At 67.1% G+C, this 55,477-nt stretch carries 54 protein-coding genes and 2 tRNA genes (1 of these 56 cut by a window edge); 39 read left to right on the top strand and 17 right to left on the bottom strand.

The features are described 5' to 3' along the window. The first annotated feature begins 252 nt into the window (after positions 1-252). The 5 genes from AC1Q6V_RS31560 (at position 253) to AC1Q6V_RS31580 (ending at position 4,610) form a co-directional block, all read left to right on the top strand. Positions 253-2,304: a VC_2705 family sodium/solute symporter gene (locus tag AC1Q6V_RS31560; protein WP_010814366.1), complete on the top strand. Its 2,052-nt coding sequence runs from the start codon at positions 253-255 to the stop codon at positions 2,302-2,304. An 85-nt stretch (positions 2,305-2,389) separates the two neighbouring features. Further along, positions 2,390-2,480, top strand: a tRNA-Ser gene (locus AC1Q6V_RS31565). Positions 2,481-2,823: 343 nt separating this feature from the next. Then, the gene (locus tag AC1Q6V_RS31570; protein ID WP_058697219.1) at positions 2,824-3,315 is read left to right on the top strand and encodes a GNAT family N-acetyltransferase; all 492 of its coding nucleotides are present in this window, start codon (positions 2,824-2,826) and stop codon (positions 3,313-3,315) included. Positions 3,316-3,434: 119 nt separating this feature from the next. Next, complete coding sequence (locus AC1Q6V_RS31575; protein ID WP_010814364.1) at positions 3,435-4,283, top strand: D-amino acid aminotransferase; 849 nt, start codon at positions 3,435-3,437, stop codon at positions 4,281-4,283. Positions 4,284-4,334: 51 nt separating this feature from the next. Beyond that, a complete protein-coding gene (locus tag AC1Q6V_RS31580) occupies positions 4,335-4,610 on the top strand; it encodes a hypothetical protein (protein WP_010814363.1) in 276 nt (91 codons plus the stop codon). A 16-nt stretch (positions 4,611-4,626) separates the two neighbouring features. Here the strand turns inward: AC1Q6V_RS31580 and yfiB are convergent, their stop codons facing one another. From yfiB to yfiR, 3 genes are read right to left on the bottom strand one after another with little or no spacing between them, the layout of a single operon-like run. Further along, the gene (gene yfiB / locus AC1Q6V_RS31585) at positions 4,627-5,148 is read right to left on the bottom strand and encodes an outer membrane lipoprotein YfiB (RefSeq protein WP_041687459.1); all 522 of its coding nucleotides are present in this window, start codon (positions 5,146-5,148) and stop codon (positions 4,627-4,629) included. An 8-nt stretch (positions 5,149-5,156) separates the two neighbouring features. Continuing rightward, a complete protein-coding gene (gene dgcN / locus AC1Q6V_RS31590; protein ID WP_010814361.1) occupies positions 5,157-6,422 on the bottom strand; it encodes a diguanylate cyclase DgcN/YfiN in 1,266 nt (421 codons plus the stop codon). Continuing rightward, a complete protein-coding gene (gene yfiR, locus AC1Q6V_RS31595) occupies positions 6,419-7,018 on the bottom strand; it encodes a regulatory sequestration protein YfiR (RefSeq protein ID WP_058697218.1) in 600 nt (199 codons plus the stop codon). The genes dgcN and yfiR overlap by 4 nt, the downstream gene beginning before the upstream one ends. A gap of 305 nt (positions 7,019-7,323) precedes the next feature. Between yfiR and AC1Q6V_RS31600 the strand changes: the two genes are divergently transcribed. The 6 genes from AC1Q6V_RS31600 (at position 7,324) to AC1Q6V_RS31625 (ending at position 9,761) form a co-directional block, all read left to right on the top strand. Next, positions 7,324-7,785, top strand: a complete 462-nt coding sequence (locus tag AC1Q6V_RS31600) for a CopD family protein (protein WP_010814359.1) — start codon at positions 7,324-7,326, stop codon at positions 7,783-7,785. Between the two features lie 64 nt (positions 7,786-7,849). Beyond that, positions 7,850-8,254, top strand: coding sequence for a lysozyme inhibitor LprI family protein (locus tag AC1Q6V_RS31605; RefSeq protein WP_010814358.1), 405 nt, complete (start codon positions 7,850-7,852; stop codon positions 8,252-8,254). 67 nt (positions 8,255-8,321) lie between these two features. Continuing rightward, positions 8,322-8,525 (top strand): hypothetical protein, encoded by a 204-nt coding sequence (locus AC1Q6V_RS31610; RefSeq protein ID WP_058697217.1) that lies wholly within the window; start codon positions 8,322-8,324, stop codon positions 8,523-8,525. A gap of 116 nt (positions 8,526-8,641) precedes the next feature. After that, on the top strand, positions 8,642-9,064 hold the full coding sequence (locus tag AC1Q6V_RS31615; RefSeq protein ID WP_010814356.1) for a YXWGXW repeat-containing protein: 423 nt from the start codon (positions 8,642-8,644) through the stop codon (positions 9,062-9,064). Between the two features lie 113 nt (positions 9,065-9,177). After that, positions 9,178-9,402, top strand: coding sequence for a hypothetical protein (locus tag AC1Q6V_RS31620; protein ID WP_010814355.1), 225 nt, complete (start codon positions 9,178-9,180; stop codon positions 9,400-9,402). Positions 9,403-9,479: 77 nt separating this feature from the next. Then, the gene (locus tag AC1Q6V_RS31625; protein ID WP_010814354.1) at positions 9,480-9,761 is read left to right on the top strand and encodes a hypothetical protein; all 282 of its coding nucleotides are present in this window, start codon (positions 9,480-9,482) and stop codon (positions 9,759-9,761) included. A gap of 54 nt (positions 9,762-9,815) precedes the next feature. On the opposite strand, the gene AC1Q6V_RS31630 is transcribed toward AC1Q6V_RS31625, so the two are convergent. The 4 genes from AC1Q6V_RS31630 to glpK form a co-directional block, all read right to left on the bottom strand. Then, positions 9,816-10,193 carry a hypothetical protein gene (locus AC1Q6V_RS31630; RefSeq protein ID WP_058697216.1) on the bottom strand — a complete coding sequence of 126 codons (378 nt, stop codon included), beginning with the start codon at positions 10,191-10,193 and terminating at the stop codon, positions 9,816-9,818. A 69-nt stretch (positions 10,194-10,262) separates the two neighbouring features. Then, positions 10,263-10,640 carry an MliC family protein gene (locus tag AC1Q6V_RS31635; protein ID WP_058697215.1) on the bottom strand — a complete coding sequence of 126 codons (378 nt, stop codon included), beginning with the start codon at positions 10,638-10,640 and terminating at the stop codon, positions 10,263-10,265. A 63-nt stretch (positions 10,641-10,703) separates the two neighbouring features. Further along, positions 10,704-12,308 carry a glycerol-3-phosphate dehydrogenase/oxidase gene (locus AC1Q6V_RS31640; protein ID WP_454750438.1) on the bottom strand — a complete coding sequence of 535 codons (1,605 nt, stop codon included), beginning with the start codon at positions 12,306-12,308 and terminating at the stop codon, positions 10,704-10,706. 39 nt (positions 12,309-12,347) lie between these two features. Then, positions 12,348-13,919, bottom strand: coding sequence for a glycerol kinase GlpK (gene glpK, locus AC1Q6V_RS31645; RefSeq protein ID WP_454750437.1), 1,572 nt, complete (start codon positions 13,917-13,919; stop codon positions 12,348-12,350). Between the two features lie 56 nt (positions 13,920-13,975). Between glpK and AC1Q6V_RS31650 the strand changes: the two genes are divergently transcribed. After that, positions 13,976-14,875 carry an NUDIX hydrolase gene (locus AC1Q6V_RS31650; protein WP_037025178.1) on the top strand — a complete coding sequence of 300 codons (900 nt, stop codon included), beginning with the start codon at positions 13,976-13,978 and terminating at the stop codon, positions 14,873-14,875. 96 nt (positions 14,876-14,971) lie between these two features. Continuing rightward, entirely contained in the window at positions 14,972-15,838 is an 867-nt protein-coding gene (purU, locus tag AC1Q6V_RS31655; RefSeq protein ID WP_010814348.1) for a formyltetrahydrofolate deformylase, read from the top strand. Positions 15,839-15,974: 136 nt separating this feature from the next. Here the strand turns inward: purU and AC1Q6V_RS31660 are convergent, their stop codons facing one another. Beyond that, positions 15,975-16,745, bottom strand: coding sequence for a DeoR/GlpR family DNA-binding transcription regulator (locus AC1Q6V_RS31660; protein ID WP_010814347.1), 771 nt, complete (start codon positions 16,743-16,745; stop codon positions 15,975-15,977). A gap of 158 nt (positions 16,746-16,903) precedes the next feature. On the opposite strand from AC1Q6V_RS31660, the gene AC1Q6V_RS31665 reads away from it, so the two are divergent. From AC1Q6V_RS31665 to AC1Q6V_RS31690, 6 genes are all read left to right on the top strand, one after another. Further along, complete coding sequence (locus AC1Q6V_RS31665; RefSeq protein ID WP_037025177.1) at positions 16,904-18,034, top strand: ABC transporter ATP-binding protein; 1,131 nt, start codon at positions 16,904-16,906, stop codon at positions 18,032-18,034. A gap of 1 nt (position 18,035) precedes the next feature. After that, the gene (locus AC1Q6V_RS31670) at positions 18,036-19,142 is read left to right on the top strand and encodes an ABC transporter ATP-binding protein (protein WP_010814345.1); all 1,107 of its coding nucleotides are present in this window, start codon (positions 18,036-18,038) and stop codon (positions 19,140-19,142) included. Next, the gene (locus AC1Q6V_RS31675; RefSeq protein ID WP_010814344.1) at positions 19,139-20,023 is read left to right on the top strand and encodes a carbohydrate ABC transporter permease; all 885 of its coding nucleotides are present in this window, start codon (positions 19,139-19,141) and stop codon (positions 20,021-20,023) included. The genes AC1Q6V_RS31670 and AC1Q6V_RS31675 overlap by 4 nt, the downstream gene beginning before the upstream one ends. Then, positions 20,016-20,846: a carbohydrate ABC transporter permease gene (locus tag AC1Q6V_RS31680; protein ID WP_011615695.1), complete on the top strand. Its 831-nt coding sequence runs from the start codon at positions 20,016-20,018 to the stop codon at positions 20,844-20,846. Before AC1Q6V_RS31675 ends, AC1Q6V_RS31680 begins: the two co-directional genes overlap by 8 nt. Positions 20,847-20,888: 42 nt before the next feature. Further along, a complete protein-coding gene (locus AC1Q6V_RS31685; RefSeq protein WP_010814342.1) occupies positions 20,889-21,197 on the top strand; it encodes a DUF2160 domain-containing protein in 309 nt (102 codons plus the stop codon). A gap of 120 nt (positions 21,198-21,317) precedes the next feature. Further along, entirely contained in the window at positions 21,318-23,045 is a 1,728-nt protein-coding gene (locus tag AC1Q6V_RS31690) for an ABC transporter substrate-binding protein (RefSeq protein ID WP_037025189.1), read from the top strand. A gap of 112 nt (positions 23,046-23,157) precedes the next feature. On the opposite strand, the gene AC1Q6V_RS31695 is transcribed toward AC1Q6V_RS31690, so the two are convergent. Continuing rightward, on the bottom strand, positions 23,158-25,158 hold the full coding sequence (locus AC1Q6V_RS31695) for a sensor domain-containing diguanylate cyclase (RefSeq protein ID WP_439670779.1): 2,001 nt from the start codon (positions 25,156-25,158) through the stop codon (positions 23,158-23,160). Positions 25,159-25,479: 321 nt separating this feature from the next. Between AC1Q6V_RS31695 and AC1Q6V_RS31700 the strand changes: the two genes are divergently transcribed. Further along, positions 25,480-26,085: a cysteine hydrolase family protein gene (locus AC1Q6V_RS31700; protein ID WP_454751024.1), complete on the top strand. Its 606-nt coding sequence runs from the start codon at positions 25,480-25,482 to the stop codon at positions 26,083-26,085. On the opposite strand, the gene AC1Q6V_RS31705 is transcribed toward AC1Q6V_RS31700, so the two are convergent. The 7 genes from AC1Q6V_RS31705 to AC1Q6V_RS31735 form a co-directional block, all read right to left on the bottom strand. Continuing rightward, positions 26,082-26,711, bottom strand: coding sequence for a hypothetical protein (locus AC1Q6V_RS31705; RefSeq protein WP_454751025.1), 630 nt, complete (start codon positions 26,709-26,711; stop codon positions 26,082-26,084). The two genes, AC1Q6V_RS31700 and AC1Q6V_RS31705, sit on opposite strands and share 4 nt — an antisense overlap. 113 nt (positions 26,712-26,824) lie before the next feature. Continuing rightward, positions 26,825-27,469, bottom strand: coding sequence for a hypothetical protein (locus tag AC1Q6V_RS31710; RefSeq protein WP_454751026.1), 645 nt, complete (start codon positions 27,467-27,469; stop codon positions 26,825-26,827). 1 nt (position 27,470) lies between these two features. Beyond that, positions 27,471-28,175, bottom strand: a complete 705-nt coding sequence (locus AC1Q6V_RS31715) for a VIT1/CCC1 transporter family protein (RefSeq protein ID WP_010814336.1) — start codon at positions 28,173-28,175, stop codon at positions 27,471-27,473. A gap of 276 nt (positions 28,176-28,451) precedes the next feature. Continuing rightward, positions 28,452-28,526: transfer RNA gene (locus AC1Q6V_RS31720), tRNA-Val, on the bottom strand. 88 nt (positions 28,527-28,614) lie between these two features. Further along, positions 28,615-29,355: a DNA polymerase III subunit epsilon gene (dnaQ, locus tag AC1Q6V_RS31725; RefSeq protein ID WP_011615667.1), complete on the bottom strand. Its 741-nt coding sequence runs from the start codon at positions 29,353-29,355 to the stop codon at positions 28,615-28,617. Between the two features lie 49 nt (positions 29,356-29,404). Further along, a complete protein-coding gene (gene rnhA / locus AC1Q6V_RS31730; protein ID WP_011615666.1) occupies positions 29,405-29,842 on the bottom strand; it encodes a ribonuclease HI in 438 nt (145 codons plus the stop codon). 78 nt (positions 29,843-29,920) lie between these two features. After that, a complete protein-coding gene (locus AC1Q6V_RS31735; protein ID WP_010814333.1) occupies positions 29,921-30,721 on the bottom strand; it encodes a methyltransferase domain-containing protein in 801 nt (266 codons plus the stop codon). Between the two features lie 12 nt (positions 30,722-30,733). Here AC1Q6V_RS31735 and gloB point away from each other — a divergent pair, with 12 nt between their 5' ends. The 15 genes from gloB to AC1Q6V_RS31810 all read left to right on the top strand — a co-directional run bounded on the left by gloB (position 30,734) and on the right by AC1Q6V_RS31810 (position 50,257). Beyond that, positions 30,734-31,534: a hydroxyacylglutathione hydrolase gene (gloB, locus tag AC1Q6V_RS31740; RefSeq protein ID WP_010814332.1), complete on the top strand. Its 801-nt coding sequence runs from the start codon at positions 30,734-30,736 to the stop codon at positions 31,532-31,534. Positions 31,535-31,667: 133 nt separating this feature from the next. Then, on the top strand, positions 31,668-33,359 hold the full coding sequence (locus tag AC1Q6V_RS31745) for a transglycosylase SLT domain-containing protein (RefSeq protein ID WP_454751027.1): 1,692 nt from the start codon (positions 31,668-31,670) through the stop codon (positions 33,357-33,359). A 186-nt stretch (positions 33,360-33,545) separates the two neighbouring features. After that, a complete protein-coding gene (locus tag AC1Q6V_RS31750) occupies positions 33,546-35,438 on the top strand; it encodes a propionate--CoA ligase (protein WP_058697210.1) in 1,893 nt (630 codons plus the stop codon). A gap of 171 nt (positions 35,439-35,609) precedes the next feature. Continuing rightward, positions 35,610-37,964 (top strand): bifunctional salicylyl-CoA 5-hydroxylase/oxidoreductase, encoded by a 2,355-nt coding sequence (locus AC1Q6V_RS31755; RefSeq protein WP_010814329.1) that lies wholly within the window; start codon positions 35,610-35,612, stop codon positions 37,962-37,964. Further along, positions 37,961-38,764, top strand: a complete 804-nt coding sequence (locus tag AC1Q6V_RS31760) for an SDR family NAD(P)-dependent oxidoreductase (RefSeq protein ID WP_454751028.1) — start codon at positions 37,961-37,963, stop codon at positions 38,762-38,764. The genes AC1Q6V_RS31755 and AC1Q6V_RS31760 overlap by 4 nt, the downstream gene beginning before the upstream one ends. Positions 38,765-38,796: 32 nt before the next feature. Then, the gene (locus AC1Q6V_RS31765; protein ID WP_010814327.1) at positions 38,797-39,648 is read left to right on the top strand and encodes an enoyl-CoA hydratase family protein; all 852 of its coding nucleotides are present in this window, start codon (positions 38,797-38,799) and stop codon (positions 39,646-39,648) included. Positions 39,649-39,654: 6 nt separating this feature from the next. Then, complete coding sequence (locus tag AC1Q6V_RS31770; RefSeq protein WP_058697207.1) at positions 39,655-40,824, top strand: acyl-CoA dehydrogenase family protein; 1,170 nt, start codon at positions 39,655-39,657, stop codon at positions 40,822-40,824. A gap of 59 nt (positions 40,825-40,883) precedes the next feature. Then, positions 40,884-42,572, top strand: coding sequence for an AMP-binding protein (locus AC1Q6V_RS31775; RefSeq protein ID WP_454751029.1), 1,689 nt, complete (start codon positions 40,884-40,886; stop codon positions 42,570-42,572). Beyond that, on the top strand, positions 42,569-42,994 hold the full coding sequence (locus AC1Q6V_RS31780; protein WP_010814324.1) for an acyl-CoA thioesterase: 426 nt from the start codon (positions 42,569-42,571) through the stop codon (positions 42,992-42,994). The genes AC1Q6V_RS31775 and AC1Q6V_RS31780 overlap by 4 nt, the downstream gene beginning before the upstream one ends. A gap of 49 nt (positions 42,995-43,043) precedes the next feature. Then, a complete protein-coding gene (locus AC1Q6V_RS31785; RefSeq protein WP_010814323.1) occupies positions 43,044-43,454 on the top strand; it encodes a RidA family protein in 411 nt (136 codons plus the stop codon). A 334-nt stretch (positions 43,455-43,788) separates the two neighbouring features. Next, on the top strand, positions 43,789-44,925 hold the full coding sequence (gene carA / locus AC1Q6V_RS31790) for a glutamine-hydrolyzing carbamoyl-phosphate synthase small subunit (protein WP_010814322.1): 1,137 nt from the start codon (positions 43,789-43,791) through the stop codon (positions 44,923-44,925). Between the two features lie 38 nt (positions 44,926-44,963). Then, positions 44,964-45,635, top strand: coding sequence for a leucine efflux protein LeuE (gene leuE / locus AC1Q6V_RS31795; protein WP_439670747.1), 672 nt, complete (start codon positions 44,964-44,966; stop codon positions 45,633-45,635). An 89-nt stretch (positions 45,636-45,724) separates the two neighbouring features. Beyond that, positions 45,725-48,973 carry a carbamoyl-phosphate synthase large subunit gene (carB, locus tag AC1Q6V_RS31800; protein WP_010814320.1) on the top strand — a complete coding sequence of 1,083 codons (3,249 nt, stop codon included), beginning with the start codon at positions 45,725-45,727 and terminating at the stop codon, positions 48,971-48,973. 248 nt (positions 48,974-49,221) lie between these two features. Next, positions 49,222-49,698, top strand: a complete 477-nt coding sequence (gene greA / locus AC1Q6V_RS31805; RefSeq protein ID WP_010814319.1) for a transcription elongation factor GreA — start codon at positions 49,222-49,224, stop codon at positions 49,696-49,698. 55 nt (positions 49,699-49,753) lie between these two features. Beyond that, positions 49,754-50,257, top strand: a complete 504-nt coding sequence (locus AC1Q6V_RS31810; protein WP_010814318.1) for a DUF4149 domain-containing protein — start codon at positions 49,754-49,756, stop codon at positions 50,255-50,257. 87 nt (positions 50,258-50,344) lie between these two features. Here the strand turns inward: AC1Q6V_RS31810 and AC1Q6V_RS31815 are convergent, their stop codons facing one another. Next, a complete protein-coding gene (locus AC1Q6V_RS31815) occupies positions 50,345-50,848 on the bottom strand; it encodes a YhbY family RNA-binding protein (RefSeq protein WP_010814317.1) in 504 nt (167 codons plus the stop codon). A 297-nt stretch (positions 50,849-51,145) separates the two neighbouring features. Between AC1Q6V_RS31815 and AC1Q6V_RS31820 the strand changes: the two genes are divergently transcribed. From AC1Q6V_RS31820 to glmM, 4 genes are all read left to right on the top strand, one after another. Next, complete coding sequence (locus tag AC1Q6V_RS31820) at positions 51,146-51,811, top strand: RlmE family RNA methyltransferase (RefSeq protein WP_010814316.1); 666 nt, start codon at positions 51,146-51,148, stop codon at positions 51,809-51,811. Between the two features lie 153 nt (positions 51,812-51,964). After that, positions 51,965-53,848, top strand: coding sequence for an ATP-dependent zinc metalloprotease FtsH (gene ftsH / locus AC1Q6V_RS31825; protein WP_010814315.1), 1,884 nt, complete (start codon positions 51,965-51,967; stop codon positions 53,846-53,848). A 131-nt stretch (positions 53,849-53,979) separates the two neighbouring features. Further along, the gene (folP, locus tag AC1Q6V_RS31830) at positions 53,980-54,846 is read left to right on the top strand and encodes a dihydropteroate synthase (RefSeq protein ID WP_041687450.1); all 867 of its coding nucleotides are present in this window, start codon (positions 53,980-53,982) and stop codon (positions 54,844-54,846) included. Positions 54,847-54,904: 58 nt separating this feature from the next. Continuing rightward, on the top strand, positions 54,905-55,477 hold the start of the coding sequence (glmM, locus tag AC1Q6V_RS31835; protein WP_010814313.1) for a phosphoglucosamine mutase. 771 nt of this gene lie beyond the right edge of the window; only the first 573 of its 1,344 coding nucleotides appear in the window; its start codon is at positions 54,905-54,907; its stop codon lies off the right edge, out of view.

Below are 55,477 nucleotides of genomic sequence, written 5' to 3' on the forward strand. Positions count from 1 at the left end.
ATCCGCTTTGGCGACAACCTGCCCAAGACGCGCTCGGGCAAGATCATGCGGCGCCTGCTGCGGTCGCTGGCCAAGGGGGAGGAGATCACGCAGGACACCTCGACGCTGGAGAATCCGGCCATCCTGGAGCAGCTCAAGCAGGCGCAGTGATCGTCTGGCTTCGGCCCGATCGAGCCCTTGAACCCGCCGCCGCGTTCCCGCGCGCCGGCGGGTTTGTTACGATAGCCCCCCACCGACCACGGACCGTCCCCAATGCCTGAAGCCCAGTCGCGCTTTCGCCGACGGTTGCTGCTGTACTACGGCCTGTTCACGCTAGGGTTGTTCGGCTTCGTCGGCATGATGGGGCTGCTTGAAAAGTCCAATGCCGATGCGCTGTGGCTCGGCTACGTCTTCCTCTTCATCACCATCGCGATCTATGCCTGCATCGGCCTGATCTGCCGCACCTCTGACCTGAACGAGTACTACGTTGCCTCGCGGCGCGTGCCGGCGCTGTTCAACGGCATGGCGATTGCCGCCGACTGGATGAGCGCGGCGTCCTTCATCGGCCTGGCCGGCATCCTGTTTGCCTCGGGCTACGAAGGGCTGGCCTATGTGATGGGCTGGACCGGCGGCTACTGCCTGGTGGCCTTCCTGCTGGCGCCGTACCTACGCAAGTACGGCGGCTACACCATTCCCGATTTCCTCGCGGCGCGCTACGGCAACGGCAAGCCCGGCGGCAACCTGCCAGTGCGCGCGATCGCGGTGCTGGCGGCTTCGCTCTGCTCCTTCGTCTACCTGGTTGCGCAGATCCAGGGCGTGGGGCTGGTGGTGACGCGCTTTATCGGCGTGGAGTTTGCCGTCGGCATCTTCTTCGGGCTGGCCGGCATCCTGGTGTGCTCGTTCCTGGGCGGCATGCGCGCGGTCACATGGACGCAGGTGGCGCAGTACATCATGATGATCGTCGCCTTCCTGGTCACGGTATCGATGATCGCGTGGAAGCATCACCACGAAGCGTTGCCGCAGCTCAGCTACGGCACGCTGCTGTCGCAACTCGACGCGCGCGAGCAGCAACTGGAGCGCGAGCCGGCCGAGCAGGCCGTGCGCGAGTACTACCGGCAGCAGGCCATCCTGCTGCAGGAGCGCATCGCCCGGCTGCCCGATTCCTTTGCCCAGGAGCGCGACGCGCTCGACGCGCGGCTGCAGGACCTGCGCACGCGCAATGCCCCGCTGCGCGACATCAAGTCGCTGGAGCGCGAACGGCTGGAATTCCCGCGCGACCCCGCGGCGGCACAGCAGCAGTGGAACCAGCAGCGGGCAGACGCACTGGCCCGCAGCCGCCATTCGCTGTCATCGACCGAACCCTATCCCGCGGCATCGGAGCAGGAGCGCAAGACCAAGCGGCTGAATTTTGTCCTGCTGGTGTTCTGCCTGATGGTCGGCACCGCCAGCCTGCCGCACATCCTGACGCGGCTCTACACCACCCCGTCGGTCAAGGAAACGCGCAACTCCGTGGCCTGGGCCGTGTTCTTCATCGCCTTGCTGTACGTGTCCGCGCCCACGCTGGCAGCGTTGGTCAAATTCGAGTTCTTCCAGCACCTGGTGGGAACCCCCTACGCCGAATTGCCGCAGTGGGTGGTGCAATGGCGCAAGGTCGATCCACCCGTGTTCGGCATCCGCGATGTCAACGGCGACGGCATCGTGCAATGGGCCGAGATCCTGCTCCAGCCCGACATGATCGTGCTGGCCGCCCCGGAAATCGCCGGCCTGCCATACGTGATCTCCGGCCTGATCGCCGCCGGCGCCCTGGCCGCGGCGCTGTCCACCGCCGACGGCCTGTTGCTGACCATCGCCAATGCGCTCTCGCACGACGTCTTCTATCACATGGTCGACCGCCAGGCGAGCCACCAGCGGCGCGTCACCACCGCCAAGATCGTGTTGCTGGGCGTGGCGCTTTTTGCCTCCTACGTCACATCGCTGCGCCCCGGCAATATCCTCTTCCTGGTCGGCGCTGCGTTCTCGCTGGCCGCCTCTAGCTTCTTCCCGGTACTGGTCCTCGGCATCTTCTGGCGCCGCACCACCGCCGCCGGCGCAGTCGCCGGCATGGCCGCCGGGCTGGGCGTGGCGGTCTACTACATCATCGTCAACTACCCGTTCTTCACCCGCATGACCGGCATCTTCGGCAACCGCTGGTTCGGCGTCGACCCGATCGCCTCCGGCGCCTTCGGTGTGCCGGCGGGCTTCGCCGTGGCCATCATCGTCAGCCTGCTGACGCCACGCAATGCACCGGTGATCGACCGGCTGGTGAGCTACCTGCGCAAGGGGTAGGGCGAATGGGGTTGTCAAGTAAGGGGGGATACGGCGACGAGGCACTGGATTCGCCAGGCAACTCTGCTATAATCTCGGACTTCCCGGAGAGATGGATGAGTGGTTTAAGTCGCACGCCTGGAAAGCGTGTATAGGTTAACAGCCTATCGGGGGTTCGAATCCCCCTCTCTCCGCCAGAACACTATGCAAAGCAAAGCCGCCCGCCTGGGCGGCTTTTTTTGTTTCCAGTCTCTGGTGGCTTCGTATGCCTGAAGGGCTCAAAGAAAAGCCCTCGGCCAGGGTAGGCGAGGGCTGAAGTAGTAGTGGGCGAGTCGCGGGATCGCCCGTGAGCGATGGTCGTATAGGACCTTGTATCGCGCATCCCTCTAAATAGAGGTGTTGCCGCAAGGCGACATGGCTATGCCAGCCATCTCGGCGCCGGATTGGCTGAGCGTGCCAAGCCAGTCGTTCTGTCCGCCAAGTTTTAGTGTCCGTGAGAGGGCTTCCGCCATTTACCCGGTGCCCGGTATCCTCCCGGCCATGACCAAACTCACCTTCCAACTCGAAATCCGCCCCGCCTTGCCCGCAGACGCGCAAGCGGTGGAAGCCATCCTGACCGACACCTACCTCGGCACCTGGAAGCCGCAATTGACAGCCGCCGCGGCAGCTGCCTTTGAACGGCAAGGCAAGACCCGAAGCTACGTCGAAGCGCGCCTGCAAGCATTCCGCGTAGCCTGCGTGGATGGCGTGCCCGCCGCGATGGTGGATTGGGAAAACAATTTTGTCTGGGCCCTGCATGTCGGGCGGGCATGGCAACGCATGGGGCTGGGCGGGGCGCTGCTGGCCCATGCCGAAGGCGCGATTGCCCGCGCCGGGCATCGCGAGGCGAGGCTGGAGACGGACACATTCAACGTGCAAAGCCGCGCGTTCTACCGGCGCCATGGTTATGCCGAGATCGATTTCTATCCCGACGAAAGCTGGGACAGCGGCTTTACCACTGTGCTGCTGTCGAAAGCGCTGCCGCCAGCCTGAGCCTGCGCGCCGGCGCCGGCTTGGCACGGGTAGCCAACCTCATGCGCAAATTGCATGAACCTGTGTGCCTGCCCGTGAAAGAATCAGGCATCTATTTCGAATCTATGGCACTTGCCCCCATGTCCGAACCCATCGTTCACCTCAACGGCACCCTGACCCCTCTCTCCGAAGCCCGCATCCCCGTCCTCGACCGCGGCTTCATCTTTGGCGATGGCATCTACGAAGTCATCCCTTACTACAACGGCAAGCCATTCCGCGCGGACCAGCATCTGGCCCGCCTGCACCGCAGCCTGGAGGGCATCGGGATTCCCGATCCATACAGCGCCGGGCAGTGGCTGGAGCTGGTCGGCGAGGTGGTCGAGGCCAACGGCCTGTCGGACCAGCTGGTCTACATCCAGGTGTCGCGCGGCGTCGCCAAGCGCACGCATGCGTTTCCGAAGGAGGTCGTGCCGACGGTGCTGATCATGACCAACCCGATGGCGTTGCCGTCGGCGCAGATGCTTGAGCAGGGCGTGGCGTGCGTGACGATGGAGGACCGGCGCTGGCTGAACTGCCAGATCAAGTCGACGTCGCTGCTGGGCAACGTGCTGGCGGCGCAGCATGCGGTGGAGCACGGCGTGATCGAGGCGATCCAGTTCCGGGATGGCTGGCTGACCGAGGCGTCGGCGTCCAATGTGTGGGTGGTGCGCGATGGCCGCGTGATGGCGCCGCCCAAGGACAACCTGATCCTGGAAGGCATCCGCTACGGGTTCATGGAAGAGGTCTGTGCCGCGCTGGGGATTGCGCTGGAGGCGCGCCGCATTGCGAAGGAAGAGGTGTTCGCCGCCGATGAGGTGATGCTGTCGTCGGCCAGCAAGGAGCTGCTGCCGGTGGTGACCATCGATGGCCGCGCCATCGGCAAGGGGGTGCCGGGGCCGGTCTTTGGCCGGCTTTACGCTGCGTACCAGGCTGCCAAGGCTGCGCTTTGAGCTGATTTGCGTGCGTGCTAGGATGCCTCGGGATCGATCGAGGAGTCAGCCATGGCCAAGCGTGAGCGTGGCCGGCGTGCCCTGCAGGACGAGGTGAGCCGGCGCATCCAGCAAATCTATGAAATCGGCGAGGACGGCGCCAAGGTCCGGGTGCCGGCGCCTGTGCCGCACGCGCGCGATGCGCGCGGGCGCAACTGGAATATGACGGGCTTCGGCAATGCGTCCGGCTACGAGGCCAGCATCCGCGCGGTGGTCGACAAGGTGCGCGACGAGTTCGACCTGAGCGACGCGCCGGAGAACCGCGCGCCCAATCCGTTCGGGGACTGAAGCGCCGGCCGTCGTCCTACTCGACCGATACGACGATGGCGACGCGCCGGTTCTCGCTGCGTCCGGCGGCGGTGCGGTTGTCGGCCACTGGGCGGCTCTTGCCCCGTCCGCGAACTTCGATGTTTTCCGGCGCAAAGCCGGCGCCCGCCAGCAGCCTTGCCACTGCTTCGGCGCGCCGCACTGACAGCGACTGGTTGTATTCGGCCGAGCCCGCGTCGTCGGTGTGGCCATCCACGCGCAGGCGCTCGATGCCCGCGCCCTTCAGCGCCCGCCCGAGGCGCTGCACATTGGCGGCGCGCTCAGCGTCGATCAGGTCCTCATTGAATCCGAACAGCAGCTTGTCTGACAAGCCGAGTTCCCAGCCTTCATCGGTCAGGGCGAAGCCTTCCTGCTTCAGCACCGCGACCTGGGCCGGAGACAGCCCGGTGGCGGGCGGCGCGGTCTGGCAGCCGGCCAGCGACAGCCCCGCCAGCACGACGGCGGCGAGCCAGAGTTTCCACAGGGACTTCCAGCAGGGCGGGGTCAGGCGTTCGGGCATGCGGGTTCTCATTGCGTGACGTCCAGGCGCGGCTCGGCGCTTTGCCAGGTGCCGCCGGAGCGCCGCTTGGCGCCGTACATGGCGGCGTCGGCCGCGTGCAGCAGCGCCTGGCTGCCTTGCGCGTGGACAGGGAAGACGGCCAGGCCGATGCTGAGCGACGCCTGCACCGTGCTGCCGTCGGGCAGGTCGATCGGGGCGGACATCGCCTGCAGGATATGCTCGGCGATATGGATGGCGTCGCGCGGCGCGCGCAGCGCTGCGGCCAGCACGGCGAATTCGTCGCCGCCGATGCGTGCCACGGTGTCGCCGGCGCGCAGGCTGGCGCGGATGCGCTGGGCCACGGCCACCAGCACGGCATCGCCGGCGGCATGGCCGTGGCGGTCGTTGATGTTCTTGAAATCGTCACTGTCCAGGTACAGCACGGCCGCGTATTCGTCGTTGGCAGCGGCATGGCGCACAGCGTGCTCCAGCGCTTCGACGAAGGCGGCGCGGTTGAGCAGGCCGGTCAGCGCATCGTGGTTGGCGCGGTGGGCGAGCGAGCGGTTCTCGTGCTGCATCTGGTTCTGCCAGGTCTGCAGTTCGTCCAGCAGGCCGTTGAAGTCCTCGCTGAGGGCATTGAGTTCCGCGATGCTGGCCGGCGGCGTGCGCTGCGCGAAATCGCGCTTGGAACGCACCGCGTGCGCCACGCGCATCAGGTTGCGCAGCGGCTCGACGATCTGCACCAGCAGCCGGCTGGCCAGGTAGTGGGCGCCGACGGCGGTCAGCAGCAGGCAGCCAAGCAGGCCGAGCGCGCCGCGCAGCAGGAAATGCAGCAGGTTGCGGGGATCGCCACTGACGCGCAGCATGCCGACCTGTTGCGTCTGGTGCAGGATCGGTTGTTCCACGACCCCCATGCTCAGCCACTCGCTCAGCACGTGGCGCAAGCCGGTCAGTGGCGCCTGGCCGGGGCGCTGCCATTCGGCCAGCACGTGGTTGCCGTGGTCGTAGACGGTGGCGCGCGCGATGTCCTCGGACGCGGCGATGGCCGCCAGTGTCTCGCCGGTGGCCGCCTGGTCGCGGAATACGACCGGCGCCTCCAGGGTGTAGGCGATCGAGCGGGCCACCAGCCGCACGTTGTGGTCGGCATAGACGCGCAGTGCGGTCAGGCCGAGGGCGGTCAGCGATACCCCGGCAGTAAATACCGCGATCAGCGCCACGCCCAGGTGGATCCGGCGCAGCACGCTGTAGAGGGTGGGGCGGGCGCCGTTGCCGCGCGCCGGCTGGTGGGCGCTCATGACGGCGCTCCCTTGCGGCGGCCCAGCTGCAGCACGCCGGGGTGCACGTGCACGCCGCTGCGGGCGAGCGTGTCGAGGTTGACGCGGAACGAGACCTGCTGGTCGCGGATGTTCAGGCAGAACATGCTGCCGACCTCGCACTCGAAGTCTTCCTCGGCGATCACCAGCACAGGGCGGCCGGTCAGCTCGCCAGACAGCCGCTTGCGGCGGGCTTCGTTCATGGCGCCGATGTAGAGGGCATCGCAGGCCGGATGCAGCATGTCGGCCAGCACGTCGACCTGGCGCGCGCGCACCGCGCGGCCGTTGGCGAGCGTGCCGCCTTCCATCAGCCGCGCGGAGTAGCGGCTGGTGCTGTCCACGCACAGCCGCACCGGGTCGCGCTCAACCGGCCAGCGTGCATACCCCAGCAGGCTGAAGACCACGCGCGCGACCAGGTCGGTGCGCTGCGGCGCGGGCTGCGCCGTCACCGCCGGCGGCAGCATGGCCGGCAGCACCGCCAGCGTCACGGCGAGCAGGGCCGGCAGGGCGCGGCGCAGCAGCGGTGGACGTCGGGTGGAATCGGCACTGGGAAGGGCGCTGGCTGGGGCAGGAGCCATGGTCTGGGAAAGGAGGTTCGGTACGGCCTGTATGGATGGTGGGCTGGCCGCAGCCGCGGTTATTGTCCGGGGGCGGGTTCCGGGCGGTCAAGCGTCCGGCACGGGCGGAATCCGCCCCGGAACCCGCTTGTGCGGGCATGCTTGCGTGGGGCCCGTTTGCGACGCGGCGTGATACGGAATGTTTAACGGTTTTGGGTCGTTTTCCTGAAGTCAGGCGGGAACGCGCGCAGCGCTTCGCCGTGGCGGGCACAACACTTAGAATGGGTCCATCGTCCCCAACGCGCGCCTCGCCGCCGCATGCCGCCATGATTGCCGACCCGCTTTTCCGCTTCCTGCACGTTGCCGGCGTTGCCGTCTGGGTGGGCGGCATGTTCTTCGCCTACCTGTGCCTGCGGCCGGTGGCCGGCACCGTGCTGGAACCGCCGCCGCGGCTGCGGCTCTGGCGCGGCGTGTTTGCCCGCTTCTTCCCGTGGGTATGGGCGGCGGTGATCGCGATCCTGCTGAGCGGTGCGGCGATGATGGCGGCAGTGGGCATGTCCGCTGCCCCACGCAACTGGCACCTGATGATGGGCGTCGGCCTCGTCATGACGGTGATTTTCTGCTACGTGTGGTTTGGGCCGTATCGCGTGCTGGGCCGGGCCGTGGATGCCCAGGACTGGCCGGCCGCCGGTGCCGCGCTGAACCGCATCCGGCAGGCGGTGGGGACCAACCTGGTGCTCGGGCTGGTCAATATCGCCGTGGCCACGCTGGGGCGCTGGCTGGCCTGAGCGGCCCGATGCCCCGGCATGGCCCTGCATCGTCGCGTCACCACCTGGCAATGGGAGAGCCGTTATGCGCGTCATCGCATGTCTTGCCGTCCTTGGCCTTGCAATGGCGGGCGCACCGGCCCGCGCCGAGCAAGGCAATGGCCTGAGCGCTGAATATGAACGCTGCATGGCCAAGGCCATCTCGACTGCCGACATCCTCGGCTGCGCTGCGGTCGAAACACGGGTCCAGGACGTGGCGCTGAACAGCGCCTATCAAGGCTTGCTGCGGCGGCTGGAAGCGCCGCGCACCGGCCAGTTGCGGGTGGCGCAGCGTGCCTGGCTGGAATTCCGCCAGGCCAATTGCGCCTATGTGGCCAATCCGGCCGGCGGCACGGCCGCGCGCGTGGCCGGAGCGACCTGCATGGCCCGCATGAGCGCCGCGCGGGTGCGCGAATTGCGTGACTTCGCCACCGAGGCCGCCGCCCGGTGAGCGGGCGAGCCATGTGCTAGAGTTCCCAGACACCTGTGCTGCGGCACGTCTCACCAGGAGATGGATCATGGCAAGTGAATCGCGGAACAACCTGAAGGCCTTTGTGCAAACGGCGCCCCAGGCGGGGCGCTATGTGTGGGTCATCGCGCTGGTGGACTTCGGCGCGCGGCAGATCCGGCGCGCCATCGTTTCGGACGACACCTTCACCACCTCGGATGCCGCGCGGGTAGCGGGCGAGGCCCAGCTCAAGGCGATGGCCGAAGACCACTAGGCTGGGCCAGTGTTGCGCGCCGGCATCTTTGTGATCAACGGATACCGTTTCTTACATTGCGCCGGGATCGGTGCGCGCTAGACTGTGGGCATGTTCCTCCACAAGAAAGGACTCCCATGACACATCGCGCGCTCCGGCCGGCCAAGGTCCTCCTGCTGGCGGCCCTGCTGGGTTCCGGCCTGACGTTCAGTGCGGCGTCGATGGCCCAGGTGTCGGTCAATATTGCCATCGGCGTACCACCGCCGGCCCCGATCTACGAGGTCGTGCCCGCACCGCGCTCCGGCTATGTCTGGATGCCGGGCTACTGGGACTGGGATGATCACCACCACAAGCACGCCTGGAAGAAGGGGCGCTGGGAACGTGAACGCCCCGGCTATATCTATGAGTCGCCGCGCTGGATCCAGTCGCGCGACGGCTGGGTGCTGGTGCCGGGTCGCTGGGACCAGGGCGGGTACAAGGACAAGGGGCAGAAGGATAAGGGCCACAAGGACAAGGGCTATCACTGCCCACCCGGCCACGCCAAGAAGGGCGAGTGCTGAGGTGCCGGCCACCGGGCGCAGCACGGTGACGCCGGGTGGCCTTGCCATGCTACGATCGCCGCCATGACAACCGCGCCCACGCGGCACATCGGCGGCGGATACCGGAGGTAGCAATGGCAAAGCACGTTTTCACGCGCGCGCAGTATCTCGACATCCTCAATGACAGCCTGCGCAAGCATCCCGGCTGGCAGCCCGGCATGGCCTTTGTGTTCCTGCCGCCTGGCGCCGATGCCAGCCAGGCCACGGCCGTGGGCTGCACCGGGCCGATGGAGGCCATTCCTGTCTATGCGGAAATCCAGCGGGTGGCTGCCGAACTGATCGAAGTCGGCAACGAATAGCGGCGCCGGTCGCGTTGCGGCCGGTGGGTGCCGCGAGTGCGTACAATACCGGCCTCTACAGACTTTCGGATAATGCCGTGAAGAAAACGGACCTGGAAAAAAACAAGGGCCTGAAGATCGCCAACAGCCTGAAGCAGGCTTCGGCGGGCCGGGGTATTCCCGGCGGCGCTGCGCGCCCGGACCGGCGCGAACAGCGCCGGCTGGACCAGGAGCAAGGTCTGGTGCCCTTTGCGTGCAAGCTGGACGGCACGCTGGTCAAGCGCCTGCAAGCGCTTGCCGTGGATCACCCGGGTGGCATGACCGGGCTGCTCAATGAGCTGCTGGCGGGCGCGTTGCCGCCGGAGCAGGGCCAGAGCTGAATATGGTGGCCGCGCCCGCGGCCACCTGCCTGACCCCATCAGGTCGCGAGCGGGTCAGTCCTCTTCTTCGTCAAGGAATTCGCGGCGCAGCATCCAGTTGGCGATGGCTTCGTCGCAGATGCGCTTGAATTTCTGCTTGTCCGGCATCCTGTCGAACAGCTGGAAATTGACCAGCGCCATGCCGGCATCGGTGATATAGAACATCCGGCTCGGATCGTCTTCATGGACGATGCGGCCATCGATGGCGTCTTCCTCGCTTTCCGCCGGCATGTCTTCTAGCTCGACCACGCGGCAGGTGAAGCGCGGGCTGCGGGTATGGGTCAGATACTCGAACTCGTCGTGCATGACCTCGCCGCCTTTGCCTGCGATAACGGCGAAGCCCCAGATAAAGCGGGGCATCGGCAGATCGGACAGATCTTCAATCTCGTCCATGGTGTTCTCCCTGATTCAATCCCCGCATTATCGCCCGGAACGCCGCCACCTCAAACGTTGACGTGGCGCTTAGGGCTTTGCCTGGCAGTTGGCCAGCGCCGGCGCGGCGTTTTCGGCCTGCATCAGGTCGCGCAGCGTGCCTTCCTCGCCCTTGGTCCACCATTCGTAGCGGCCGCCGACATAGCGCGCGCCGGAGGCCGACACGGTGCTGACCGCCAGCACGGGCTTGCCATCGATGCGGAACACCGCCGCCTGGTTGTCCGGACTGTTGAAATAGCGCACGGAAAGCGTCTTGCCGCCGTCGCACTGGTAGCGCACGGTGCGCACGTCCGGGAAGCGCACGCCGTCGATGCCGGGCGCACGGGCGGCGTGTGCCGCGGCGCACGCGCCGAGGGTTGCGAGCAGGGCCACGGCGCGGGCGCAGGACAGGATCGGGCGAGTGGTCATGGCTTTGCCTTGGTCGATGGGTGGATTGTCAGCCAGTTGAGAGGGGCGGCGCCGGCGTCCGGGTCAGCCGAGCATGTAGCCGGCGGCGAGCGTGCGGAAACTCTCGATTTCGCGCGCCTGCCAGGCCTCGTCCTCGCCGAGTTCCTCGGCCAGGATAGCGGCCACGGCCGGCGCGGCGTCCACGGCGGCGCGCGCGTCCAGGAACAGCGCGCGGTTGCGGCGGGCCAGCACGTCCTCGACCCGGCGCGCCAGTTCGTGCCGGGCCGCAAAGCGCACGTGCGCTTCGGTCAGGCCTGACGCCGGTGCCAGCATGCGGTCATATCCGGGCAGCGCGCGCAGCAGGTCCAGCTCATTGCCGTAGTAGCGGTCCGGCGAGCCTGAATCCGGCGGCGGCAGCCCGGCCGGCAGCCCCGCCGCGCCGTGCAGGGGCAGCTCGGCGGTCACGCACGGGGCCGCGCGCACCATCTGGCGCTGGATCGCGGTCTCGATCACGTCTTCAGCCATCTTGCGGTAAGTGGTCCACTTGCCGCCGGTGACGGTGATCAGCCCGGCCTTGGACACCAGGATCGTATGCTCGCGCGACAGCGACGCGGTAGAGGCCTCGCCGGTGGCCCGCACCAGCGGCCGCAGGCCGGCCCAGACACTGGTGACGTCGGCGCGGGTCGGGTCCCTGGCGAGGTAGCGCGACGCGGTTTCCAGGATGAAGTCGACGTCGTCGGCGCCGGCGTCTGGTTCCAGCGGCAGGTCGCGGCGCGGGGTGTCGGTGGTGCCGACGATGGTGTGGCCGTTCCAGGGCACCACGAACAGCACCCGGCCGTCGTCGGTCTTGGGGATCAGGATGGCGCGCTCGCCCGGCAGGAAGCTGCGCGGCAGCGTCAGGTGCACGCCCTGGCTGGGCGCGACCATGGCGCGCGCGTGGCCGTCTTCCATCTGCCGGATCGCATCGACCCACACGCCGGTGGCGTTGATCACGCAGTCGGCGCGCAGGTGGAAGGTGGCGTCGCCCAGCACATCCTGCACGGTCACGCCGCTGATCACGCCGCCTTGCTGGCTCAGGCCCGTCACGCACATGTAGTTGAGCGCGGTGCCGCCCACGTCGAACAGCGTGCGCATCAGCGCCACCGCCAGCCGCGCATCGTCGAACTGGCCGTCGAAATACAGGTTGCCGCCGCGCAGCGGACGCCCGCCGACGTGCTCGGCCAGGTTGGGCGCCGCGGCCAGCACCTCGCGGTGGTTCAGCCAGCGGCTGCCGGCCAGGTTGAGGTCGCCGGCCAGCATGTCGTAGACCTTGAGGCCGATGCCGTAGAAGGGCTGGTCGAACAGCTGGTAGGCCGGCACCACGAAGCCCAGCGGCCACACCAGGTGCGGCGCGTTGCGCGCCAGCAGGCCGCGCTCGTGCAGGGCCTCGCGCACCAGGCTGATATTGCCCTGGGCCAGGTAGCGCACGCCGCCATGCACCAGCTTGGTGGCCTTGCTGGAGGTGCCCTTGGCAAAATCCGCGGCTTCGACCAGCAGCGTGCGGTAGCCGCGCGAGGCGGCGTCGACTGCGGTGCCCAGGCCGGTGGCGCCGCCGCCGATGACGATCACATCCCAGCGCGGCTCGCGCTCCAGGGTGGCGAGCAGGGCGGCGCGGTCGGGGGGCTGGATCGGGGTGGAGACTCTCTGCATGACGCTTTTCTTGGGGGTGTGTTCGGGGTGGGCCGGCGCTCAGGCGTGGCTGCCGCTGGCTTTGTCCTCGCGCGCCCAGTCGCGCGCGCGGTCGACTGCGCGATGCCAGCGCGCCAGCCGGTGGCCGCGCGCGTCAGCCGACAGGTTCGGCTCAAAGCGCCGCTCCACCTGCCATTGCTGCGCGATCTCCGCCGGATCGCTCCAGTAACCGGTGGCCAGTCCCGCCAGGTAGGCGGCGCCCAGCGCGGTGGTTTCGGTCACGCGCGGGCGGACCACCGGGGTGCCGAGCAGGTCGGCCTGCATCTGCATCAGCAGGTCGCTGCGCGAGGCGCCACCGTCCACGCGCAGTTCGGCCAGCGAGATGCCGGCATCCTTCTGCATGGCTTCCAGCACGTCGACGCTCTGCAGCGCGATCGATTCCAGCGCCGCGCGCGCGATCTGCGGCCGGCCGGTGCCGCGCGTCATGCCAACCAGCGTGCCGCGTGCAAACGGGTCCCAGTGCGGCGCGCCCAGGCCGGCAAAGGCGGGTACCAGCACCACGCCGCCGGTGTCGTCGCACTGGCGCGCCAGCGGCTCGACCTCGGGAGCGCTATTGATGATCTTGAGGCCGTCGCGCAGCCACTGGATGGTGGCGCCGCCCATGAACACGCCGCCTTCCAGGCAATATTGCGTCTGGCCGCGGATCTGCCAGCCGATCGTGGTCAGCAGCCGGTTGTGCGACGTGACCGGCTGCGAGCCGGTATTCATCAGCAGGAAGCAGCCGGTGCCGTAGGTGTTCTTGGCCATGCCCGGCGACAGGCAGGCCTGGCCGAAGGTGGCGGCCTGCTGGTCGCCGGCGATGCCGGCAATGGGGATCTGCATGCCGAACAGCCGCGCCGAGGTGCGCGCCACCTCGCCGCTGGACGCCACCACCTCGGGCAGCAGCGCGTGCGGGATGTCCAGCAGCGCCAGCAGCGCATCGTCCCACTCGAAGTTGTGGATATTGAACAGCATGGTGCGCGAGGCATTTGACACATCGGTGACATGGCGCGCGCCGTCGGTCAACTGCCAGATCAGCCAGCTGTCGACGGTGCCGAAGGCCAGCTCGCCGCGCTGGGCGCGTTCGCGCGCGCCTTCGATGTTGTCGAGCATCCAGCGCAGCTTGGTGCCGGAGAAGTAGGCATCGATGATCAGGCCGGTCTTGTCGCGGAACAGCTCGCCGTGGCCGGCGGCCTGCAGCGCCTCGCACATGGGCGCGGTGCGGCGGTCCTGCCAGACCAGCGCGCGCCCGACCGGCTCGCCGGTCTTGCGGTCCCACAGCACAGTGGTCTCTCGCTGGTTGGTGATGCCGATGGCGCGCACCTGCGCGGCCGAGATGCCGGCATCGGACAGCACCGCGTGCGCCACCGCCAGCTGCGATTGCCAGATCTCGTAGGGGTCGTGCTCGACATGGCCGGGATGTGGGTAATATTGGCGGAACTCGCGCTGCGCGAGCCGCACCACATTGCCGGCATGGTCGAACAGGATGGCCCGCGAGCTGCTGGTGCCCTGGTCGAGCGCCAGCACATATTGCGGCTCGGTGGGAAGCTGGGACGATGCAGGGCGCTGGGCCTGCGCGGCTGGCTGGTTCATGCGTTCAATCCTGACAATGACAAAGCACGCCGGCCCGGCCGGCGCATGGATTCCTGATGGCTGAAACGTCTTCCTTGCCACCCGCGGACGCCGCGGGCAACTTCGCCGCCGATCCCGCCGCGCAGATCGCCGCCTCGCTGGCGGCGCGCAGCGGCTTCGACGCCGCCGCCAAGCTGCGCCTGATGGCGGCAGGCCAGCAGGTTGGCTGGCTGCCGCGTGCCCATGCGGCAATCTTGCGCGGCATGGGCGCCATCCTCGGCCCGGACGAGCGCCTGGCCGATGGCACCACGGCGGCAGAACTGCTGCCCGGGCGCAATGACTTCGACGCGCGCAGCGCCGCGCTGCAGGCGCTGGCCCGCCAGCTGGCCGATGCCGGCCATGTGCGCGGCTGGCGTGACGAACTGTTCGCGGTCACCCCTGCGCTGGACGCGCCCGCACTTACCGTGGTGGAGCGCGCGGCGGCGCGCTTTCTCGGGCTGCTGACCTTTGCCTCGCACATGAACGGCATTGTGGATGGCGATGTCGACGGCGGTCCCGCCCTGTGGATCTCGCGGCGCAGCCCGGCCAAGTCGGTCGACCCCGGCATGTGGGACAACCTGGTCGCCGGCGGCATGCCGCACGGCAGCGATCCGCTGGCGACGCTGGTGCGCGAATGCGAGGAAGAATCCGGCATCCCGCCCGCGCTGGCGCAGGGCGCGCAGGCCCACGGCATGATCGAGGTGCTGCGCGACCTGCCCGAAGGCGTACAGTGGGAGCAGGTCTACGTCTACGACCTGCTGCTGCCGCCCGGCTTCACGCCGCGCAACCAGGATGGCGAGGTCAGCGAGCACCGGCGCGTCGATGTGGCCGCATTGCTTGCTATCATGTCGGCCGGCGCCATGACGGTTGATGCGACACTGGTGACGCTGGATGCCCTTGGGCGGCGCGGCTGGCTCGGTCCTGACCATCGCGCCTGAGCCGTCGCCGCGGGTTCCGCCTGTGCCGGTCTTGCCGACCGCGCTGACCTGATTTTTCCGGCCTTGCGCCGCGCCACTCCGACAGAACAACACACCATGAGCAACACCGGATTCATCCTGACCCTCTCGTGCCCCGACCAGCCGGGCATCGTCCATGCCGTCTCGGGCCTGCTGTTCCAGCACGGCTGCAATATCGTCGATTCCGACCAGTACGGTGACGAGTACGCCGGCCGCTTCTTCATGCGCGTGCATTTCACGCCGGCCGCCGGCGGCCCGGACCTGGACACGCTGAAGGCCGCGTTCGCGCCGGTGGGCGACCAGTTCGGCATGCAGTGGGAGCTGAACGACGCCGCGGTCAAGCCGCGCGTGATGATCATGGTGTCCAAGATCGGCCACTGCCTGAACGACCTGCTGTTCCGCGCCAAGGTGGGCGGCCTGCCGGTCGAGATCGCGGCCATCGTCTCGAACCACCGCGACTTCTACCAGCTGGCGGCATCGTATGACGTGCCGTTCTTCCACCTGCCGCTGATGAACGCCTCGGCCGAGCAGAAGGCAGCGCAGGAAGCGCGCGTGTTCGACGTGGTGCAGGAGCAGAAGATCGACCTGGTGGTGCTGGCGCGCTACATGCAGGTGCTGTCCGATGACCTGTGCCGCAAGCTGGCCGGCCGCGCGATCAATATCCACCACTCGTTCCTGCCCAGCTTCAAGGGCGCCAAGCCGTACTACCAGGCGCATGAGCGCGGCGTGAAGCTGATCGGCGCGACCGCGCACTACGTCACCGCCGACCTGGACGAAGGCCCGATCATCGAGCAGGAGATCGAGCGCGTGGACCACAGCATGGACCCGGAGCAACTGACCGCCGTCGGCCGCGACGTGGAATGCGTGGCACTGGCTCGCGCGGTCAAGTGGCATGCCGAACACCGTATCCTGCTGAACGGCCACAAGACCGTGGTGTTCAAGTAATTCTCTGCCCGACCCTCGGTGTTCTCCCCTCTCCCGCTTGCGGGAGAGGGGCCGGGGGAGAGGGCTGGCCTGTCGCAAGAGCGAGGCGCCGGGCATCACCGCCAGCAAGGCAGCCTCAAGCCGGTCCCCGGCGCGCTCACTCCCGCTCCGCCACCACACACTTCACCCCACTGTCGGCCACGATCTGGTCGAACGGCGCTGCCAGCGGCTCGTCGGTAAAGAGCCGGTCGACCTGCGACACATGCGCCAGCTCCACCATCGCCTGGCGATTGAACTTGCTGGCGTCCGCCGCCAGCCACACCTCGCGTGAATGCTCGATGATGGTCCGCGCCACCTTGACCTCGCGGAAATCGTAGTCGCGCAGCGTGCCGTCGGTCTCGATGCCCGAGATGCCGATCAGCCCGATATCCACCTTGAACTGGCGGATGAACTCCACCGTGGCCTCGCCCACGATGCCGCGGTCGCGTGAGCGCAGCACGCCGCCGGCGACGATGACCTCGCAATCGGGGTTGTCGGCAAGGATATTGGCCACGTTCAGGTTGTTGGTGATCACGCGCAGCCCGCGGTGGTGCATCAGTTCGCGCGCTATCTCTTCCACCGTGGTGCCGATGTTCAGGATCAGCGAGCAGCCCTCGGGCACCGCAGCGGCCACCGCGCGCGCGATGCGCGCCTTGCCCTCGGCGTTGAGCACCTGCCGCTGCCGGTAGGCGATGTTCTCGGTGGTGGAGCCCTCCACCCGCACCCCGCCATGGAAGCGCGCCAGCATGCCGTTCCCGGCCAGCAGGTTGACATCGCGGCGCACCGTCTGGAGCGTGACGCCGAATTTGCGCGCAAGTTCGTCGATGGAGGCAAAGCCCTGGGTGCGGACTTCTTCGAGCAGGGCCGTCTGGCGGGGATTCAGGGTCATGCCGGGATTCTAGTTCAAACAGAAACGAAAACAAATGATGCAGTGCACTATTGTTTTACGTTCGTTTTGTTGCTAAAACGAACGTCAAGCCAAGACTTGTGTGCCTGCATCGCGCGCCAAAGCTGTGCTGCGGGAAGCATATCGAACATGGAGACCGGATGCAGCTACGTTTGGAAGGCGTCGCACAGCAGGCAGGTTCGCAGGCGTATCTCTTTCCGATGACGCTCGCGCCGGTTCCGGGCGCGGTGACCATCCTGCTGGGCGCGACGCAGGCGGGCAAGACCTCGCTGATGCGGCTGATGGCCGGGCTGGACCGGCCCAGCGCCGGCCGCGTGCTGGTCGACGGCCAAGACGTGACCGGCATGCCGGTGCGCGAGCGCAATGTATCGATGGTCTACCAGCAGTTCATCAACTACCCGTCGCTCAAGGTCTTCGACAACATCGCCTCACCGCTGCGGCTGCTGCGCAAGGCGCCGGCCGCAGAGATTGCCGCGCGCGTGCGCGAGCTGGCCGGGCGGCTGCATATCGACCACCTGCTGGACCGCTATCCGTCCGAGCTCTCCGGCGGGCAGCAGCAGCGCGTGGCACTGGCGCGTGCGCTGGCCAAGGAGGCGCCGCTGATGCTGCTGGACGAGCCGCTGGTCAACCTTGACTACAAGCTGCGCGAAGAACTGCGTGAGGAACTGGCGCAGCTGTTCGCGCATGGCGACGCCACCGTGGTCTATGCCACCACCGAGCCCGGCGAAGCGCTGCTGCTGGGCGGCCATACCGCGGTGCTGGACGCCGGCGAACTGCTGCAGTACGGCCCCACGCCCCAGGTCTTCCACTACCCCGATTCGCTGCGCGTGGCGCGCGCTTTCAACGATCCGCCGATGAACCTGGTCGAGGGCCGGCTGCAGGGCGGCCGGGTCACGCTGGCCGGCGACATCTCAGTGCCGGTGCCCGGCGCGGGCGGGCACGACGGCCCGGTCACGGTGGGGGTACGCGCGTCGGCATTGCGCCTGGCCGGTGAGCCGGGTGCGGTGGCGGTGCCGGGGCGCGTGGCGCTGGCCGAGCTGTCCGGCTCGGACACCTTCGTCCACGCCGATACCCCGGTGGGCAACCTGGTGGCGCAGTTCGCCGGCGTGCTCGACCTGGCGCTGGGCGAGCCCGTGTCACTGCACCTGCTGCCCGAGCAGATCTATCTGTTCGACGCCGACGGGCGCCGCATCCATGCGCCGCGCCGGCCGGGCGGGCTGGCGGCGGACGTGCCCGGCGGCGCGGCCGCGGCTGCCGGGGCAGGGGCCTGAGATGGCGCGCATCGACCTGGACCTGGCGCACTCCTATGTGCCAAATCCGCGTACCGACGAGGACTACGCGCTGCTGCCGCTGCAATTCACGTTCGAAGACGGCGGCGCCTATGCGCTGCTGGGCCCGTCCGGCTGCGGCAAGACCACGCTGCTGAACTGCATTTCCGGGCTGCTGCGGCCCTCGCACGGCACCATCGCCTTCGATGGCCGCGACGTGACCGCCGCCACGCCGCAGGCGCGCAATATCGCCCAGGTGTTCCAGTTCCCGGTGATCTACGACACCATGACCGTCGGCGAGAACCTGGCCTTCCCGCTGCGCAACCGCGGCGTGCCGGAAGCCCAGGTGCGCGAGCGGGTAGGGCGCGTGGCCGAGATGCTGGACCTGTCGGCCACGCTCGATCGCCGCGCCAGCGGCCTGGCCGCGGACGCCAAGCAGAAGATCTCGCTGGGGCGCGGGCTGGTGCGCCAGGACGTGTCGGCCATCCTCTTCGACGAGCCGCTGACGGTGATCGACCCGCAGCTCAAATGGCAGCTGCGGCGCAAGCTCAAGGAAATCCACCACGAATTCCGCCTGACGCTGATCTACGTGACGCACGACCAGACCGAGGCGCTGACCTTTGCCGACCAGGTGGTGGTGATGTCGCGCGGCAAGGCGGTGCAGGTGGGGCCGGCGGATGCGCTGTTCGAGCGTCCCGCGCATACCTTCGTCGGGCATTTCATCGGCTCGCCGGGCATGAATTTCCTGACCGGGCAGTGGCGCGACGGCGCGATCGAGCTGGCGGGTCGCCGCTACATGCCGGAGTTGTCGCCGTCAGTTGAAGCGGCGCTGCGCGAGGCCGGCAGCTTCCGCATCGGCGTGCGGCCCGAGTACCTGCGCCTGGCGCCGGAGAGCGACGCGCAGGCGGTGCCGGTGCGGGTCGAGCGCGCGCAGGACATCGGCACTTACTGGCTGCTGACCGGCGGAGTGCAGGAGGCGGGCGCACTGGCCGGTACGCTGCGCGCGCGGCTGGGTATCGAGGCGGCCGATCTGCGCCTGGGCGACACGGCCTGGCTGTCGGTGTTCAACCGCCATACCTGCTACTACGTCAACGAGGAACTGGTGCCATGAAGCCCGTCAACCAGAAGGCCTGGCTGCTGGTGTTGCCGGTGGTGGTGTGCGTGGCGTTCTCCGCGATCCTGCCGCTGATGACCATCGTCAACTACTCGGTGCAGGACATCATCTCGCCCGAGCGGCGCGTCTTTGTCGGCACCGAATGGTTCCGCACCGTGCTGCGCGATGGCGAGCTGCACGACGCGCTGCTGCGCCAGCTGGGCTTCTCGCTGGCGGTGCTGCTGGTGGAGATCCCGCTCGGCATCCTGCTGGCGCTGTCGATGCCGGCCAGGGGCTGGAAGGCATCGACGGTGCTGGTGATCATCGCGCTGTCGCTGCTGATCCCGTGGAACGTGGTCGGCACCATCTGGCAGATCTTCGGGCGCACCGATATCGGCCTGCTCGGTGCCGCGCTCGAGGCGTTGGGGTTCGACTACAACTACACCGGCAGCGCTTTCGATGCCTGGGTCACGGTGCTGGTGATGGACGTCTGGCACTGGACGCCGCTGGTGGCGCTGCTGTGCTACGCCGGACTGCGCGCCATCCCCGACGCCTACTACCAGGCCGCGCAGATCGACGGCGCCTCGCGCCTGGCGGTGTTCCGCTATATCCAGCTGCCCAAGCTGCGCGGCGTGCTGATGATCGCGGTGCTGCTGCGCTTCATGGACAGCTTCATGATCTATACCGAGCCGTTCGTGCTGACCGGCGGCGGCCCCGGCAACGCCACCACCTTCCTGTCGCAGTACCTGACGCAGAAGGCCGTGGGCCAGTTCGACCTGGGCCCGGCGGCAGCGTTTTCCATCGTCTATTTCCTGATCATCCTGCTCATGTGCTTCATCCTCTATAACTGGATGCAGCGCGCGGGCACCGCCGGCAGCGAGGACATGCCCCATGGCTGAGATGCGCCCCCCCGCCAACCGCGCCACCTGGTGGCGCGCCGGCTTCCTGCTGGTCTACCTGCTGTTCGCCATCGTGCCGATCTACTGGATGGTGAACATGTCGTTCAAGACCAACGAGGAGATCGTCTCCACGCTGTCGCTGTGGCCCGCGGAGTTCACGCTGCAGCATTACAAGACCATCTTCACCGACCCGTCCTGGTATTCGGGCTACGTCAACTCAATGATCTACGTGGCGATGAACACGATGATCTCGATCAGCGTGGCGTTGCCGGCCGCCTATGCCTTTTCGCGCTACCAGTTCATCGGCGACAAGCATGTGTTCTTCTGGCTGCTGACCAACCGCATGACGCCGCCCGCGGTGTTCCTGCTGCCGTTCTTCCAGCTCTACAGCACCATCGGGCTGATGGATACCCACCTGGGCGTGGCGCTGGCGCACCTGGTCTTCAACGTGCCGCTGGCGGTGTGGATCCTGGAGGGCTTCATGTCGGGCGTGCCGCGCGAGATCGACGAGACCGCGTATGTCGACGGCTACTCGTTCCCGCGCTTCTTCCTGACCATCTTCCTGCCGCTGATCAAGGCCGGCGTGGGCGTGGCGGCGTTCTTCTGCTTCATGTTCAGCTGGGTCGAGCTGCTGCTGGCGCGCACGCTGACCTCGGTCAATGCCAAGCCCATCGTCGCCACCATGACGCGCACGGTGTCGGCATCGGGCATGGACTGGGGCGTGCTGGCCGCGGCCGGCGTGCTGACCATCGTGCCCGGCGGCATCGTGATCTGGTTCGTGCGGCATTACATCGCGAAGGGCTTCGCGATGGGTCGCGTGTAAGCGCGCGGCGCAACCCTGATCACAACACAAGGTGACGGCGCAATGCTGAGCTGGATGGTCTGGACGATACCGGTGGCGGTGTTCTTCGGCTGCATCGTAGTCATGCTGATCACCATGACTATCTGGGAAATACGCGCGCCGTCGGTGCTGCGCAAGGGCTTCCTGCCGATCGCGACCACGCGTGGCGACCGCTTGTTTATCGGGCTGATGTGCGCCGCCTGGGTCAACCTGGCGTGGGTGGGACTGGGCGAGAAAGTCACCGCTTGGCTGTCGCTGCCCGAAGAGCCGTCGGTCTGGATCAGCTTCGGGGTATCGATGCTGGTGCTGGCGCTGATCATGCGCAAGGGCTAGCCGTTTATTCGCAGGCATCAGGGTTAAATGGAAGGTTTGCGGCTTATCCCTGCCCCGGGGCCGCCACCACGACCACAGCCGGGGAGGGGAAATCTTGAGGAGACACTGATGAATGTGCACGTGAAGTTGGGGATGTCAGCCCTTGCCTGCGCGGCTGCGCTGGCTTGTGGGTCCGCCTCGGCGGGCGAGGCTGAGGCCAAGAAGTGGATCGACAATGAGTTCCAGCCCTCGTCGCTGGCCAAGGACAAGCAGCAGGCCGAAATGAAGTGGTTCATCGACGCCGCCGCCAAGCTCAAGGCCAGGGGGGTCACGCAGATCAGCGTCGTGTCCGAAACCATTACCACGCACGAGTACGAGTCCAAGACGCTGGCCAAGGCGTTCGAGGAGATCACCGGCATCAAGGTCAAGCACGACCTGATCCAGGAAGGCGATGTGGTCGAGAAGCTGCAGACCTCGATGCAGTCCGGCAAGTCGATCTACGACGGCTGGATCTCTGACTCGGACCTGATCGGCACGCACTACCGCTACGGCTCGATCTTGCCGCTGACCGACTATATGAACGGCGCCGGCAAGGAGTGGACCAACCCCGGGCTGGATGTGAAGGACTTTATCGGCACCAAGTTCACCACCGCGCCGGACGGCAAGCTGTACCAGCTGCCCGACCAGCAGTTTGCCAACCTGTACTGGTTCCGCGCCGACTGGTTCGCGCGCAAGGACCTGCAGGACAAGTTCAAGGCCAAGTACGGCTACGACCTGGGTGTGCCGACCAACTGGTCAGCCTATGAGGACATCGCCAACTTCTTCACCAACGACGTGAAGGAGCTCGACGGCAAGAAGGTCTACGGGCACATGGACTACGGCAAGAAGGATCCGTCGCTGGGCTGGCGCTTCACCGACGCCTGGCTGTCGATGGCCGGCACCGCCGACAAGGGCCTTCCCAACGGCATGCCGGTGGACGAGTGGGGCATCCGCGTGGCCGAGGACAAGTGCACGCCGGTCGGCGCCTCGGTGTCGCGCGGCGGTGCCACCAACAGCCCGGCGGCGGTCTATGCGCTGACCAAGTACATCGACTGGATGAAGAAGTACGCGCCGCCGCAGGCGATGGGCATGACCTTCTCCGAGGCCGGCCCGGTCCCCGCGCAAGGCCAGGTGGCGCAGCAGATCTTCTGGTACACCGCCTTCACCGCGGACATGACCAAGAAGGGCCTGCCGGTGGTCAACGCCGACGGCTCGCCCAAGTGGCGCATGGCGCCGTCGCCGTACGGCCCGTACTGGAAGCAGGGCATGCAGAACGGCTACCAGGACGTGGGCTCCTGGACCTTCTTCAAGAACACCGATCCCAACAAGCTGGCGGGCGCCTGGCTGTATGCGCAGTTCGTGACATCCAAGACGGTCTCGCTGAAGAAGTCGCTGACCGGGCTGACCTTTATCCGCGACAGCGACATCCACCACGACTACCTGACCAGGAACGCGGCCAAGTACGGTGGGCTGATCGAGTTCTACCGCAGCCCCGCGCGCGTGGCGTGGACGCCGACCGGCACCAACGTCCCCGACTATCCGAAGCTGGCCCAGCTGTGGTGGAAGAACGTGGCCACCGCGGTGACCGGCGAGAAGACGCCGCAAGCCGCCATGGACACGCTGGCCGAAGAGATGGACCAGGTCATGGCGCGGCTGCAACGCGCCGGCATGAGCAACTGCGCGCCCAGGCTCAACCCGAAGGGAGACCCGGGCAAGTGGCTGTCGAACGACCATGCGCCGTGGCAGAAGCTGGCCAACGAAAAGCCGAAGGGCGAGACCATTCCTTACGACAAGCTGCTGCAGGCGTGGAAGGAAGGGAAGGTGCGCTGAGGCGTTTGAGGCTGCCGGCAATGAATGAATGCCGCTGGTTTGCTCCCCTCTCCCGCTTGCGGGAGAGGGGGCACTCAACAGGTCATTCGGCCCTGACTTCGGCGCTCGCTCTCTACGTGGCCAAGTCCGATGTTTCCGAGTGGGGCTCGTCCGCCACTGACTGCACCGCATAACGCGCCTTCCCATGCCGCTTGGCCTCATACAGCGCTATGTCGGCGTGCATGAACAGCTCGCTCGCGGTCATGGCATGGCGCGCGTCATGGATGGCCGAGCCGACGCTGGCCGAGGCCGCCAGCGTGTGGCCATCGATCACGAAGGGCATGCGCGCGTCCTGCACGATGGTGTTGGCGATGGACGCCATGGCCTGGCGGTCGGCAACGCCGTCCAGGATCACCGCAAACTCATCGCCGCCGATGCGCGCGACCGCGTCGCCCTTGCGCACGCAGGCGCGCAGCCGCTGCGCAAAGGCGACCAGCAACTGGTCGCCCACCGGATGGCCAAAGCTGTCGTTGACGCCCTTGAAGTCGTCCAGGTCCACCAGCAGCAGCGCCAGCGAGCGCCCGTCGGCGCTGGCGCGGGCCATGCATTCGGCCAGGCGCCGGTCGAAACCCTTGCGGTTGAGCAGGCCGGTGAGGTAGTCGGAGATGGTCTGCGCTTCCAGGCTGCGCAGTTTTTCGCGCTCATGGGTGACATTGCGCCCGAACATGTGCAGGCCGATGACGGTGTCCTGCACATCGTTCCAGGCCGGCTGGCAGGTGATCTCCATGCATTCGGTGCCATCAGCGCTTTCACGGGTGAACGTCACCGCGCGCCCGGCGCAGGCCTGCTCCAGGTACGGCTGGCAGGCCAGGTATTCCTGCGTGCCCCACAGTTCGCGCAGCGACAGCCCCACGATCTGCTGCGCCGGCACGCCATAGCGCTGCGCATAGGCCTGGTTGACGAAGACGTAGCGCTGCTGCATGTCGATGAACGAGACAAAGTCCGGCACATGGTTGGCGATCGCCTCGATGCGCTTCTCGCTTTCGGCGGCGCGGTCCTTGGCCGCTTTCAGCGCGGCTTCGCGCTCCGACAGCTGCGCCACCACCTCGGCGAAGGTCGCGGCCAGTTCGCCGATCTCGTCGGCGCGGCCGACGGGCAGGTCCGCCACCGCGGCCGGGTTGGTGCCGATCTGGCGCACGGCGCGGTGCAGCCGCTGCAGCGGTTCAAGCAGGCGGCGCATGACCAGCCACATCATCGCGGCGGCAAGCAGCATGGTGATGGCGCCGATGACCAGGGTCCGTTGGCGCACCGCGAGCAGCGGCGCGTAGGCTTCGGCTGCCGGCAGGACCGCCACCAACTCCCAGCCGTTGGATGCCAGCAGATGGCGCGCCACGATCGGCTGCGTCGGCGTCAGGACTTCCAGGAAGGCGGGGGCGTGATCGGCGCCGCAGGCTTCGCCGATCGCGCGTGCGGGGCTCAGCACGCGGGCAGCGTCCGGGTGCATTGCATAGCGGGGATTGGTGCCGGAGGAAACCAGGCAGAAGCTGCCGGTAGTGCCCACGCGGCTGTGCGCAAGCTCGCGCAGGAAGTTGCTGTCCGCGAGGTTCAGGACGCCCCCGACCACGCCGCGCAGCTCGCCACCCGGCCCGTGCAGCGGCACTGCCAGCACTACGCCGGGGGCATTGGTCTGCTTGCCCTGGATCAGGTCCGACACCGCGAACGCCTGGCCCTGCTGGATATCGCGGAAATAGTCGCGGTCGTCCACGCGCAGGCGCACGCCATCCGGCACGGCGGTGCTGAACACCAGGTGTCCGTCGGGCGCGGCCAGGAAGACGGCGTTGAAAGTCTCGGGCATTTCCACCATGCCCTCCACGGCCCGGCGCAGTTCGGCCGGCTTTACCGAAAGCATGGGGGAGAGCTGGCTTGCCACGCGCCGCAGGACGGTGGCGCGGCCCTGCAGCTTTTCATCGAGCTGCTCGGCCACCATCTTGACCAGCGTGTCCTGCTGCGTCTGCTGCAAGTTCTTCAGGCCGTCGTAGGCGTAGTACTGCGCGTAGAGCGCGCGCAGCACGATGATCAGCGTCACCACACCCGCCGTGGCGAACGCCATCCGGTACTTCAAAGAGTGCTGCATGATTGACTTATTTCTTGTGCGCACTGACCCGTATCCTCGTCCCGGCGCATTGTGTTGCCGACCCGAGATCCTGTCCGGGACGTGAAATCAAGATTAGCAGATGTCAAGGTGAAATTCGCAACTGTTTGCAACAGCGCGCCAGGGTGCCAGCGCAACGTGCCGGCCGCGCTACAGGGAAGGGCCTGGCCGGTGGCGAGATCGCCACGCGCACTCATGCACCGATTCCGCCTTGGCAGTAGCATGCGGGATGGCCCGCGATGTGGCGGGCCCGTCTCGCGGTTCCTGATTGCCGTTCCTGATTCCTTTCCAGCCCAAACGCCAATGACTACACCGACTACGCTGCTCGACCTGGCCGGCGCCAGCCGCACCCCTTCCGCCTGGGATGCCGCCGTCCTGATCCTGATCGACCATCAACGCGAATACGTCGACGGCCGCCTGCCGCTGGCCGGCATGCCCGCGGCCGTGGCTGCCTGCGCGCAACTGCTGGCGCTGGCGCGCCGCCACGGCACGCCGGTAATCCATGTCGCGCACCACGGCCGGCCGGGCAGCATGGCGTTCGATCCGACCGGGCCGTATGCCGCCTTCATTGAAGGGGTGGGGCCGCAGGCCGGTGAGATTACCGTCACCAAGGGCTTGCCCAACAGCTTCGCCGGCACCACCCTGGCCGACGAACTGGCCAGGCTCCGCCGTAAGGAGCTGATCGTGGCCGGCTTCCAGACGCATATGTGCGTAAGCGCCACGGTGCGCTCCGCGCTCGACCACGGCTATCGCAGCACCGTCGTGGCCGCGGCCTGCGCCACGCGCGACCTGCCTGACCCGCTGGGCGGGCCCGCCGTGCCTGCGGCCGATCTCCACCGCAGCACGCTGGCCGCGTTGAACGACCGCTTCGCCACGGTCGTCGCGGACGCAGGGGCCTGGCACGGCTAACCAGCGACAGGCCAGGTGCGCACGCGCAGCACGGTATGGTCGCGCGGGCGCAGCGTCAATTCCAGTGCGGTCGGCACGCCCCGCCTCGTGATCGGCGCGACAAAGCGTGCCATTTCCGATGCTGCAGCGAGGCGCGTGCCGCAGCGCATCGCCAGCCGCAGGATATGCAGCGGCACGAACCGCTCCGGCTCCTGCATGTCCGCCAGCGCGGCCAGCGTGAAATGCAGTGGCTGCCGAGCCAGTGCGATGAAGCGCCCGCGCCGCCGCGCCAGCGTCGCCGCGGGCGCCGCCAGTCCTTCGCCCTCGGCGCCGCTGCGCGTCATGCCGCGCACACGCGGCTGCCACAGCGTGCCGGCAACCAGCAGCGGTGCGCGCCCCGCGCCAGCTTCATCCACGCATGCATCCAGCGCCACGACACGGCCCGTCAGGTCATAGGTGGAAGCCACCGAGGCAAAGCTGCGGTGGTAGCCGATGATGCAATCCATGTCTTCGTCATAGACCGGCAGCGCATCACGCGGCACGCGCGCCTGGCGCATCTCGAACCAGCCGGCACTGACCGGGTTGCGGCCGGTCCAGGGCAGGGCGAGTTCTGTTTCGGTCGCGGTGGGGAGGCAGGGGGACGGCAAGTCGTGCTCCGGTGCAGGTCGGAGCAGTCAAGGTAGCCGGCGAGTGAGTGGGCGGATATGAGATAAGCCTTGTCGCCGGCAACGGAAAGGTTGCGTCGCGACGTGGCTGGGGCCTAGAAGCTCACGCCCAGCGAAAGGATCGCGACCTGGTCCGTCGAGCCCGGGTTGAACCAGTAGAAGCCCGCCGTGAACCTGCGCACCGTGACCTGGAAAAAGCCGCCTCGCTGGAGTTCGCGGCCTCCCCCGTAGATCCGGGTACGTTGCGCGACCAGGCCCAGCCTCAGCCATTCGACCGGGCGGAAGCCAAGTTCGCTCCAGGCGTAGAGATAGCCCGGCTCTTCGCCGCGCGCATCCAGGTATTCGGCTTCGATGTAGTAGTCGAACTTGCTCACTGCGACGCTGGCCTCGATTCCGCCGATCAGGCCGCGGGTGGAGCCTCCCACGAAGCCAACGATGGGGGTCGCCTTGAACTGGATGGTTTCGCCGCCCGAGAAGGTCCAGCCGATGAAGGCTGACTGCGAGTGGACTGCCTCGTAGTTGCTTCTTGCCTCGAGGTGAAGCTGCTTCCTTTCGGCGATGAAGATGCCGGAGAGGTAGTCGCCGCTCTGGCGCGGCATGTTCCAGTAGCCTGTTGCCGAGAAGGTCCAGGGCGGGCCGGCCGCCTGCCCGGCGGCATCCGGCGCGGGCTGGGGCGGCTCCTGTGCCTGGACCGTGCCCGCGCCAAGGGCGGCGGCAAGCAGCAGGATCGCGCCTCGCATCTCAGCCGCCCAGCGCGATAATGGCGATGGTCATGACCACGCCCAGCGCAGTCATGGCTGCGCCAGTGACCCAGCCGCCAAAGCCGGCATAGTGGCCCAGCGCCCACCCGGCGGCGAACAGCATGGCCAGGGTCAGCCCGCGCGAGATCAGTAGCGCCAGTTTGACATCGTCCAGCAGTACGAACGGCAGTGCGACCGGAAACGTGGCCAGTACAACGATAAAGAAGATGTGCACGGCACCGATCAGGTCGGCCATGTTCAGGCGGGGGCGGGGCGGCAGTGCCGGGGCGGCGGCAAGCCGTGCCCGCATGGCTTCCAGTTCCTTGTCGGTGACCAGCGACTTCGTTGCGCGAGGCAGCGCATCGCGAATCAGGCCGATCGCCGTGGCCTGGTCGTTAGCATTCCTGACGGCAAGTGCCAGGGAGATCCGCTGGCCGCGGTTCGCCAGCGTACGGATCAGGAACATGACCGCGTCCACCATGCCCCAGGCCAGGTTGCAGCCCAGCGCGGCATGCATCATGGTGCGGCTGGCATCCGGGCCACCCGTGCCGCTCGACACCGCGCCGACAAAAGTGAGCGCCATGAACAGGCCGAAGCACATCTCGGAGACGCGATCCACAACGTCCAGCACCGGCTCCCGTGTCTGAGCATCCTCCGGCGGCACGGTCGCGCCGGCATGGATCGTCGTCCTGGGTGAATCGGGCATGGCGGACTCCCGAAAGCTGCGTCGATGATCGGATGGGCGATAGGGGCTGTGCTCGTGGGAGCGAGGGCGACTGTGCCTGCCTGGCCCGTCGTCCTGTGGACAAGTATGCGCGCCAGCCGCAAATATGCCAGGCGAGCATTCCTTGATTGGCGTGATGAACCACGGTTTTCCGGGGGGGGGGGTAGAAAACGTGGGCAAACGCCGGGCAACAAAAAACCCAGAGAGCTTGCGCTGTCTGGGTTTCCTGGCAACTTAGGCAGTTGCTGGCCATTTGTCTGGTGGGTGGTACAGGGATTGAACCTGTGACCCCTGCCGTGTGAAGGCAGTGCTCTACCGCTGAGCTAACCACCCCTTACTGCGCCGTCGTTGCCGTCGTGCAGCGGAGAAATGAGATTATGCAGAGGTTCTTGTATCTTGTAAAGCCCTTTTTTGATTTTTGTCAGGCGGCCAGGCTTCCGGGTTCTGCCGCGGGGGCTTCCTGCCACACCGTCTTGCCGCCGCTGGCCTTGTCCAGGCCCTTGAGCAGGGCGAGATGGGCCTGCTGCTCTTCGTCCGTGGCGCGCAGCACGGGCAGGGCCAGGCGCGACAGGTCGGCCGCGGCAACCGCGCCGCCGTGGCCTGCGGTGCTGTCGTGCATGTCGATCACCAGCGAATCCTGGCCGCGCGTCATGGCCAGGTAGACCTCGGCCAGCAGCTCGGCATCCAGCAGGGCGCCGTGCAGCGTGCGGTGGGCGTTGCTGATGCCCAGGCGGTCGCACAGGGCGTCGAGCGAGTTGCGCTTGCCGGGGAACATCTGGCGGGCTTCGCGCAGGGTGTCGATCACATTGCCGGCATGCTGGCGGAACGGCGGCAGGCCCAGCAGCTGGAATTCCATGTCGAGGAAGCCCAGGTCGAACGGCGCGTTGTGGATGATCAGCTCGGCATCCTGGATGAATTCGCGGATGTCGTTGACGACTTCGGCAAAGCGGGGCTTGTCGGCCAGGAACTCGACCGTGATGCCGTGCACGGCGATCGCGCCCTCGTCGATATCGCGTTCCGGGTTGACGTAGAAGTGCAGGTGGCGCCCCGTCAGGCGGCGGTTCATCAGCTCGACGCAGCCGATTTCGATCAGGCGGTCGCCGGTGGCGGCACTCAGGCCGGTGGTTTCGGTGTCGAGAACGATTTGTCGCATGGCGGGCATTCTAGCGGAGCTGCGTGGGCGCCCCGCGGTTTCTTGTTAGCGAGAGGGATCAGCGGCCGATCGATTCGACGCCGCGGTTGGCCAGCGCGTCGGCGCGCTCATTGCCGGGGTGGCCGTTGTGGCCGCGCACCCAGTGCCAGGAGATCTGGTGCGGCTGCGCCAGGGTGTCCAGTTCCTGCCACAGGTCGGCGTTCTTGACAGGCTTCTTGTCGGCGGTCTTCCACCCGCGGGCCTTCCAGCCGGGCAGCCATTCGCTGATGCCCTTCTGGACATACTGCGAGTCGGTATAGACACGCACGACGCAGGGACGCTTGAGCGCGCGCAATGCTTCGATCACGGCGGTCATTTCCATGCGGTTGTTGGTAGTGTTGGGCTCGCCGCCGAACATTTCTTTCTCGCTGGCGCCGGCGACGAGCACCGCGCCCCAGCCGCCGCGGCCGGGATTGCCCTTGCAGGCGCCGTCGGAGTAGATCGTGACTTCTTGCATGTGATTCCAAGGTGGCCACCCGCCGGGCAGGTGGCGCTTTGAGGGCGAATCGGGTGAGAGCGCGGGCGCGCGCCGGCGTCAGCGCTCTTCGCCGGGGGTCTTGCCGTGGGTGCCGGTAGGCGTGGCCACGGGCGATGACACCGGAGCCAGCGCCGGCTTGCTCTTCCAGGCCGGGCCGACCAGGCGGATATTGCGCACGCGCTTGATCGCCGAGATCATATAGACCGCGCCGAAGATCGGCCACCAGCGGTCACCGGCCTTTTCCATGAAGGCGGCGCGCTGCAGCCAGCGGTCGGTGCGGTAGGGCGGGCAGTAGCAGCCGAAGCGGCCGCGGATGATATCGAAGCCCAGCAGCTTGAGCCAGTCCTTGATGCGCACGAAGCCGATCTGCTGCGCGTCCGTCGGCAGGAAGGGCGTGGCGCCGAGCCGGTTCATGCCCTGGCGCGCGCCCCACAGGCTCATCGGGTTGAAGCAGGTGACCACCACGCGCCCCTCGGGCATCAGCACCCGCGAGACCTCGCGCAGCACTTCATGCGGGTCTTCGGCGAATTCCAGGATGTGGGGCAGGGTGACCAGGTCGATGCTCTGGGTGTCGAACGGCAGCTCGTCGAAGCGGCACAGCAGCTGGCGCGCGTCGGGATGTGCGGCGCGCGGCCCGTGCGGTCCACTGGAAGGGTCCAGCGCCAGCGCCGAGAACGGCATCCGGTTCTCGCGCAGGGTGTCGATAAAGGGCAGGCCCAACTGGACGGCGTGGTAGCCGAAGATGTCGGTCACGATCCGGTCGTACTGCTGCGCCTCCCAGCGCAGCATGTACTCACCGGGCGGCGAGGCCAGCCAGTCTTCCCAGCTTACAATCGGATGATTGGGACGATTGGACATAGGAGCATGCGCATGTTGAAGGTTGAGCCGATCCCGGCGTTCCAGGATAACTATATCTGGGCCATCCACGACGGTCATAGCGCCGCCGTGGTCGATCCCGGCGAGGCCGCGCCGGTGGAGCGCTTCCTGGCGCAAAGCGGTCTGGCTCTGGGCGCTATTGTAATCACCCATCACCACGGCGATCACCAGGGCGGGGTAGCCGAGTTGCTGGCGGCGCACCCGCGCACCTCGTCGGGCGCGCCGATGCCGGTGCTGGGGCCCGCCGGCGAACGCATTGGCGGGCGCACCCGGGCCCTGCGCGAAGGCGATGTCGTGACGCTGGAGACGCCGGCGCTGACGCTGCGCGTGCTGGACGTGCCCGGGCACACCGCCGGCCATATCGCCTATGTGGGCGACCTGGGCGAAGCCGGCCCGGCGGTCTTCTGTGGCGATACCCTGTTTGCCAGTGGCTGCGGGCGTCTGTTCGAAGGCACGCCGGCACAGATGCTGGACTCGCTCGACAAGCTGGCGGCACTGCCGGGCGATACCCGCGTCTATTGCGCGCACGAATATACGCGCAGCAATGTGCGCTTTGCACGGGCGGTGGAACCGGCCAATGCCGCGCTGGCGGCATGGGAGCAGCGGGTCGACGCGCTGCGCGCGGCGGACCAGCCGACGCTGCCGACCACCATCGCTCATGAGCGCGAGGTCAATCCCTTCCTGCGCTCGCGCGAGCCCGCGGTGCGCGCGGCGGTGGCGGCGCAGGGCGGGGCCGCCACGGGCGATGCGCAGGCCTTCGGTGCGCTGCGCGGCTGGAAGGACAATTTCCGCTGAACCCTGCCGGGCCTTGCGCCGCAAGGCTTTCCGGCTGCCCGGCGGATACTGGCCATATGGAAAATCTGATTGACGCGATACGCGGTTTTTTTTAGCATCACGCATCCTTTTGGCGTCACGATTCGAGAACTTAATGAAAATTGGTCGATTACTGGCGGTGGTCGCGTGCGCCGCGCTGCTTGCAGCGTGCGCCAGCACCCCAACGCCGCCTGATGGCGCCAACGGCGCCGCGACCGCCCAGACCGCCAAGCGCCAGGACCCGCTCAACTCGCTCATCGACAAATCGGCGCTTTCTTCCGTATCCACGATCAATGTCGACCAGGGTGGCCTGGACTGGCTGCGCGGCCCGTCCAACGACATCTGGGATCGCATCCGGCGCGGCTTTGCCATGCAGGACCTGGAGGGCACGCTGGTCGATGACCGCACCCAGTGGTATGCGCAGCGGCCGGAATACATGGAACGGATGGTCGGGCGCTCAAGCCGCTACCTGTACCACATCGTAGAAGAGCTGGAACGGCGCAAGATGCCGACCGAGCTGGCGCTGCTGCCGTTCGTCGAGAGCGCGTTCAACCCGCAGGCGCAGTCCACCGCCAAGGCGGCGGGCATGTGGCAGTTCATCCCGAGTACCGGCAAGTCGTACAACCTGAAGCAGAACATGTTCCGTGACGAGCGCCGCGACGTGCTGGCCTCGACCGACGCCGCGCTGGACTACCTGGCGCGGCTCTACGATATGTTCGGCGACTGGCACCTGGCGCTGGCGGCTTACAACTGGGGCGAGGGCGCGGTGTCGCGCGCGATCGCACGCAACCAGGCGCGCGGGCTGCCGACCGACTACGCCAGCCTGCCCATGCCCAACGAGACGCGCTACTACGTGCCGAAGCTGCAGGCGGTCAAGAACATCATCGCCAACCCGGCTGCGTATGGCGTCAAGCTGCCCGAGATCCCGGACCACCCGTACTTTGTCACGGTGACCACCTCGCGCGATATCGACGTGAACCTGGCGGCCAAGCTGGCGGACATGTCGGTAGAGGAATTCAAGGCGCTCAATCCGTCGTTCAACCGGCCGGTGATCCTGGGCGCGTCCAACCCGCAGATCCTGCTGCCGTTCGATAACGCCGAGCGCTTCCAGTACAACCTGAACACCTACCGCGGCGGGTTGTCGAGCTGGTCGGCGGTGACGGTGGACAGCCGCGAGCGTATCGAAGCGCTGGCGGCACGGCTGAACGTCGACGCCGATACGCTGCGCGAGATCAACAGCATCCCGAAAGGCATGCGCCTGAAGGCCGGCTCGACCGTGATGATCCCGCGCTCGGGCCGCCACGACCAGGATATCAGCGCGACCCTGGCCGACAGTGCCATGCTGGCGATGGAGCCTGATTTGCCGGATGCGCGCCGCGTGGTGGTGCGTGCCGGGCGGCGCGACACCGTGGCCTCGGTGGCGCGGCGCTATGGCGTCTCGGCGGGGCAGGTGCAATCGTGGAACAAGCTCTCCGGCACCAAGTTGGTCGCCGGGCAGAGCCTGGTGCTGATGGTGCCGGTGCGCGGCGCCGGCGCGGTGCGGGCGGCGCGGGCCGAACAGGCCGACCGTGCCGAGCGCGCCGACCGTGCAGAGCGTTCCGAGCGAAGCAGCAAGGGCGGCATCGTGCGGGTCTCGGCCAAGGGCAAGGCGGGCAAGGCGGAGCCGCGCAAGCGCGTCACCGTCGAGGCGGCCTCGCGGCGCACGGCAGTCAAGGCGACGCCGGCGCGCGTGGTGCGCGAGTCCAAGCCGGGGCCGAACGTCAAGGCGTCGGCCAAGGCCGGCGCCAAGGGGGCCAAGGCCCGCTGACGAATGCGGGCGCCGGCTGGTCCGCCGCATGGCGCAAGAAGGGGCGATGCCGTCGGCACGCCCCTTTTTTCATGTGCCGGCCCCCGGGGCCCGCGCGCCCCTCTCCGAATCTGTGTCCACGCGCACCCGCGCCGGTGGCAAACTACGGTCATCATCACAATGACCGCAGACGCGGAGGAGACAGACATGACGGCAAGCCATGCCGTGCATGCCCGTTCGCTGGCCGACCCCGAGGGGTTCTGGGCCGAACAGGCGGCGCGCATCGACTGGGAAACCCCGTTCGGCCAGGTGCTCGACAACAGCCGCGCGCCCTTTACGCGCTGGTTCGTCGGCGGGCGCACCAACCTGTGCCACAACGCGGTCGACCGCCACCTGGCGGCCCGCGCCAGCCAGCCGGCGCTGCACTGGGTCTCGACCGAGACCGACCAGGCCCGCACCTTTACCTACGCCGAGCTGCACGACGAAGTCAGCCGCATGGCCGCGATCCTGCAGGCCCTGGGCGTGCAGAAGGGCGACCGCGTGCTGATCTACATGCCGATGATCCCGGAAGCCGCCTTTGCCATGCTGGCCTGCGCGCGCATCGGCGCGATCCATTCGGTGGTGTTCGGCGGCTTTGCCTCGGTCAGCCTGGCCGCGCGCATCGAGGATGCCCGGCCGCGCGTGGTGGTCAGCGCCGACGCCGGCTCGCGTGCCGGCAAGGTGGTGCCCTACAAGCCGCTGCTGGACGAGGCCATCCGGCTCTCGTCGCACCAGCCCGGGAAGGTGCTGCTGGTGGACCGGCAACTGGCGCAAATGCCCCGTACCGAGGGCCGCGATGAGGACTACGCCGCCTGGCGCGAACGCGTGGCCGGCGTGCAGGTGCCGTGCGTGTGGCTGGAATCGAGCGAGCCGTCGTACGTGCTATACACCTCCGGCACCACCGGCAAGCCCAAGGGCGTGCAGCGCGATACCGGCGGCTACGCGGTGGCGCTGGCCACCTCGATGGAATACATCTTCTGCGGCAAGCCCGGCGACACCATGTTCACCGCGTCGGACATCGGCTGGGTGGTGGGGCACAGCTATATCGTCTACGGCCCGCTGCTGGCCGGCATGGCCACGCTGATGTATGAAGGCACGCCGATCCGCCCCGACGGTGGCATCCTGTGGCGGCTGGTGGAGCAATACAAGGTCAACCTGATGTTCAGCGCGCCGACCGCGATCCGCGTGCTGAAGAAGCAGGACCCGGCCTGGCTGACCCGCTACGACCTGTCCAGCCTGCGCCTGCTGTTCCTGGCCGGCGAGCCGCTGGACGAGCCCACCGCGCGCTGGATCCAGGACGGCCTGGGCAAGCCCGTGGTCGACAACTACTGGCAGACCGAATCCGGCTGGCCGATCCTCGCGATCCAGCGCGGCATCGAGGCGCTGCCGCCCAAGCTGGGCTCGCCCGGCGTGCCCGCCTACGGCTATGACCTGAAGATCGTCGACGAGAACACCGGCGCTGAATGCCCGCCGGGGCAGAAGGGTGTGGTCGCCATCGACGGCCCGCTGCCGCCGGGATGCATGAGCACGGTCTGGGGCGACGACGACCGCTTCGTGCGCACCTACTGGCAGGCGGTGCCGAACCGGCTGTGCTATTCGACCTTCGACTGGGGCGTGCGCGACGCCGACGGCTATGTTTTTATCCTGGGCCGCACCGACGACGTGATCAACGTTGCCGGCCACCGGCTGGGCACCCGCGAGATCGAGGAAAGCCTGTCGTCCAACGCTGCCGTGGCCGAGGTGGCGGTGGTGGGCGTGCAGGACGCGCTCAAGGGGCAGGTGGCGATGGCCTTCTGCATCGCCCGCGATCCGGCGCGCACGGCCACGGCCGAAGCGCGGCTGGCATTGGAGGGCGAGTTGATGAAGACGGTGGAGCAGCAACTGGGTGCCGTGGCGCGGCCGGCGCGCGTATTCTTTGTCAATGCACTGCCCAAGACCCGCTCCGGCAAGTTGCTGCGGCGCGCCATGCAGGCGGTGGCCGAAGGGCGCGATCCGGGCGACCTGACCACGATCGAGGACCCGGGTGCGCTGGAACAGTTGCAGGCAGCGCTGAAAGGCTAGATGGCGGGCTGAAGGCGTGGGATGCGGGTGCCGTGCGGGGCACTCCGCATCCCGCCCTTGCCATCGGCCGTGATGCAGTCTAATATTTGAAGCATAAAATATTTAGACATCATCTAGATGGCGGTGTGATCCTGGGCAAAGGTGCCCGGCGCAGCCGGCAGGAGGCGACAGATGCGAGTGCTTTGTATTGGTGGTGGCCCGGCAGGCCTGTACTTCGGGCTGCTGATGAAGCTGCAGGATCCGGCCAACGAGGTCATCGTGGTCGAGCGCAACCGGCCCTACGACACCTTCGGCTGGGGCGTGGTGTTCTCTGACGCCACCATGGACAACCTGAAGCAAGCCGACCCGGTCAGCGCGGCCGAGATCAACGCGGCCTTCAACCACTGGGACGATATCGACATCCATATCGGCGGGCGCACCATCCGCTCCGGCGGCCATGGCTTTATCGGCATCGGCCGCAAGCGCCTGCTCAATATCCTGCAGGCACGCTGCGAGGCGCTGGGCGTGAAGCTGGTGTTCGAGACCGATGTGTCCGACGACCAGGCGCTGGCGATGCAATACCAGGCCGACCTGGTGATCGCCTCGGACGGCCTGAACAGCCGCATCCGCACCCGCTACGCCGACACCTTCCAGCCTGACATCGACACGCGCCAGTGCCGCTTTGTCTGGATGGGCACGCACAAGCTGTTCGACGCCTTCACCTTTGCCTTCGAGAAGACCGAGCACGGCTGGTTCCAGGCGCACGCCTACCGCTTTGACGACACCACCTCGACCTTTATCGTCGAGGCCCCGGAGTCGGTCTGGCGCGCCGCGGGCATCGAGCAGATGAGCCAGGAAGAGGGCGTGGCCTACTGCGAGCGCCTGTTCGCGCGCTACCTCGACGGCAACAAGCTGATCACCAATGCGGCGCACCTGCGCGGCTCGGCGATCTGGATCCGCTTCCCGCGCGTGATCTGCCGCCAATGGGTGCATTGGAACACCTTGCCCGACGGCCGCCGCGTGCCGGTGGTGCTGATGGGCGATGCCGCGCACACCGCGCACTTCTCGATCGGTTCGGGAACCAAGCTGGCGTTGGAAGATGCGATTGACCTGGCCGAGGAAATCCGTGGCAGGGGTCATGACGGCCTGCCCGATGCACTGTCGCGCTACGAAGCCACGCGCGGCGTGGAAGTGCTGAAGATCCAGAACGCGGCGCGCAACTCGACCGAATGGTTCGAGAACGTCGAGCGTTACGCGGGCAGCCTGCCGCCGGAGCAGTTCGCCTATTCCCTGCTGACCCGCTCGCAGCGCATCTCGCATGAGAACCTGCGCGTGCGCGACGCGGACTACGTGGCGCAGTTCGAGCACTGGCTGGCGCGGCAGGCCGGCGTGCAACCGGAAAGCCTGCAACTGCGTGAGCACCAGCCGCTGCCGCCGATGTTCACGCCGTTCCGCGTGCGCGGCGTCACGCTGAAGAATCGCGTGGTGGTGTCGCCGATGGCGATGTACTCATGCACCGACGGCGTGCCCGGCGACTTCCACCTGGTCCACCTGGGTTCGCGCGCGCTGGGCGGCGCCGGCATGGTGGTGGCGGAGATGACCTGCGTGTCGCCCGATGCGCGCATCACGCCGGGATGCCCGGGTTTGTGGAACGACGCGCAGCGCGACGCCTGGCGCCGCATCGTCGACTTCGTGCATGCCAACAGCGATGCGCGCATCGCCATGCAGATCGGCCACTCGGGCCGCAAGGGTTCGACCCAGCTCGGCTGGGAGGCAATGGACCATCCGCTGTCGGAAGGCAACTGGCCGGTGATCTCGGCCTCGCCGCTGCCCTACCTGCCGGGCGAGTCGCAGACCCCGCGCGAGATGACGCGCGCAGACATGGACCGTGTGCGCGATGACTTCGTCGCCAGCGCGCGCCGCGCCGCCGAGGCCGGCTTCGACTGGCTGGAACTGCATTGCGCGCATGGCTACCTGCTGTCGAGCTTTATCTCGCCGCTGACCAATACGCGGGAAGATGAATACGGCGGTTCGCTGGCCGCACGGCTGCGCTACCCGCTGGAGGTGTTTGCCGCGGTGCGTGAAGTGTGGCCGGAACACAAGCCGATGTCGGTGCGCATCTCGGCGCACGACTGGGTCGAAGGCGGCATCACCCCCGACGATGCGATCGAGATCGCACGCGCCTTCAAGGCCGCCGGTGCCGACATGATCGACTGCTCGTCGGGCCAGGTCAGCCCGGACCAGGCTCCGGTCTACGGCCGCATGTACCAGACCCCGTTTGCCGACCGCATCCGCAACGAGGCCGGCATCGCCACCATTGCCGTGGGCGCGATCTTCGAGGCCGACCATGTCGACTCGATCATCGCCGCGGGCCGTGCCGACCTGTGCGCGATCGCGCGGCCGCACCTGGCCAACCCGGCCTGGACGCTGCAGGAAGCGGCGCGCATCGGCTACCGCGATATCACCTGGCCCAAGCAGTACCAGGCCGGCAAGCGGCAACTTGAAACCAACCTGGAACGCGCCGCGGCGCAGGAGAAGCAGGGATGACGGGCAGCACGGGTTCATTGTCAGGGCGCCACGCGCTGGTCACCGGCGGCGGGCGCGGCATCGGCGCGGCAATCGCGCGCCGGCTGCTGGCCGACGGCGCCAGCGTGACGCTGCTGGGCCGCGATGCCGGCGCGTTGCAGGCGACTGTACAAGCGCTGCGTGAGGTCGCCCCCGCAGGCGCCGTAGTCTCCTTTGTCACGGCCGATATTGCCGATGCCGACAGCGTGGCACGCGCCTTCGCCGCCGCCGCGGAACAGTCCGGCCCGGTGTCGATGCTGATCAACAATGCCGGCCAGGCGCACAGCGCACCGTTCCTGAAGACCGATGCCGCGCTGTGGCAGCGCATGCTGGACGTGAACCTGACCGGCACCTTCCTGTGCACGCAGGCGGCGCTGCCGGCGATGCTCGACGCGGGCTGGGGCCGTATCGTCAATGTGGCGAGCACGGCCGGCCTGATCGGCTATGGCTATGTCAGTGCCTATTGCGCGGCCAAGCATGGGGTGATCGGCCTGACGCGCGCGCTGGCGCTGGAAACCGCGGCCAAGGGCGTGACCGTCAACGCGGTCTGCCCGGGCTATACCGAAACCGACATCGTGCGCGACGCGGTGGCCAATATCGTCGGCAAGACCGGCCGCACTGAAGCCGAGGCCCGCGCTGAACTGGCCGCGCGCAATCCGCAGCGCCGCCTGGTGCAGCCCGAGGAAGTGGCCGACGCCGTGGCCTGGCTGTGCCAGCCGTCCGCCGCGGCGATCACCGGCCAGGCAATCCCGGTGGCCGGCGGCGAGGTGATGGCCGGCTGACAACGACAGAACAAGGACCTGAGAGAGAACCCATGACAGAGATCGCACTCGACATGCGCCACCACAAGCGCAGCTTTGCCGGCTACCAGCCGGAGCACTTCCTGTGGTCGGTGTCCGGCGACGGCAAGGTCGGCACCGTGACGCTGAACCGGCCGGAGCGCAAGAACCCGCTGACTTTCGATTCCTACGCCGAGCTGCGCGATCTGTTCCGCGGCCTGTGCTATGCCAGCGACATCAAGGCGGTGGTGGTGACGGGCGCGGGCGGCAACTACTGCTCGGGCGGCGACGTGCACGAGATCATTGGGCCTCTCACGCGCATGACCATGCCTGAGCTGCTCGACTTCACGCGCATGACCGGCGACCTGGTCAAGGCCATGCGCGCCTGCCCGCAGCCGGTGGTGAGCGCGGTCGACGGCATCTGCGCCGGCGCCGGCGCGATGATGGCGCTGGCCTCCGACATGCGCCTGGGGACGGCGCAGGCCAAGACCGCGTTCCTGTTCACGCGCGTCGGCCTGGCCGGCGCAGACATGGGCGCGTGCACGCTGCTGCCGCGCGTGATCGGGCAGGGGCGTGCCAGCGAGCTGCTCTACACCGGCCGCTCGATGAGCGCGGAAGAGGGCCTGCAGTGGGGCTTCTTCAATGCGCTGCATCCGTCCGAATCGGTGCTGGCCCAGGCGCAGACGCTGGCCGCGCAACTGGCCGCCGGCCCGACCTTTGCGCATGGTGTGACCAAGAAGCTGCTGCACCAGGAATGGAACATGGGGCTGGACGAGGCCATCGAGGCCGAGGCCGAAGCCCAGGCCATCTGCATGCAGACGCGCGACTTCCGCCGCGCCTACGAGGCCTTCGTCGCCAAGACCAAGCCGGTGTTCGAAGGGGACTGAAGCGCCATGTCCGACAAGACCTATCTCGACCTGCCGCTGTTCGACGACGCGCACCGCACACTGGAGCGCGAACTGGACGCCTGGTGCGCGCAACACCTCCATGTCGACCACAGCGATACCGACGCCGCCTGCCGCGCGCTGGTGCGCCAGCTGGGCGAGGCCGGCTGGCTGCGCTACTGCGTGCCGGCCGCGCACGGCGGCGCGCTGCCGGCGCTGGATTCGCGCTCGCTGTGCCTGCTGCGCGAGACCCTGGCGCGCCATGACGGCCTGGCCGATTTTGCCTTTGCCATGCAGGGGCTGGGCTCGGGCGCGATCTCGCTGGCCGGCAGCGATGCGCTGCGTGCGCATTACCTGCCGCGCGTGGCCCGCGGCGAGGCGATTGCCGCGTTTGCGCTGTCCGAGCCAGAGGCCGGTTCCGATGTGGCCGCCATGCAGTGCAGCGCACGGCTGTCGGACGACGGCAGCCACTATGTGATCGATGGCGCCAAGACCTGGATTTCCAACGGCGGCATTGCCGACTTCTACTGCGTGTTCGTGCGCACCGGCGAGGCGCCGGGCGCGCGCGGCATCTCCGCCTTTGTGGTGGACGCCGATACGCCGGGCCTGACCATCGCCGAGCGCATCGACGTGATGGCGCCGCACCCGCTCGCCACGCTGCGTTTCGACGACTGCCGCGTGCCCGTGGGCAACCGGCTGGGCGAGGCGGGGCAGGGCTTCAAGGTGGCGATGATGACGCTCGACATCTTCCGTGCCTCGGTCGCGGCGGCTGCGCTGGGCTTTGGCCGCGCCGCGCTTGACGATGCTCTGGCGCGCGCCTGCGCGCGCCCGATGTTCGGCGGCGTGCTGGCCGACCTGCAGCTGACCCAGGCCGCCATCGGCGACATGGCCACCGCGATCGACGCCGCGGCGCTGCTGACCTACCGCGCGGCCTGGCTGCGCGATGTCAAGGGCCAGCGCACCACGCGCGAGGCGGCCATGGCCAAGATGGTGGCGACCGAGAACGCACAGCAGGTGATCGACCGTGCGGTGCAGATGTTCGGCGGCCTGGGCGTCAAGGTCGGCACGCGGGTGGAAAGCCTGTACCGCGAGATCCGCTCGCTGCGCATCTATGAAGGCGCCACCGAAGTGCAGAAGCTGATCATTGCGCGCGAGACGCTGGCCGGGCGCAAAGCCTGACGCCCCCGCGTGCCACCCACGAACTGCCGTACCGATACAGAGCAGACAGGAGACAAGCCATGGCGACCACAGCCCACCTCGATACCTTCGCGCGCGACCGCCTGCCGCCGCCCGATATGTGGCCGGTGTTCCGCTTCAATGACGATACCGACTACCCTGAGCGGATGAATGCCGCGGTGGAGCTGGTAGACCGCCACGTGCGCGAAGGCCGCGGCGAGCGCATCGCCATCCGCCATCGCCGCGACGGCCAGATCGAGACGGTCACGTATGCGCAGCTGGCGGCGCTGGTGAACCGCATCGCCCATGTGCTGGTCGAGGACATGCAGCTGGTGCCCGGCAATCGCGTGCTGCTGCGCGGGCCCAACAACCTGATGATGGCCGCCAGCTGGCTGGCCACGCTCAAGGCGGGCCTGGTCGCGGTGCCGACCATGCCGCTGCTGCGCGCCAAGGAACTGAAGCAGATCATCGACAAGGCCCAGGTCGGCGCCGCGCTGTGCGATGCGCGGCTGCGCGAGGAACTCGATGCCAACCAGCAGGCGGGCGGCGAATTCCACTGCCCGAGCCTGGCGCGCACGCTGTACTTCAACGGTGAAGGCGAGGGTTCGCTGGAGGCGGCGATGGCGGGCAAGCCGGATGCCTTCGAGGCCTGCGACACCGCCAGCGACGACGTCTGCCTGATCGCCTTTACCAGCGGCACCACCGGCCAGCCCAAGGGCACCATGCACTTCCATCGCGACGTGCTGGCCATGTGCGACCTGTTCCCGCGCCACGTGCTGCGCCCGCAGCCCGACGACGTGTTCTGCGGCACACCGCCGATCGCGTTCACCTTCGGGCTGGGCGGCATGCTGTGTTTCCCGCTGCGCATCGGCGCCAGCGCCGTGCTGGCCGAGAAGCTGACGCCAGAGACGCTGCTCGGGCTGATCCAGGATTTCCGCGCCACCATCGTCTTTACCGCCCCGACCTTCTACCGGCAGATGGCAGCGCTGGCGCCGCGCTACGACCTGTCCAGCCTGAAGAAGAGCGTGTCGGCCGGCGAAGCCCTGCCGGACGCCACGCGCCAGAGCTGGAAGGCGGCCACCGGCATCGAGATGACCGACGGCATCGGCGGCACGGAGATGATGCATATCTTTATCTCCAGCGCCGGCGCCGAGGTCAGGCCGGGCGCGATCGGGCGCGTGGTGCCGGGCTATGTCGCGCAGATCGTCGACGAGAACATGCAGCCCCTGCCGCCGGGGCAGGTCGGCAAGCTCGCGGTGCAGGGGCCAACCGGCTGCCGCTACCTGGACGATCCGCGCCAGTCCAACTATGTGAAGGCGGGCTGGAACCTGCCGGGTGATACCTTTTTCGTTGACGAGGACGGCTACTACTTCTACCAGGCGCGTTCGGACGACATGATCATCTCGGCCGGCTACAACATCGCCGGGCCGGAGGTGGAAAGCGCACTGATGCAGCACGAGGCAGTGGCCGAATGCGGTGTGGTCGGCGCGCCCGACGACGGGCGCGGCCAGGTGGTGATGGCCTATGTGGTGCTGCGCGAGGGCGTGGCGGCGGACGACGCTACCCGCACCGCGCTGCAGGACTACGTGAAGCGCCAGATCGCGCCCTACAAGTATCCGCGCCGTATTGTGTTCGTGCCGGCGCTGCCGCGCACCGAGACCGGCAAGCTGCAGCGCTTCCGGCTGCGGCAGATGGCGGAGCAGGGCAATGGCGGCGGCAATGGCGGCGTCAACCAGGCGGGGAAGCCATGAGCCCCGTGTTCCGCAGCACCGTCCTGGTGCGCTTCAAGCACTGCGACGCCGCGGGCATCGTGTTCTACCCGCGCTATTTCGAGATGCTCAACGACCTGATCGAAGACTGGTTCAGCGAGGCGCTGGGCTGGCCCTTCGACGCCATGCATGGCGAGGGCCGAACTGGCGTGCCGACCGCCGAGCTGGAGTGCCGCTTCCTGGCTCCGAGCCGGCTGGGCGAGGTGCTGACGCGGGAACTGCGCGTGCTGAAGCTGGGCCAGTCCAGCTTTACCCTCGCGATCCGCTTCGCCGGCCCGCATGACGATACCCGCATGGAAGTGACGCAGCGGCTGGTCTGCGTCGATACCGGCTCGATTGCTCCGCAGCCGCTGCCCGATGCCGTGCGCGAGGCCATGTCGGCCTACCTGGTCGCGACGGCCTGAATCCCCGAATTCCATTCACTCATACAGATAATCAACAGGAAAACGCATCATGAACATCCTGCAGCCGCCCGACTGGGCGCCTCCGCGTGGCTACGCCAATGGCACCATGACCGAAATGCAGGTCGGCAGCCGCCTCCTCTTTGTCAGCGGCCAGATCGGCTGGACCGGCAAATGTGAATTCGAGACCGACGACTTCGGCCTGCAGGTGGCGCAGGCGCTGCGCAACGTGGTTGCCGTGCTGGCGGCCGGAGACGCGCTGCCCGAGCATATCGTGCGCATGACCTGGTATGTGAAGGACAAGGCGGAATATGTCGGCGCCTATGGGGCGATCGGCCAGCATTACCGGGCCATCATCGGCCGCCACTTCCCGGCGATGACGGCGGTCGAGGTTGCGGACCTGGTGGAGCCGCGCGCCAAGGTGGAAATCGAGGTCACGGCGGTCGTGCCGCCGCGGGCGTAACGTAGCAGGCACAGGGCAGGACGGTGGCCGGCGGCGTGGCGCCGCCGCTGCCTGCCGCGTGCAAGTCCTTGAAAACTTGAGAAATTGGGTGGCGCGGGATATAATTCGAAAGTTTCGCTTTCAGAACCCTTCACCCTAGCGCCTACCGCTTTCCACCTTCCGCCGCCCCCAGCCGCGCCGCCTTTGCTGTCCGCATTCAATGTGACGCAAGGAGCATGTCGCAACCGGATCCGACCGCATCGGCGCAATGCCGCTGCCGCCGTCACGGATCCAGCCTGGGAGGCACGAGGCGTCGATTGGTCGGTCACGGGGTGAGTCCAGCAGGAGCCTACCCGTGTTACCGTCTTTTCCGTCCGCCATTCTCGCGCTTGCAGACGGCACGGTCTTTCGTGGCTATTCCATTGGCGCTTCCGGCCATACCATCGGTGAAGTGGTGTTCAACACCGCCATCACCGGTTACCAGGAAATCCTCACCGACCCGAGTTACTCCCGGCAGATCGTCACGCTGACGTATCCGCATATCGGTAACTACGGGGTCAATCCTGAGGATGTCGAAGCCACGAAAGTCCATGCCGCCGGCCTGATCATCAAGGATCTGCCGATCCTGGCCTCGAACTTCCGCAAGGAGCACACCCTTGCCCACTACCTGAAGCAGGAAAAGGTGGTGGCCATCGCCGGCATCGATACGCGCAAGCTGACGCGTATCCTGCGTGAAAAGGGTGCCCAGAACGGCTGCATCCTGGCCGGCGAAGACAATGTCCAGAAGGCCATCGACCTGGCCCGCTCGTTCCCCGGCCTGGCCGGCATGGACCTGGCCAAGGTAGTCTCGGTCAAGGAACCGTACGAGTGGACCCAGTCCGAATGGAAGCTGGGCGAAGGCTACGGCAAGCAGGACCAGCCGCAATTCCACGTGGTCGCCTATGACTACGGCGTCAAGTACAACATCCTGCGCATGCTGGCCGAGCGCGGCTGCAAGGTCACGGTGCTGCCCGCGCAGGCGAGCGCCGCCGACGCGCTGGCGCTGAATCCGGACGGCGTGTTCCTGTCCAACGGCCCCGGTGACCCCGAGCCGTGCGACTATGCCATCGCCGCCACGCGCGAGTTCATCGAGCGCGGCATCCCGACCTTCGGCATCTGCCTGGGCCACCAGATCATGGCGCTGGCAGTAGGCGCCAAGACCCTGAAGATGAAGTTCGGCCACCATGGCGCCAACCACCCGGTCAAGGACCTGGACGATGGCCGCGTGGTGATCACGTCGCAGAACCACGGCTTCGCGGTCGATGCGGACACGCTGCCGTCGAATGTGCGCGTGACGCACAAGTCGCTGTTCGACGGTTCGCTGCAGGGTTTCGCGCTGACCGACAAGCCGGCCTTCTGCTTCCAGGGCCATCCGGAGGCGTCGCCCGGTCCGAACGACGTGGCTTACCTGTTCGACCGCTTCATCAAGCTGATGACGGACGCGCGCAAGTAAGCGGGCAAGAAGAACAGCGCAGACCTCAGGGACATCCCATGAACGCCTTCATGCATACCGCTTTCGGCATCACCGATTTCTGGACCTATGTGCTGGGCACGATCTTTATCGTGCTGCTGCCGGGGCCGAACTCGATGTACGTGCTGTCGGTGGCGGCGCAGCGCGGCGTGCGCGCCGGCTACAAGGGCGCGTGCGGGGTGTTCCTGGGCGACTTCGTGCTGATGGTGCTGTCGGCGGCGGGCGTGGCCTCGCTGCTCAAGGCCAGCCCGGCGCTGTTCTACGTGGTGAAGTACGTCGGCGCGGCCTACCTGGCGTGGATTGGTTTCAGCATGCTGCGCGGCGCGCTGCGCAACTGGGCCGCACGCGGCGATGCCGCCGCCACCGCGCCGGTTAGCAAGGCCGACCAGTCCGACCCGTTCCGCAAGGCGTTGCTGATCAGCCTGCTGAACCCGAAGGCGATCCTGTTCTTCATCTCGTTCTTCATCCAGTTTGTCGACCCGGCCTTCGCTTACCCGGTGCTGTCGTTCTCCGTGCTGGGCCTGGTCGCCCAGTTCTGCAGCTTTGCCTACCTGACCACGATCATCTTCGTGGGCGCGAAGCTGGCCGACGCATTCCGGCGCCGCCGGCGCCTGTCGGCGGGCATGTCGAGCGGGGTGGGCGCGATGTTCATCGGCTTCGGCGCCAAGCTGGCGACGGCCACGATGAACTGAGCAAGACGATATTTTTGAATCCTGACGGATTCCCTGATTACCGGCGCGGTCCGCAGGCAAGGCGGGCCGGCCCATAAAGAGAGCGTGCAATGCCAAAACGCACAGACATCAAGAGCATCCTGATTATCGGCGCGGGCCCCATCATCATCGGCCAGGCGTGCGAGTTCGACTACTCCGGCGCCCAGGCCTGCAAGGCGCTGCGCGAGGAAGGCTTCAAGGTCATCCTGGTCAATTCGAACCCGGCGACCATCATGACCGACCCCAACACGGCCGATGTGACCTACATCGAGCCGATCACCTGGGAAGTGGTCGAGCGCATCATCGAGAAGGAGCGCCCGGACGCGATCCTGCCGACCATGGGCGGCCAGACCGCGCTGAACTGCGCGCTGGACCTGCACCGTCACGGCGTGCTGGACAAGTACAAGGTCGAGCTGATCGGCGCCTCGCCGGAAGCCATCGACAAGGCCGAGGACCGCCAGAAGTTCAAGGACGCCATGACCAAGATCGGTCTGGGTTCGGCCAAGTCGGGCATCGCCCACTCGATGGACGAAGCCATGGCCGTGCAGTCGCGCATTGCCCAGGAAACCGGTACCGGCGGCTACCCGATCGTGATCCGCCCGTCGTTCACGCTGGGCGGCAGCGGCGGCGGCATCGCCTACAACCGCGAAGAATTCGAAGAGATCTGCAAGCGCGGCCTGGACCTGTCGCCGACGCGCGAGCTGCTGATCGAAGAATCGCTGCTGGGCTGGAAAGAGTATGAGATGGAAGTCGTCCGCGACAAGAAGGACAACTGCATCATCATCTGCTCGATCGAGAACCTGGACCCGATGGGCATCCACACCGGCGACTCGATCACCGTCGCTCCGGCGCAGACCCTGACCGACAAGGAATACCAGATCCTGCGCAACGCGTCGCTGGCCGTGCTGCGCGAGATCGGTGTCGACACCGGCGGCTCCAACGTGCAGTTCTCGATCAACCCGAAGGACGGTCGCATGATCGTCATCGAGATGAACCCGCGGGTGTCGCGTTCGTCGGCGCTGGCCTCCAAGGCCACCGGCTTCCCGATCGCCAAGGTCGCGGCCAAGCTGGCCGTGGGCTACACGCTGGACGAGCTGAAGAACGAGATCACCGGCGGCGCGACCCCGGCCTCGTTCGAGCCGTCGATCGACTACGTGGTCACCAAGGTGCCGCGTTTCGCGTTTGAGAAATTCCCGCAGGCCGACAGCCACCTGACCACCCAGATGAAGTCGGTGGGCGAGGTGATGGCGATGGGCCGCACCTTCCAGGAATCGTTCCAGAAGGCCCTGCGCGGCCTGGAAGTGGGCGTCGACGGCCTGGACGAAAAGTCGACGGACCGTGACGAGGTCGTCGAGGAAATCGGCGAAGCCGGCCCCGACCGCATCTGGTACGTGGGCGACGCCTTCCGCCTGGGCATGTCGCTGGAAGAGGTCTATGCCGAGACCGACATCGACCCGTGGTTCCTGGCCCAGATCGAAGACATCATCAAGACCGAAGGCCTGGTCAAGGCGCGCACGCTGGAAAGCCTGTCGACCGCCGAGCTGCGCTTCCTGAAGCAGAAGGGCTTCTCCGACCGCCGCCTGGCCAAGCTGCTGAAGACCGACGCCAAGGCCGTGCGCGAAGCGCGCATCGCCCAGAACGTGCGCCCGGTCTACAAGCGCGTGGACACCTGCGCGGCCGAGTTCGCCACCAACACCGCCTACATGTACTCGACCTACGAGGCCGAGCATGGCGAGTGCGAGGCGCAGCCGACCGACAAGAAGAAGATCATGGTGCTGGGCGGCGGCCCGAACCGGATCGGCCAGGGCATCGAGTTCGACTACTGCTGCGTGCACGCCGCGCTGGCGCTGCGCGAAGACGGGTACGAGACCATCATGGTCAACTGCAACCCGGAAACCGTGTCGACCGACTATGACACCTCGGACCGCCTGTACTTCGAGCCGCTGACGCTGGAAGACGTGCTGGAGATCGTCGCGCTCGAGAAGCCGGTCGGCGTGATCGTGCAGTACGGCGGCCAGACCCCGCTGAAGCTGGCGCTGGACCTGGAAGCCAACGGCGTGCCCATCATCGGCACCAGCCCCGACATGATCGACGCGGCCGAGGACCGCGAGCGCTTCCAGAAGCTGCTGCAGGAACTGGGCCTGCGCCAGCCGCCCAACCGCACCGCGCGTGCCGAGGACGAAGCGCTGCGCCTGGCCGAAGAAATCGGCTACCCGCTGGTGGTGCGCCCGTCGTACGTGCTGGGCGGCCGCGCCATGGAAATCGTGCATGAGCCGCGCGACCTCGAGCGCTACATGCGCGAGGCCGTCAAGGTCTCGAACGATTCCCCGGTGCTGCTGGACCGCTTCCTGAACGACGCCATCGAGTGCGACGTCGATGCCATCTCCGACGGCAAGCGCGTCTTCATCGGCGGCGTGATGGAGCACATCGAGCAGGCTGGCGTGCACTCGGGCGACTCCGCGTGCTCGCTGCCGCCGTACTCGCTGTCGGCCGAGACCGTGGCTGAACTGAAGCGCCAGACCGCCGCGATGGCCAAGGCGCTGAACGTGATCGGCCTGATGAACGTGCAGTTCGCGATCCAGCAGAACGACGGCGTCGATACCGTCTACGTGCTGGAAGTGAACCCGCGCGCCTCTCGCACCGTGCCGTACGTGTCCAAGGCCACCGGCTTGCAGTTGGCCAAGATCGCCGCGCGCTGCATGGCGGGCCAGTCGCTGGACGAGCAGGGTATCGGCGAAGAAGTCATCCCGCCGTACTACAGCGTCAAGGAAGCGGTGTTCCCATTCAACAAGTTCCCGGGCGTCGATCCGGTCCTCGGACCTGAAATGCGCTCGACCGGCGAAGTGATGGGCGTGGGCAAGGCCTTCGGCGAGGCGCTGTTCAAGAGCCAGCTGGCCGCGGGTTCGCGCCTGCCGGAGAAGGGCACCGTGCTGATCACCGTGAAGGACAGCGACAAGCCGCGCGCCGTTGGCGTGGCACGCATGCTGCACGACATGGGCTACCCGATCGTTGCCACCCGCGGCACCGCGTCGGCCATCGAGGCCGCCGGCATCCCGGTCAAGACCGTCAACAAGGTCAAGGACGGCCGTCCGCATATCGTGGACATGATCAAGAACGGCGAACTGGCGCTGGTGTTCACCACCGTGGACGAAACCCGCACCGCGATTGCCGATTCGCGCTCGATCCGGACCTCGGCGCTGGCCCACCGCATTCCTTACTACACCACCATCGCCGGCGCCCGCGCCGCGGTGGAGGGCCTGAAGCACATGCAGAGCCTGGAGGTCTACGACCTGCAGAGCCTGCACGCCTCGCTGGCCTGAAGCCCCGCAGGTAAGGCAAGCGGCACATCGCCACTGGCCGGGCGCATTGCGCCCGGTCAAGGCCAGGAAGCCCGCCGGAGTTGCTGCCGGCGGGCTTCCTGGCCTAAACTACGTCAAATTCGCCGATCGATGCGGCGTGCCCGCATTCGGTCCTGTCTGAAAGCCGCGGTTGAGCGGAAGTGCCCTGGCAGCATTGGCCAGGGATGGCTCCAGCTCCGCTGCGGCTCATTTTTTTGTTGAACGAAGACATGAGCACCATTCCGATTACCAAGCGTGGCGCAGAGCTCCTGAAGGAGGAGCTGCAGCGCCTGAAGGCTGTCGAGCGTCCGGCGGTGATCAATGCGATCTCGGAAGCCCGCGCACAGGGCGACCTGTCTGAAAACGCCGAATACGACGCCGCCAAGGAAAAGCAAGCCTTTATCGAAGGCCGCATCCTGGAAGTGGAGGCCAAGCTGTCGGCCGCGCAGATCATCGACCCGACCCAGCTGGACACCGACGGCCGCATCGTCTTTGGCGCGACTGTGGACCTGGAAGACCTGGAGTCCGGCAGTCCCGTCAGCTACCAGATCGTGGGCGATGACGAAGCCGACATCGACGTCGGCAAGATCTCAGTCAGCTCGCCCATCGCGCGTGCGCTGATCGGCAAGTTCGAAGGCGACGTCGCAACCGTGCTGGCCCCTGGTGGCGAGCGCGAGTACGAAGTCATTACCGTACGCTATATCTGACGCCGGCCCGGCCGGCAGGCTTGCACCTGGCCCGGCCCCCCGGAAAGACCGGCACGTGTTCTCCAATTCCTATAACAATCTGCCGCCGCTGCCGCACCGCATCTTCCTGCTGCTGACGGTGGTGTGGGCGGGCAGCCTCTGGACCGTCGGCTACATGGTGGCGCCGACCTTGTTTTCGGTGCTGCCCAGCCGCGAGATGGCGGGCATGATCGCCGGGCACCTGTTCCATACCGAGGCCATCGTCGGGGTCACCATCGGCGTGCTGCAGCTGGTGCTGTGCAACGTGATGATCCGGCGCGGTGCGCACCGCTATCGCGGCCTGCGCTGGCTGGTGCTGGGCATGTTGTGCTGCGTGCTGGCGGGCTACTTCGGCACCCAGCCGTTCATGGCCGGCCTGAAGGAAAAGGCGCTGGCGCTGGGCGTCGGCGTTTCGGAATCGCCTTACAAGGCGCAGTTCGGCATGCTGCACGGCGTGTCGAGCGCCTTCTACCTGCTGCAAAGCCTGCTGGCGCTGGTGCTGGTGTGGCGCGCTTCGGCGCCGCGTTCGGCCGGGGAATGAGGCCGGCCGCCGGCACCGCCACGGGCGTGGCGTGCCGGCATCGGGCGTCGCCTGGCAGCGACCCCGCCATGCTTCAGCTGATCGTGCTCAGCCCAGCGCCTTCTTCTTCTGGCTGGTCGGGCGTGCGCGCGAACGCTTCACATTGCCGCCGGCGGTGACGCGCTCGTTGCCAAGCACCGTGACTTCCTTGCGGGTCGGACGGCGGTTCGGCGCGGCGCTGGGCTTCTTGACCGTCACCGTGCGCGGGGCCGCGCCGCCACGGCGGGCGGGGGTGTGGCGGCCCAGGTCTTCGGCCTGGTTTTCCTTCAGGCGCGCTTCGCCCGGACGCCAGACCACCAGCAGCTTGCCGATATGCTGGATCGGCGCGGCGCTGAGCTGGTCGCAGATTTCCTCGTAGATGGCGATGCGCGCATCGCGATCGTCGCCGAACACGCGGATCTTGATCAGGTCGTGGGCGGCCAGGCTGCGGTCGATCTCGGCCAGTACGGCACGGGTCAGGCCTTCGGCGCCGACCATCACGACCGGGTTCAGGGCATGGGCACGGGAGCGCAGGTCAGAGCGCTGGGCAGGGACTAGTTGTAGAGCAGGCATAAGTTGGCGCTGATTATTAGGCGCTTGAAATAGTGATAGAGCGCGTGAGCGCTGGAAATCGGGCGCTGCAGCCCGCGCCGGTCGTGACACGGCGGGTCGGGCAAGGACAGGCTGCCGACGGCCGCCCGGGGGCGGCAAGCCGGCAGCTGATAAGGCGAGCCGGCGGTCGGGATGCGGATTGGCGCGTATTATCCGTCAATCCGGCACTGTCGGGCAGCAAAATCATCAAAACAGTAGGAAAACCCTCGCGGGCGGCATTGACCGGCGGGCGGGGCAGGGAACAGGCTGGTAACTGGCATGGCAAAAAACAAGTTCAATCATTCGTGGCTGCACGACCACATCAACGATCCGTACGTGAAAATGGCCCAGCGCGAGGGCTATCGCGCCCGCGCGGCCTACAAGCTCAAGGAGATCGACGAGCAGGACAAGCTGATCCGCCCGGGGCAGGTGATCGTCGATCTGGGCGCGGCGCCGGGCAGCTGGAGCCAGTACGCCCGCAACAAGCTGGCGGACTCGCCCCGGGCCAAGGACGGCAGGATCGATGGCGCCGTGGTCGCGATCGACCTGCTGCCGATGGAACCGGTCGCCGACGTCACTTTCATCCAGGGTGACTTTCGCGAGGAATCAGTCTTCCGCGAACTGGAAAGTGTGGTGCTGGACGCCTCCGGCGGTAACAAGATTGACCTTGTTTTGTCGGACATGGCCCCCAATTTGTCCGGTGTGGCCTTCGCCGATGCAGCACGGATCGAGTACCTGTGCGACCTGGCGCTGGAATTTGCGCAGGCCCACCTTAAGCCGGAGGGGGCATTGCTGGTAAAGTGCTTCCACGGGAGCGGCTACAGCCAGATCGTGGAGAAGTTCAAACGGCATTTCAAAGTGGTTGCGAAACGCAAGCCCAAGGCGTCTCGCGACAAGTCTTCCGAAACCTTTATCCTTGGGCGCTACCTCAAGGCAGTGGATTGACCGGTCTCGATACAAGCCAGGGCGAAAAAAGAAGCGTGGAAAGTGCCCCACCCGGTGCTATCGGCATCATAGTTTCTCTGTTTCCCCCCGAGGGCGGGCGCTGCATTACAATGCAGCTATCCGTTGGCAAGGCAATTGCAAAGGAGTTCGGCCTTGAATAACAACCTGTTTCAAAAGGCGGCAATCTGGCTCGTAATCGCGCTGGTGTTGTTTACCGTCTTCAAGCAGTTCGACAAGCCCCGTGCGCAGGACAGCGTCACCTATTCGCAGTTCATGGATGACGCCAAGAATGGCAAGGTGTCGCGTGTCGACGTGCAGGGCCGCAACCTGGTGGTCTCGCCTAAGGAAGGCGCCAAGTACACCATCATCTCGCCGGGCGACATCTGGATGGTCGGCGACCTGATGAAGTACGGCGTCCAGGTGACCGGCAAGGCGGACGACGAACCCAACGTGCTGGTGCAGGCCCTGTATTACCTCGGGCCGACCCTGCTGATCATCGTGTTCTGGTTCTACATGATGCGCCAGATGCAGGGGGGCGGCAAAGGCGGCGCTTTCTCATTCGGCAAGTCGCGTGCGCGCCTGATCGACGAGAACCAGAACGCCGTCACGTTCCAGGACGTCGCCGGCTGCGACGAGTCCAAGGAAGAAGTGGTCGAGCTGGTCGACTTCCTGAAGGACCCGCAGAAATTCCAGAAGCTGGGCGGGCGCATCCCGCGCGGCGTGCTGTTGGTAGGCCCTCCGGGTACCGGCAAGACGCTGCTGGCGCGCGCCATTGCCGGCGAGGCCAAGGTGCCGTTCTTCAGCATCTCGGGTTCCGACTTTGTGGAAATGTTCGTCGGCGTGGGCGCGGCCCGCGTGCGCGACATGTTCGAGAACGCCAAGAAGCAGGCACCCTGCATCGTGTTCATCGATGAAATCGACGCGGTCGGCCGCCATCGTGGCGCCGGCATGGGCGGCGGCAACGACGAGCGCGAGCAGACCCTGAACCAGATGCTGGTCGAGATGGACGGCTTCGAGGCCAACTCGGGCGTGATCGTGATCGCCGCGACCAACCGTGCCGACGTGCTGGACAAGGCGCTGCTGCGTCCGGGCCGTTTCGACCGCCAGGTCTACGTGGGCCTGCCGGACATCCGCGGCCGCGAGCAGATCCTGAAGGTCCATATGCGCAAGGTGCCGATCGGCAACGATGTCGACGCCTCGATCATCGCGCGCGGCACCCCGGGCTTCTCGGGCGCGGACCTGGCCAACCTGGTCAACGAAGCCGCACTGTTTGCCGCCCGCCGGAGCAAGCGCGTGGTCGACATGCAGGACTTCGAGGACGCCAAGGACAAGATCTACATGGGTCCGGAGCGCAAGTCGACGGTCATGCGCGAAGAAGAGCGCCGGGCCACGGCTTACCATGAGTCGGGCCATGCGGTAGTGGCCAAGCTGCTGCCCAAGGCCGACCCGGTGCACAAGGTCACCATCATGCCGCGTGGCTGGGCGCTGGGTGTGACCTGGCAGCTGCCGGAGCATGACAAGTATTCGAAGTACAAGGACAGCATGCTGGAAGAGGTTGCCATCCTCTTCGGCGGCCGTGCGGCGGAAGAGGTCTTCCTCAACGCCATGAGCACCGGTGCTTCCAACGACTTCGAGCGCGCCACCAAGCTCGCCCGCGACATGGTGACCCGCTTCGGCATGAGCGATTCGCTGGGTGCCATGGTCTACGTGGATACCGAGCAGGATGGCATGTTCGGCAAGCTGTCGTCGAAGACGGTGTCGGAAGCCACGCAGCAGAAGGTCGACGCCGAGATCCGCCGCATCATCGACGAGCAATACGCGCTGGCCAAGCGCCTGCTCGAAGAGAACCGCGACAAGGTCGAAGCCATGACCAACGCGCTGATGGAATGGGAAACCATCGATGCCGACCAGGTCAACGACATCATGGCCGGCAAGCCGCCGCGTCCGCCGCGCAGCGCGTCGGGCCCGAACGGCGGCGGCAGCACGCCTCCGGGCGGGTCGCCGGTGGCGCCGACCAACGCGCCCGCCACGGCCTGATCCTGGTTCGTCCACAGACGACGCCGTAGTGATGGCTGTGTAGTGCCTGTCCCTGAAGCCGGTGCCTGGTGCACCGGCTTTTCCTTTTGCGCGGCATCTGCCGCGCCCGGATTGAATCAAGCATTCCTACCTTGCAGCAGACTTCTCAGACCAGGTATTTCCAGTGCGGCCGTTTTCGCTTTGCCCTGGACCAGCGCCCGCTGGTGATGGGTATCCTCAACGTCACGCCCGATTCCTTCTCGGATGGCGGCCAGCATGCCAGCCGGGACGCGGCGCTGCGCCATGCCGGGCAGATGATCGCCGAGGGCGTGGACATCATCGACATCGGCGGGGAATCCAGCCGGCCCGGTTCGGCGGCGCTGCCGCTGGAAGACGAACTGGCGCGCGTGATCCCGGTGGTGGAAGCACTGCGCGACTGCGGCAAGCCGCTCTCGGTCGATACCTACAAGCCCGAGGTCATGCGCGCCGCGCTTGCGGCCGGAGCCGATCTCATCAACGATATCTGGGGTTTCCGCATGCCGGGCGCGGTCGAGGCCGTGGCGGCGGGGCAGGCGGGCCTGTGCGTGATGCATATGCAGCGCGATCCGCAGACCATGCAGGAAGACCCGCACTACGATGACGTGGTCGCCGAGGTGGCCGGGTTCCTTGCCGAGCGCATTGCCGTGCTGCGCGCTGCCGGCATCGACGATGCGCGCATCTCCCTTGATCCGGGGTTCGGCTTCGGCAAGACACCCGATCATAATCTGCGCCTGCTCGGCCAACTGCCGCGGCTGGCGCTTGAGGGCCTGCCGGTGCTGGCTGGCATCTCGCGCAAGTCCACGCTGGGCGCGGTCCTTGGTGGCCGGCCGCCGCAGCAGCGTGTTGCCGCCAGCATTGCCGCCGCGGTGTGTGCGCTGGAGCGCGGAGCATTTATCGTGCGCGTGCATGATGTGGAGCAGACGGTGGACGCCGTGAAGACCTGGTGGGCGGTGCGCAACGAGTCCGTTGGCGCGGCCTGAACCAGCCGCGGCCACCGCAGGCAGAACAACGATCAGAGTAAAGAAAGGGAATCAGCGAATGACACGCAAGTATTTCGGGACAGATGGCGTGCGGGGCAGGGTCGGCGAGGCGCCGATCACGCCGGACTTCGTGATGCGCCTGGGCCATGCGGCCGGCAAGGTGCTCGCCCACGGCGCCAAGACCGGGCAAGGCAAGCCGACCGTGCTGATCGGCAAGGACACGCGCATTTCCGGCTATATGCTGGAAGCGGCGCTGGAAGCCGGCTTCACCTCGGCCGGCGTGCACGTGCTGCTGACCGGTCCGCTGCCGACGCCGGGCATCGCCTATCTGACGCGGGCGCTGCGGCTGTCCGCCGGCGTGGTGATCTCGGCCAGCCACAATCCCTACTACGACAACGGCATCAAGTTCTTTTCGGCCGACGGCGACAAGCTGCCCGATGCGGTCGAGGCAGAGATCGAAGCTGCCATCGAAGAGCCGATGGTGTGCGCGCCGTCCGATGACCTGGGCCGCGCGCGCCGCATCAACGATGCGCCCGGCCGCTATATCGAGTTCTGCAAGAGCACCTTCCCGCATGAGCAGGACCTGTACGGCCTGAAACTGGTGGTCGACTGCGCCCATGGCGCCGCCTAC

It is taken from the genome of Cupriavidus sp. GW823-FHT07B10 (assembly GCF_058794355.1).

Bases quoted from the DNA above. Each gene is read 5' to 3' on its own strand.
- AC1Q6V_RS31580 (WP_010814363.1), top strand. From the start codon at position 4,335: ATGGCCAAGCGTGAGCGTGGCCGGCGTGCCCTGCAGGACGAGGTGAGC.
- AC1Q6V_RS31630 (WP_058697216.1), bottom strand. From the start codon at position 10,193: ATGGACGAGATTGAAGATCTGTCCGATCTGCCGATGCCCCGCTTTATC.
- rnhA (WP_011615666.1), bottom strand. From the start codon at position 29,842: ATGCAAGAAGTCACGATCTACTCCGACGGCGCCTGCAAGGGCAATCCC.
- AC1Q6V_RS31650 (WP_037025178.1), top strand. From the start codon at position 13,976: ATGGCTGAAACGTCTTCCTTGCCACCCGCGGACGCCGCGGGCAACTTC.
- AC1Q6V_RS31770 (WP_058697207.1), top strand. From the start codon at position 39,655: ATGTCCGACAAGACCTATCTCGACCTGCCGCTGTTCGACGACGCGCAC.
- AC1Q6V_RS31775 (WP_454751029.1), top strand. From the start codon at position 40,884: ATGGCGACCACAGCCCACCTCGATACCTTCGCGCGCGACCGCCTGCCG.
- AC1Q6V_RS31755 (WP_010814329.1), top strand. From the start codon at position 35,610: ATGCGAGTGCTTTGTATTGGTGGTGGCCCGGCAGGCCTGTACTTCGGG.
- purU (WP_010814348.1), top strand. From the start codon at position 14,972: ATGAGCAACACCGGATTCATCCTGACCCTCTCGTGCCCCGACCAGCCG.
- AC1Q6V_RS31560 (WP_010814366.1), top strand. From the start codon at position 253: ATGCCTGAAGCCCAGTCGCGCTTTCGCCGACGGTTGCTGCTGTACTAC.
- dnaQ (WP_011615667.1), bottom strand. From the start codon at position 29,355: ATGCCCGCCATGCGACAAATCGTTCTCGACACCGAAACCACCGGCCTG.
- AC1Q6V_RS31700 (WP_454751024.1), top strand. From the start codon at position 25,480: ATGACTACACCGACTACGCTGCTCGACCTGGCCGGCGCCAGCCGCACC.
- AC1Q6V_RS31735 (WP_010814333.1), bottom strand. From the start codon at position 30,721: ATGTCCAATCGTCCCAATCATCCGATTGTAAGCTGGGAAGACTGGCTG.
- AC1Q6V_RS31570 (WP_058697219.1), top strand. From the start codon at position 2,824: ATGACCAAACTCACCTTCCAACTCGAAATCCGCCCCGCCTTGCCCGCA.
- AC1Q6V_RS31685 (WP_010814342.1), top strand. From the start codon at position 20,889: ATGCTGAGCTGGATGGTCTGGACGATACCGGTGGCGGTGTTCTTCGGC.
- AC1Q6V_RS31820 (WP_010814316.1), top strand. From the start codon at position 51,146: ATGGCAAAAAACAAGTTCAATCATTCGTGGCTGCACGACCACATCAAC.
- AC1Q6V_RS31675 (WP_010814344.1), top strand. From the start codon at position 19,139: ATGAAGCCCGTCAACCAGAAGGCCTGGCTGCTGGTGTTGCCGGTGGTG.
- glpK (WP_454750437.1), bottom strand. From the start codon at position 13,919: ATGAACCAGCCAGCCGCGCAGGCCCAGCGCCCTGCATCGTCCCAGCTT.
- AC1Q6V_RS31745 (WP_454751027.1), top strand. From the start codon at position 31,668: ATGAAAATTGGTCGATTACTGGCGGTGGTCGCGTGCGCCGCGCTGCTT.
- AC1Q6V_RS31695 (WP_439670779.1), bottom strand. From the start codon at position 25,158: ATGCAGCACTCTTTGAAGTACCGGATGGCGTTCGCCACGGCGGGTGTG.
- AC1Q6V_RS31680 (WP_011615695.1), top strand. From the start codon at position 20,016: ATGGCTGAGATGCGCCCCCCCGCCAACCGCGCCACCTGGTGGCGCGCC.
- yfiB (WP_041687459.1), bottom strand. From the start codon at position 5,148: ATGCCCGAACGCCTGACCCCGCCCTGCTGGAAGTCCCTGTGGAAACTC.
- AC1Q6V_RS31600 (WP_010814359.1), top strand. From the start codon at position 7,324: ATGATTGCCGACCCGCTTTTCCGCTTCCTGCACGTTGCCGGCGTTGCC.
- AC1Q6V_RS31660 (WP_010814347.1), bottom strand. From the start codon at position 16,745: ATGACCCTGAATCCCCGCCAGACGGCCCTGCTCGAAGAAGTCCGCACC.
- AC1Q6V_RS31785 (WP_010814323.1), top strand. From the start codon at position 43,044: ATGAACATCCTGCAGCCGCCCGACTGGGCGCCTCCGCGTGGCTACGCC.
- AC1Q6V_RS31640 (WP_454750438.1), bottom strand. From the start codon at position 12,308: ATGCAGAGAGTCTCCACCCCGATCCAGCCCCCCGACCGCGCCGCCCTG.
- AC1Q6V_RS31615 (WP_010814356.1), top strand. From the start codon at position 8,642: ATGACACATCGCGCGCTCCGGCCGGCCAAGGTCCTCCTGCTGGCGGCC.
- carB (WP_010814320.1), top strand. From the start codon at position 45,725: ATGCCAAAACGCACAGACATCAAGAGCATCCTGATTATCGGCGCGGGC.
- AC1Q6V_RS31760 (WP_454751028.1), top strand. From the start codon at position 37,961: ATGACGGGCAGCACGGGTTCATTGTCAGGGCGCCACGCGCTGGTCACC.
- greA (WP_010814319.1), top strand. From the start codon at position 49,222: ATGAGCACCATTCCGATTACCAAGCGTGGCGCAGAGCTCCTGAAGGAG.
- leuE (WP_439670747.1), top strand. From the start codon at position 44,964: ATGAACGCCTTCATGCATACCGCTTTCGGCATCACCGATTTCTGGACC.
- AC1Q6V_RS31715 (WP_010814336.1), bottom strand. From the start codon at position 28,175: ATGCCCGATTCACCCAGGACGACGATCCATGCCGGCGCGACCGTGCCG.
- AC1Q6V_RS31635 (WP_058697215.1), bottom strand. From the start codon at position 10,640: ATGACCACTCGCCCGATCCTGTCCTGCGCCCGCGCCGTGGCCCTGCTC.
- AC1Q6V_RS31815 (WP_010814317.1), bottom strand. From the start codon at position 50,848: ATGCCTGCTCTACAACTAGTCCCTGCCCAGCGCTCTGACCTGCGCTCC.
- gloB (WP_010814332.1), top strand. From the start codon at position 30,734: ATGTTGAAGGTTGAGCCGATCCCGGCGTTCCAGGATAACTATATCTGG.
- dgcN (WP_010814361.1), bottom strand. From the start codon at position 6,422: ATGAGCGCCCACCAGCCGGCGCGCGGCAACGGCGCCCGCCCCACCCTC.
- AC1Q6V_RS31620 (WP_010814355.1), top strand. From the start codon at position 9,178: ATGGCAAAGCACGTTTTCACGCGCGCGCAGTATCTCGACATCCTCAAT.
- AC1Q6V_RS31780 (WP_010814324.1), top strand. From the start codon at position 42,569: ATGAGCCCCGTGTTCCGCAGCACCGTCCTGGTGCGCTTCAAGCACTGC.
- AC1Q6V_RS31665 (WP_037025177.1), top strand. From the start codon at position 16,904: ATGCAGCTACGTTTGGAAGGCGTCGCACAGCAGGCAGGTTCGCAGGCG.
- yfiR (WP_058697218.1), bottom strand. From the start codon at position 7,018: ATGGCTCCTGCCCCAGCCAGCGCCCTTCCCAGTGCCGATTCCACCCGA.
- AC1Q6V_RS31750 (WP_058697210.1), top strand. From the start codon at position 33,546: ATGACGGCAAGCCATGCCGTGCATGCCCGTTCGCTGGCCGACCCCGAG.
- AC1Q6V_RS31670 (WP_010814345.1), top strand. From the start codon at position 18,036: ATGGCGCGCATCGACCTGGACCTGGCGCACTCCTATGTGCCAAATCCG.
- AC1Q6V_RS31605 (WP_010814358.1), top strand. From the start codon at position 7,850: ATGCGCGTCATCGCATGTCTTGCCGTCCTTGGCCTTGCAATGGCGGGC.
- AC1Q6V_RS31575 (WP_010814364.1), top strand. From the start codon at position 3,435: ATGTCCGAACCCATCGTTCACCTCAACGGCACCCTGACCCCTCTCTCC.
- AC1Q6V_RS31710 (WP_454751026.1), bottom strand. From the start codon at position 27,469: ATGCGAGGCGCGATCCTGCTGCTTGCCGCCGCCCTTGGCGCGGGCACG.
- AC1Q6V_RS31765 (WP_010814327.1), top strand. From the start codon at position 38,797: ATGACAGAGATCGCACTCGACATGCGCCACCACAAGCGCAGCTTTGCC.
- AC1Q6V_RS31610 (WP_058697217.1), top strand. From the start codon at position 8,322: ATGGCAAGTGAATCGCGGAACAACCTGAAGGCCTTTGTGCAAACGGCG.